This is a genomic window from Leptolyngbya sp. FACHB-261 (genome assembly GCF_014696065.1).
Taxonomy (GTDB): domain Bacteria; phylum Cyanobacteriota; class Cyanobacteriia; order FACHB-261; family FACHB-261; genus FACHB-261.
Map to the genome: position 1 here is coordinate 1 of NZ_JACJPL010000033.1, position 48,099 is coordinate 48,099.

General features: G+C 49.1%; 44 protein-coding genes and 1 pseudogene. 19 read left to right on the forward strand and 26 right to left on the reverse strand.

The genetic code is table 11. From position 1 onward, the window contains the following. The 15 genes from H6F94_RS30470 to H6F94_RS30540 all read right to left on the reverse strand — a co-directional run. Nucleotides 1-284 (reverse strand): hypothetical protein (locus tag H6F94_RS30470; RefSeq protein ID WP_190806060.1); only part of this gene is annotated, 284 nt, incomplete at its 3' end. Between the two features lie 363 nt (nucleotides 285-647). Next, the gene (locus H6F94_RS30475; protein ID WP_190806061.1) at nucleotides 648-1,235 is read right to left on the reverse strand and encodes a hypothetical protein; all 588 of its coding nucleotides are present in this window, start codon (nucleotides 1,233-1,235) and stop codon (nucleotides 648-650) included. 113 nt (nucleotides 1,236-1,348) lie between these two features. Then, on the reverse strand, nucleotides 1,349-2,011 hold the full coding sequence (locus H6F94_RS30480) for a hypothetical protein (RefSeq protein ID WP_190806062.1): 663 nt from the start codon (nucleotides 2,009-2,011) through the stop codon (nucleotides 1,349-1,351). 748 nt (nucleotides 2,012-2,759) lie between these two features. Further along, complete coding sequence (locus H6F94_RS33680; protein ID WP_396426467.1) at nucleotides 2,760-3,185, reverse strand: helix-turn-helix domain-containing protein; 426 nt, start codon at nucleotides 3,183-3,185, stop codon at nucleotides 2,760-2,762. A 257-nt stretch (nucleotides 3,186-3,442) separates the two neighbouring features. Then, nucleotides 3,443-3,856 carry a hypothetical protein gene (locus H6F94_RS30490; RefSeq protein WP_190806064.1) on the reverse strand — a complete coding sequence of 138 codons (414 nt, stop codon included), beginning with the start codon at nucleotides 3,854-3,856 and terminating at the stop codon, nucleotides 3,443-3,445. Nucleotides 3,857-3,868: 12 nt separating this feature from the next. Beyond that, nucleotides 3,869-4,390, reverse strand: a complete 522-nt coding sequence (locus H6F94_RS30495; protein WP_190806065.1) for a hypothetical protein — start codon at nucleotides 4,388-4,390, stop codon at nucleotides 3,869-3,871. Between the two features lie 1,068 nt (nucleotides 4,391-5,458). After that, the gene (locus H6F94_RS30500) at nucleotides 5,459-5,737 is read right to left on the reverse strand and encodes a type II toxin-antitoxin system PemK/MazF family toxin (protein WP_190806066.1); all 279 of its coding nucleotides are present in this window, start codon (nucleotides 5,735-5,737) and stop codon (nucleotides 5,459-5,461) included. Nucleotides 5,738-5,861: 124 nt separating this feature from the next. Then, the gene (locus H6F94_RS32735; protein WP_190806067.1) at nucleotides 5,862-7,013 is read right to left on the reverse strand and encodes an ATP-binding protein; all 1,152 of its coding nucleotides are present in this window, start codon (nucleotides 7,011-7,013) and stop codon (nucleotides 5,862-5,864) included. Between the two features lie 37 nt (nucleotides 7,014-7,050). Continuing rightward, entirely contained in the window at nucleotides 7,051-8,094 is a 1,044-nt protein-coding gene (locus H6F94_RS30510; protein ID WP_190806068.1) for a glycosyltransferase family 2 protein, read from the reverse strand. A gap of 9 nt (nucleotides 8,095-8,103) precedes the next feature. Continuing rightward, entirely contained in the window at nucleotides 8,104-9,399 is a 1,296-nt protein-coding gene (locus H6F94_RS30515; protein WP_190806069.1) for a lipopolysaccharide biosynthesis protein, read from the reverse strand. A 77-nt stretch (nucleotides 9,400-9,476) separates the two neighbouring features. Beyond that, the gene (locus H6F94_RS31980; protein WP_190806070.1) at nucleotides 9,477-11,441 is read right to left on the reverse strand and encodes a sugar transferase; all 1,965 of its coding nucleotides are present in this window, start codon (nucleotides 11,439-11,441) and stop codon (nucleotides 9,477-9,479) included. A gap of 270 nt (nucleotides 11,442-11,711) precedes the next feature. After that, nucleotides 11,712-12,701: a glycosyltransferase family 4 protein gene (locus tag H6F94_RS30525; protein WP_190806071.1), complete on the reverse strand. Its 990-nt coding sequence runs from the start codon at nucleotides 12,699-12,701 to the stop codon at nucleotides 11,712-11,714. Then, the gene (locus H6F94_RS30530; RefSeq protein WP_190806072.1) at nucleotides 12,691-13,992 is read right to left on the reverse strand and encodes an O-antigen ligase family protein; all 1,302 of its coding nucleotides are present in this window, start codon (nucleotides 13,990-13,992) and stop codon (nucleotides 12,691-12,693) included. The genes H6F94_RS30525 and H6F94_RS30530 overlap by 11 nt, the downstream gene beginning before the upstream one ends. Then, on the reverse strand, nucleotides 13,944-15,359 hold the full coding sequence (locus H6F94_RS30535; RefSeq protein ID WP_190806073.1) for a GumC family protein: 1,416 nt from the start codon (nucleotides 15,357-15,359) through the stop codon (nucleotides 13,944-13,946). The genes H6F94_RS30530 and H6F94_RS30535 overlap by 49 nt, the downstream gene beginning before the upstream one ends. Then, nucleotides 15,356-16,426: a polysaccharide biosynthesis/export family protein gene (locus tag H6F94_RS30540; protein WP_190806074.1), complete on the reverse strand. Its 1,071-nt coding sequence runs from the start codon at nucleotides 16,424-16,426 to the stop codon at nucleotides 15,356-15,358. The genes H6F94_RS30535 and H6F94_RS30540 overlap by 4 nt, the downstream gene beginning before the upstream one ends. A 296-nt stretch (nucleotides 16,427-16,722) precedes the next feature. Between H6F94_RS30540 and H6F94_RS30545 the strand changes: the two genes are divergently transcribed. After that, nucleotides 16,723-17,061 carry an STAS domain-containing protein gene (locus H6F94_RS30545; protein ID WP_190806075.1) on the forward strand — a complete coding sequence of 113 codons (339 nt, stop codon included), beginning with the start codon at nucleotides 16,723-16,725 and terminating at the stop codon, nucleotides 17,059-17,061. Between the two features lie 454 nt (nucleotides 17,062-17,515). Here H6F94_RS30545 and H6F94_RS33685 read toward each other — a convergent pair whose 3' ends face one another. Continuing rightward, nucleotides 17,516-17,608, reverse strand: a complete 93-nt coding sequence (locus tag H6F94_RS33685) for a site-specific integrase (RefSeq protein ID WP_190806076.1) — start codon at nucleotides 17,606-17,608, stop codon at nucleotides 17,516-17,518. A gap of 400 nt (nucleotides 17,609-18,008) precedes the next feature. Here H6F94_RS33685 and H6F94_RS30555 point away from each other — a divergent pair, with 400 nt between their 5' ends. Together H6F94_RS30555 and H6F94_RS30560 are read left to right on the forward strand one after the other, a co-directional pair. Then, the gene (locus tag H6F94_RS30555; protein WP_190806077.1) at nucleotides 18,009-18,515 is read left to right on the forward strand and encodes a hypothetical protein; all 507 of its coding nucleotides are present in this window, start codon (nucleotides 18,009-18,011) and stop codon (nucleotides 18,513-18,515) included. After that, complete coding sequence (locus H6F94_RS30560; protein WP_190806078.1) at nucleotides 18,515-19,210, forward strand: hypothetical protein; 696 nt, start codon at nucleotides 18,515-18,517, stop codon at nucleotides 19,208-19,210. Before H6F94_RS30555 ends, H6F94_RS30560 begins: the two co-directional genes overlap by 1 nt. A gap of 68 nt (nucleotides 19,211-19,278) precedes the next feature. Here the strand turns inward: H6F94_RS30560 and H6F94_RS31875 are convergent. From H6F94_RS31875 to H6F94_RS31885, 3 genes and pseudogenes are all read right to left on the reverse strand, one after another. Beyond that, nucleotides 19,279-19,692, reverse strand: a pseudogene (locus H6F94_RS31875) (IS630 family transposase); the annotation flags it as partial. A 15-nt stretch (nucleotides 19,693-19,707) separates the two neighbouring features. After that, nucleotides 19,708-19,845, reverse strand: coding sequence for a hypothetical protein (locus tag H6F94_RS31880; protein WP_199320770.1), 138 nt, complete (start codon nucleotides 19,843-19,845; stop codon nucleotides 19,708-19,710). 61 nt (nucleotides 19,846-19,906) lie between these two features. Then, nucleotides 19,907-20,347, reverse strand: a complete 441-nt coding sequence (locus tag H6F94_RS31885; protein ID WP_199320771.1) for a helix-turn-helix domain-containing protein — start codon at nucleotides 20,345-20,347, stop codon at nucleotides 19,907-19,909. Nucleotides 20,348-21,070: 723 nt separating this feature from the next. On the opposite strand from H6F94_RS31885, the gene H6F94_RS30570 reads away from it, so the two are divergent. After that, nucleotides 21,071-21,274, forward strand: a complete 204-nt coding sequence (locus tag H6F94_RS30570) for a 7-cyano-7-deazaguanine synthase (protein ID WP_190806079.1) — start codon at nucleotides 21,071-21,073, stop codon at nucleotides 21,272-21,274. 218 nt (nucleotides 21,275-21,492) lie between these two features. On the opposite strand, the gene H6F94_RS30575 is transcribed toward H6F94_RS30570, so the two are convergent. The 3 genes from H6F94_RS30575 to H6F94_RS30585 form a co-directional block, all read right to left on the reverse strand. Then, complete coding sequence (locus H6F94_RS30575) at nucleotides 21,493-22,452, reverse strand: ParB/RepB/Spo0J family partition protein (RefSeq protein ID WP_190806080.1); 960 nt, start codon at nucleotides 22,450-22,452, stop codon at nucleotides 21,493-21,495. Next, nucleotides 22,449-23,075: a ParA family protein gene (locus tag H6F94_RS30580; protein WP_190806081.1), complete on the reverse strand. Its 627-nt coding sequence runs from the start codon at nucleotides 23,073-23,075 to the stop codon at nucleotides 22,449-22,451. Before H6F94_RS30580 ends, H6F94_RS30575 begins: the two co-directional genes overlap by 4 nt. Before the next feature lie 409 nt (nucleotides 23,076-23,484). Then, on the reverse strand, nucleotides 23,485-23,760 hold the full coding sequence (locus H6F94_RS30585) for a hypothetical protein (protein WP_190806082.1): 276 nt from the start codon (nucleotides 23,758-23,760) through the stop codon (nucleotides 23,485-23,487). Nucleotides 23,761-24,094: 334 nt separating this feature from the next. Here H6F94_RS30585 and H6F94_RS30590 point away from each other — a divergent pair, with 334 nt between their 5' ends. The 7 genes from H6F94_RS30590 (at nucleotide 24,095) to H6F94_RS30610 (ending at nucleotide 40,209) form a co-directional block, all read left to right on the forward strand. Then, nucleotides 24,095-26,947, forward strand: a complete 2,853-nt coding sequence (locus H6F94_RS30590; RefSeq protein WP_190806083.1) for a DUF8741 domain-containing protein — start codon at nucleotides 24,095-24,097, stop codon at nucleotides 26,945-26,947. Then, nucleotides 26,944-28,011, forward strand: coding sequence for a hypothetical protein (locus tag H6F94_RS31890; RefSeq protein ID WP_199320772.1), 1,068 nt, complete (start codon nucleotides 26,944-26,946; stop codon nucleotides 28,009-28,011). The genes H6F94_RS30590 and H6F94_RS31890 overlap by 4 nt, the downstream gene beginning before the upstream one ends. 35 nt (nucleotides 28,012-28,046) lie before the next feature. Then, nucleotides 28,047-30,890 (forward strand): Eco57I restriction-modification methylase domain-containing protein, encoded by a 2,844-nt coding sequence (locus tag H6F94_RS30595; RefSeq protein ID WP_199320773.1) that lies wholly within the window; start codon nucleotides 28,047-28,049, stop codon nucleotides 30,888-30,890. Nucleotides 30,891-30,953: 63 nt separating this feature from the next. Beyond that, nucleotides 30,954-32,219 carry a DUF262 domain-containing protein gene (locus tag H6F94_RS30600; protein ID WP_199320774.1) on the forward strand — a complete coding sequence of 422 codons (1,266 nt, stop codon included), beginning with the start codon at nucleotides 30,954-30,956 and terminating at the stop codon, nucleotides 32,217-32,219. A gap of 17 nt (nucleotides 32,220-32,236) precedes the next feature. Next, nucleotides 32,237-32,587 carry a hypothetical protein gene (locus H6F94_RS31895; protein ID WP_199320775.1) on the forward strand — a complete coding sequence of 117 codons (351 nt, stop codon included), beginning with the start codon at nucleotides 32,237-32,239 and terminating at the stop codon, nucleotides 32,585-32,587. A gap of 164 nt (nucleotides 32,588-32,751) precedes the next feature. Then, complete coding sequence (locus H6F94_RS30605) at nucleotides 32,752-34,860, forward strand: 3'-5' exonuclease (protein ID WP_190806084.1); 2,109 nt, start codon at nucleotides 32,752-32,754, stop codon at nucleotides 34,858-34,860. Nucleotides 34,861-34,869: 9 nt separating this feature from the next. Then, nucleotides 34,870-40,209, forward strand: coding sequence for a DEAD/DEAH box helicase family protein (locus H6F94_RS30610; RefSeq protein ID WP_190806085.1), 5,340 nt, complete (start codon nucleotides 34,870-34,872; stop codon nucleotides 40,207-40,209). A gap of 153 nt (nucleotides 40,210-40,362) precedes the next feature. On the opposite strand, the gene H6F94_RS30615 is transcribed toward H6F94_RS30610, so the two are convergent. The 4 genes from H6F94_RS30615 to H6F94_RS30630 form a co-directional block, all read right to left on the reverse strand. Further along, on the reverse strand, nucleotides 40,363-41,028 hold the full coding sequence (locus tag H6F94_RS30615; protein ID WP_190806086.1) for a hypothetical protein: 666 nt from the start codon (nucleotides 41,026-41,028) through the stop codon (nucleotides 40,363-40,365). Continuing rightward, nucleotides 41,028-42,197: an RIO2 family protein gene (locus H6F94_RS30620; protein ID WP_190806087.1), complete on the reverse strand. Its 1,170-nt coding sequence runs from the start codon at nucleotides 42,195-42,197 to the stop codon at nucleotides 41,028-41,030. Before H6F94_RS30620 ends, H6F94_RS30615 begins: the two co-directional genes overlap by 1 nt. Before the next feature lie 123 nt (nucleotides 42,198-42,320). After that, complete coding sequence (locus tag H6F94_RS30625) at nucleotides 42,321-43,124, reverse strand: single-stranded DNA-binding protein (RefSeq protein ID WP_190806088.1); 804 nt, start codon at nucleotides 43,122-43,124, stop codon at nucleotides 42,321-42,323. A gap of 344 nt (nucleotides 43,125-43,468) precedes the next feature. Then, on the reverse strand, nucleotides 43,469-43,753 hold the full coding sequence (locus tag H6F94_RS30630; protein WP_190806089.1) for a hypothetical protein: 285 nt from the start codon (nucleotides 43,751-43,753) through the stop codon (nucleotides 43,469-43,471). A gap of 219 nt (nucleotides 43,754-43,972) precedes the next feature. On the opposite strand from H6F94_RS30630, the gene H6F94_RS33690 reads away from it, so the two are divergent. The 8 genes from H6F94_RS33690 to H6F94_RS30670 all read left to right on the forward strand — a co-directional run bounded on the left by H6F94_RS33690 (nucleotide 43,973) and on the right by H6F94_RS30670 (nucleotide 48,010). Then, a complete protein-coding gene (locus tag H6F94_RS33690) occupies nucleotides 43,973-44,230 on the forward strand; it encodes a helix-turn-helix domain-containing protein (protein ID WP_396426468.1) in 258 nt (85 codons plus the stop codon). A gap of 202 nt (nucleotides 44,231-44,432) precedes the next feature. Beyond that, nucleotides 44,433-44,765: a hypothetical protein gene (locus H6F94_RS30640; protein WP_190806091.1), complete on the forward strand. Its 333-nt coding sequence runs from the start codon at nucleotides 44,433-44,435 to the stop codon at nucleotides 44,763-44,765. Continuing rightward, entirely contained in the window at nucleotides 44,752-45,306 is a 555-nt protein-coding gene (locus tag H6F94_RS30645; protein WP_190806092.1) for a hypothetical protein, read from the forward strand. Before H6F94_RS30640 ends, H6F94_RS30645 begins: the two co-directional genes overlap by 14 nt. Nucleotides 45,307-45,507: 201 nt before the next feature. Then, nucleotides 45,508-45,801: a hypothetical protein gene (locus H6F94_RS30650; RefSeq protein WP_190806093.1), complete on the forward strand. Its 294-nt coding sequence runs from the start codon at nucleotides 45,508-45,510 to the stop codon at nucleotides 45,799-45,801. Then, a complete protein-coding gene (locus tag H6F94_RS30655) occupies nucleotides 45,798-46,067 on the forward strand; it encodes a hypothetical protein (protein ID WP_190806094.1) in 270 nt (89 codons plus the stop codon). The genes H6F94_RS30650 and H6F94_RS30655 overlap by 4 nt, the downstream gene beginning before the upstream one ends. Beyond that, on the forward strand, nucleotides 46,064-46,771 hold the full coding sequence (locus H6F94_RS30660; protein ID WP_190806095.1) for a hypothetical protein: 708 nt from the start codon (nucleotides 46,064-46,066) through the stop codon (nucleotides 46,769-46,771). Before H6F94_RS30655 ends, H6F94_RS30660 begins: the two co-directional genes overlap by 4 nt. Then, complete coding sequence (locus tag H6F94_RS30665) at nucleotides 46,758-47,756, forward strand: hypothetical protein (RefSeq protein ID WP_190806096.1); 999 nt, start codon at nucleotides 46,758-46,760, stop codon at nucleotides 47,754-47,756. Before H6F94_RS30660 ends, H6F94_RS30665 begins: the two co-directional genes overlap by 14 nt. Next, nucleotides 47,753-48,010 (forward strand): hypothetical protein, encoded by a 258-nt coding sequence (locus H6F94_RS30670; protein WP_190806097.1) that lies wholly within the window; start codon nucleotides 47,753-47,755, stop codon nucleotides 48,008-48,010. Before H6F94_RS30665 ends, H6F94_RS30670 begins: the two co-directional genes overlap by 4 nt. The last annotated feature ends 89 nt before the right edge of the window (nucleotides 48,011-48,099 follow it).

A 48,099-nucleotide genomic window follows, 5' to 3' on the forward strand; every position in this document is an offset into this window, starting at 1 on the left:
GCTTGCAGGTTGCGCACATCGTACTGGCTGTCGGACGGGCCGATCACGCCAGCCGAGGCAGTCAGCAGGCGGTCCCGCAGTTGTTGGGGAATCTCAGCCGTCAGCATGTGGTCCCGGACTTGCTGAGGAATCTCAGCGGTCAACATGTGGTCCCGCACTTGGCTTGGGATGGCAGCAGTTTCAAAGCGCTCCCGAATCTTTTCGGGGATGGCCGCTTGAGCAGCAGAAGCGAGACCGAGCGTGAAGAGGGTAGCTAGAGCAGCGTTGCGAAGAGTGCTTTTCATTTCCTTTACCTCAGACTGTTTGGACTCGAACTCTCTATGTCCTTAATGTAGACCCTTATTGTTTGAATGTCAACAGTCTGAATAAGAGAATTTTCGACAAGCTTTGACCAGGTCCCAATAAGCAAGGCCCTAAGGGAACTGATTCGCTGCTGGTTTTGCAACCAGATCCCGCTCAGCGGGGCTTAATCGGTAAGCGAGCTGTAGGGCAACTGTAGGCTGGGATGGGTCGGTCGGACCCCAACACTTCCCAGATGCCCTCCCAAGCTGCAGGTGCACAGTTCTTGGCCCCCCCCTGTAGCTCTCATCATCGCTTGTGGCTCTGACGCAGTTATTCACTGTCAAAGCCATAGACAGCCGCACTACCTAGCTTTTTATAAAAGCTGACTCAGGAGCTGATAGTTGATCGCACATCACCTGCAGCTTCGAGGCTTGATGACCCCGCTCAATCTCAGCCTCGGCCTTCAGCTTGTGCTTCAGGGGTAGATAAACGGGTTTGACTTTGCCCTGCTCACAGGTGACATGGTTGTAGTAGGTTCGGCCGTTGGGTTTAGGGTAAGCGGCGATTGAACCCTCCCGAGTTCCCTGAGCCACCAACTCTCTCACCGCCTGTTGCAGCTCTGCTACTGCTTGGGTGAGGTGAGTGGCAGCTCGGCCAACTGGAGTTAGAGAGTCATGCCAAACTTGAGAGCTTTGGCATGAAAGCAGGGTTGTTGCTTGAGGCGGCTTCGGAGCTTCTGCGCCACCGAGTGATTCATGCAAAAGTTCTGTGTCTTGGCATGAATTGCTCACCAGCGGCCCAAGCTCTGGCCCAACGGCTCCCGTTCCCGTCTGTTCATGCAAACTGCTGTCGCTTTGACATGAATGCAAAGATGCTTGGGGAGCAGCTTCTTCAGGCTGACCTGGAATTTCTGCAGGACTACTAGTTATTGCGCGGCGCCGTCGTTTGCTCATCTGCCGCTCGCTACCTCCAGACAGACGCTCTTAGTCCGGCCCCAGCTGGCTTACCCCTGACACTCAAAGCCAGCAACTCCCCCAGCCACCCTGACGCTCAGGACTCAACTGCTCTATCGCTTGCTCGAGGTCTCGCCGCTGTAGCTTGAGGCCAGCTCCTGAAGCTGGGCAGGGGTCTCACACTGCTGCAGGGCAGCACACAAGGTAGCCAGGGCAGGATTGCCCCCATCAGAGCGTGATGGTGCAACAGCTTCAGCGGGCACTCTCAGTAGGTCCCAGGCTCGCAACACTTCCTGACTGCAACCCACCTGAACTTCATAACTGGCAGTTTGTAGGTAGAAGCGGAGCACTCTGCCTCGCTCTCCCGGTCGCTGGCGCAGCCCCACCACTTCCTGTGGAGCAAAGGCGGTTGCTGAAGGCAGCTCTGAGCCTTTTTCACTTACCTGCTGCACCCAGGTCTGCTGCTCTGGGGTTAGAAGCTCGAAAGCCTGTTTCAGGTGGGGCGTAGCGGTCTTCTGTTGCAGTAGGTCTTGTTCCTGACGAGTGCGACACTGCAGCAGGTGTTGGGCGAGGTGCAGCTGGAGTTGGGGTGAAAGGGGCTCAATTGCTCGAGCAGCAACGGTTTGACTATGTGGTTCAGACTTATTCCTAGCGTCACTACTTAGATCTAAAGCGCTAGGAATAGTGTCTGAACACTGCTCCAACCTCTGCAGGTCCATGCTTCTGAGGATCTTGCTGATGGCGCTTTGCGTCAGGCCAACAAGCTGGGCAATCACCGCCCACCTGCTGCTTCAGTGGCAATGGCTCCTAGTCGTAAGCGGTGGTCAAGGGTTCAGGCTCTGTTCCTGCGGCAGCAGTGATAGCTTTTCACCCGGCGAAGTCGTTTGGTTGTGGGTAAGCTGAGCCGGTTGCCGGATTGCTAAAGGCAGCTCCCCTCCGCTCGCCCGAGGAAGTTGAACCCTAGAGATCCTCTTAGGCGGTCAATCGAGCCCTACTTTGCATGGGCTTGATTGACCTCTCTGCGCTCATGAGTTTGGTTGCTAAAGCGGAGGGTGTTGCTACGGAGCTGGAGGGATTGCTATGAAGGGTCAGAGTCAAGATACTCATCGCGGTTACTCTTTCTCCTGAGCAGGGAAGTTCAGGGAGAGCAGAGCAAGCCAGGGACAGGTTTCCATAGGCTCTGGTTATCCCAATTGCAAGGAAGGGGAGCTAGGTGTAGGGGGGGGCATCCAGCGTTCAATCTCCGGCACGAGAAATGGATGCCAGATTCTGTCAGATCTTTGAAAGCCCAGTGCGTGATCGGATCAATCTGATCAGGCTGTAATAAAAGAGCTAAAAGCCTTATACATCAGGACTTTTGCGGATCGCGTTGTGTGTCGATCCGGGAGCTTTTGTAGTAACCCTCAAAGCCTTGCTCCGTAAGGCTTTGAGGCCAATTTTTCGAGAAATTTTTTTTACTACAAAGCTGCTTGTAGTAAACAATGCAAGTAGTAATAGCGGCAAACGGAAGAGTAGGCTCGATACTCACAGCTTGAGGACCTTTCTGAGGCTCACTTCTATTTCAGGCGTGAGTTCTCGTCGGCCAAACTCAAGGTGGGAGATAAGCTGTTGGGAGACACCTAGAGTTCCAGCTAGCCTTGCTTGACTCCAACCCCTGCTTTTGCGGGCATCGCGGATTTCTTGGCCTGTAATAGGCTTCGTGGAGGCTGGAGGCAGTTGAGCTTTATAGATGGGGCGATTGCTCAACTTACCAGGCTTCCTACAATCCAATAATTCTGGAATTGGTTCAGGTGGTCGAACTGTAAGCTTACTTTCAAGCAGAATGTTGATATACCCTTTGGGCTTACGCGCCTGACCATCAGGCCTAAGCGACTCAGGATATTTCTCGTCGAATTCAATTGTCCAGCCCAGCCTTACGAGAGTTTTCAGTGATTCATTCCACTGGTCCAATAGGTCGCGAGCTTTGTGGCGGTCTTGCTTGCTTGGTAAAGCTTTTCATCATATCCAACTAGAAGCGCTCCCAGTAGTGCCTTGACTCGATACACACCGGAGGTACGAATTCGGCTTTCTAAAGTGAGATGAATGGCTAAACGAAGAGCAAGTTCGTTATGGTAAGGGTCAATTTTAAGGACACTTTGGGCAATGTAACCGAATTGGTGAAGAGCTTCTTTAGCTTTTGCACCCCCTCGATTAAGAAAGCCTTTTGTTCAAAGACCTAGTTGAACTTGAAGTTCGGCTTTTGCCAGATTCTCCAATTGGTCAGAGAGAAGAGTTTTTTGCCCCGTAGCACTGATGCTAATATTCCACATGCGTGAGGTTTGCACAGTTACCTGGGTTTTGTGCCGACTAATTTGCCCTTCTTTCCACTCGACTTTAACTAGCAAGCAATCTAGCGCGAAAGCACAGCCAACTAATTCAGATAATTTTTGACTGAGTGAAATATCTTTTCGGTTACTCCAACCAAGGTTTCTAATGACATCTTCCCCAGATAGCGTAAAACTACCGCTCCAGGGCTCTTCCTGATTCATCGCATGGGCGGCCAAAATTAGCTGAAGCTTGACGGTATTGAAGCCAAAATTATTGATGATTTTCTCAGCGGCATCCCAAGGCAAAGTTGTCACATCTCCAGGGGTTTAGATGTAATGCTCAATGTAGTTTTGGGGGTTGCTTTTAGAAATTTTTGAAAAGACAGCAACTCCATCTTGGTCACGCCAAAGGTCCTTCCTAAGCTGCGACTCTAACGAACTAATGAATGGTGCGCCAGTTGGAATCCGCTCAATATTCTTGTTTAGAAAAAGCTCATTCTCCTTAGCATTGACAGCACTCGTGTCAATTAAGTCTTCTAGTTCTTTGCTTAGAAATCTGGCTCTGCTTCTGAGCTCCTCAAGATTTTTTTGAATATGAGCTTTCAGGCCCTGATATTCAGAGGATTTGTAAGCTAACAAAGAAGCATTTAAAAGCTCATCAATAGTTACGTTAGCAGCTTCTAAATTAATTTTGTTTAACCTGACCTCGTCAGCTAACTGAGCACAAAAATCCTTCCTCCGAACTGCCTGTAAACAAGCTTCAGCATTCTGTAGCCACTTCAATATATAAGGAGCACCAAGTGCCCCTGTTTCCATGAAGGGAGCTAATGCTGCCACCAGGTCGTTCATTTCGTTGGGATTTATAAGCTCAGTGCTCAAGGAGCTTCTTTGCTACCACTAGGATACTCTATGGAATGCAGCTTTTCTTTGACTTGAAAATTTTATAGTCCAGCTTCTCGAAAAGCTTGAGCCAGCGCTTCAACAATATCTAACTCTAGACTCCATCGTTGTAAATACTCAAAGTCTAACTTGTTCCCCTGCATACTTAAGACTCCCAGCACAATACAGTAATTCTAAACTAACTCCACTTTTTGAATTATCAATGAGGCTGAATCAGGTAGAGATTGCCGCAAAATCACCGGGATCGTAGCTAATATCACCAACAAAATAAAAAGACAAAACGAGATTAAAGGTAGACCGCCCCATTCCCTCCAGCGTCAGGTCAGGAGGGATCATTCACCGAATATTGTGCTGAAAGCGGTTCCATTCCCGATGGGTCTACCCGACTTGCTGTCACGCCAGCAATAATCCCGCCAATCACTGAACTCCATACCTCTGCACCGCTTCTAGGTCGCTATCTCCCAAGTTCCCTAGTCGCTTAATCGGATAGTGTTTTCATCAGAAGCATTTGCTCCGGTTCTCCCAGAGTTGAGGGCCTAGGGGGCAGCTAGGGCAAGAGATGATACTTTTAAACCCCCTCTCAGGCGCTACTAATGTCTTTGACCAAGCCCCTGATACCTCTCGCTTAAGGGTCGGGCCCTAGTAATAGGATTATTGACTCAGTGATTGAATCTTGCCAGGGCTTATATTAGTAGATACGGTTTCTTGCTAAGCCACTTGGTTGTAAGTTCTGGTCTGACTACTCGTTGCGTAGACGCTCCAGTTCTTGTTTGGTGAGGATGCGTAATAAAGCTGTCAATTAGTCTGCTTTTTGCAAACTTTCAGTGTTGCCAACTCTTCAGGACTAGCAATCAAGTAACCTTCCAGCCCCTTACCCACCAGCAAGCCTTAAGAACCTTGGCACGGCTTCGAGATAGCCAGAAGATGTTTGCCCGGTTTGCTGAGTTGGCATCGCATGGATAGCCAAGTTACCTCTTCTTGGATAAGAAACGGTGTCTGCTGTACTGACAAGTGCCATTAGAAAATCAGGGGCTTGATCCTAGCCAAGACCTCTGAAACCACCGCACTCGGAGCTTCCTCAGGGAATTTTACACCCCATTCGTGCCAGTCCAGAAACTTGAGGTGATCAGCCAAGATACAGCCTGTCGTCCTCATGCCCAAAGGAAGAACAACCTCAAAGGGATAGCCCTTCTGCTGATTTGTGATTGGGCAGGCCAACATCAAGCGAGCCTTCCTGTTGTAGGCAGCATGGGATAAGACGAGGGCAGGACGAAAGCCTGCTTGCTCCCGCCCCACTTTGACATAGGAGAAATAAAATGCCTCCCTCGGTAAGTGGGAGGCATTTTATTTTCATGGGTGTCTAGCAATGTTTCTGGTTGTCCCAACCGGCTAACTAAACTGTCCGAGCCGGTTGGAAGAACTACCCTATGCAGGCCTTGAATAAGGCAGGATCATCCCAAGGAACATCATGATAGGCTTTTTCCAAATGGGGGCTTTGAACGTCGCGGTACCATTCCTGCGGAAAGAGAGCAGCCAGAGCATTGCCCTGAAGAGTTGGAGCTTGGGTGTAAGCTCCGCCGCTCAATTTAGCGTAAAGTGCTGCGCACAGATCCCTGCCAACTGATGAGCCAAGATGAGAAACAGGTATGGGACGAGGGTTACATTCTATGAAATAAGCATGCCCCTCCTCTGAAAGCATGAAGTCAAATCCAGCGAAACCTGTGTACTCAAAGTGAGCAATTAGAGCTGAGGCTGTCGCAGCCATTTCTGGGTGTTCGATAAAACGAACAACGCTGCTTGGCCCGTTAGGCGTTGGAGAGGTGCATTCCTTAGCGGCAGCAAAACCAGTCAAAATCTCACCCGAAACAGCTACTGCACTATACATAGCTGCCTTACCTCCTATGAATTGCTGCACACTAAGCGTGTTGTCAGATAGCAACCAGCTTCTATTTAGCAGCCGACTTACGGACTTTCTGAACCTGCTCTTTTTCCTTGGTAGAAATGCTGGCAGACTTTGCAATAGCTCGTCCTGACTATCACAAACTTTTACTCCCGCTCCTGACCAGCTAAAATCCTTCTTAAGCACAACTGGATAGTTGTATTTGCTAGCGAACTCTAAAGCCTCATCTAAGCTCCGAACTACTTTCTGCATTGGCGTCTGCAGACCCAGTTCCTGTGCAACCAGTTGAGTATGATGTTTGAGAACAGTGGCTTCAAAGAGCTTAGCATTACCTAATGAGCGCTGAATAACCGTTAGCGCTTCGGCTAGGATGAAACTAGGATTTTCTATTCCCAGACGTACAAGGTAGTGCAAAAAGCAAACAGCAATTTCATCTCCAGGGATGATAATGACTGGATGCCACTCATGAATTGCCTGAACCAAAGACCTGAGTAATTGCCTACCCGACTTGGTTGAGCTCAATAGAAATCGTTGATCTACATGACCCGTTTTCGCCAGAAAACTCAATGGATGGCACAAAACACCTACCTTGAAACCCACCTGCTGTAAAGCTTTAGGTAGTCTAGCAATGCCAAGCCGCTCGCGGTCAACAGAGAAAACTAATACATGCACAATTCTTTAGCTCCAATGATATCTTTCAGCGGTTTGATTAGAGGCTTTGTCCCAGTTGGCTTTGGTGAATATGTCGTCTTTGGCTTGCGCCTGTTCTTTTTAAGGCAACAGTCTCTAGCTGTACATAGAGTTGCTTAGGCAGGAGCAACAGCATATAAGCCGCAATGACAGTCAGAAGAGTTCGGCGTGGTTCTTCGAACAAAACACGCCAGTGAGTTGTGATGGCGCGATGCACAAGTTTCACAGCCATTGCCCCTGACCCCGAGCGCACAGCACGACGCGCTAAATAGCGAAGCTGGTAAGCTCTTGCTACATTGCCCCAACGAGCAATCACATCTGGTGCGTAGGTACGGGTCTTATTAATTACCTGCTCCCAAGATTCAAACTGCTTAAGCAAGTTAGCTGACAACCCTTCTGAATTTACTCGGTACAATGTCAGGGCTTCAGGAATACCTTCAATTTGCCATTGTGTTTGAATGGCAATACGAATCCAACATTCAATATCCTCTGATTGACGGAAACGGTCATCGAAATAAAAATCTTCAGTAGTGCCGTAAAGATCATCCTGGAACCGAATCGCGTCAAGAACTTCCCGGCGCAACACAGGTGCTGAACCATTGCCGATTGGGTTTCGGCACAATAGATACTCAGGCGTAATTCCAGATAACTTAGGCATCTGGTAGGTGCCCAGTGGTTCTCCGGTTTCATCTATGAAAGCAGAGCGGCTAAAACTAACCCCGACAGTAGGTGCACTTTCTAGGTGACCAATGTGTCGTTCTAGCTTTTGAGGTAACCAGAGATCGTCAGAGTCCAATAAAGCCAAGTACTGCCCCTGTGCATGGCGAATGCCAGTATTTCTAGCACCTGCTAAACCTCTGTTCTTTTGATAAACAATACGAATTCGAGGGTCTGTAAATTGCTGGCAAATCTCAATACTATGATCGGGGGACTCGTCATCTACGATGATCAACTCAAAGTCTGAATAAGTCTGCGCTAAAACTGATTGAATGGTTGCTGCAATGTAGCGTTCTACTTTGTAAACAGGGACGACTACAGAAACTTTTGGCGTTGTTTTAATCATATAACTAGCTCAGTGTTCTGGTTTGAGGTAGGAACCTGGGTGGGAATCAAAGACATATCGTCCTACCCACACAGTAAAAATGGGCAGAATGGTGATGTGAGCGAGCAAGACTGCGGTTGCAACCCCTAAGATTCCCCACTGTGTGCTGATGCCTATAGCGATCACAAACATGATCGTGAAAATTAGGTTCCATTGCAGATTGATTTGGGGTTTACCCACTGCACAGGTTAGTTGAGAAGCAGCATCTGCGAAGGGACGAGGCAAAGCAGATAAACAGATAAGAATTAGGACAGGAATAGCCCCAGCCTCTGTCCACTTCTGACTGAAGACAATCGGAACGTACCAAGGAGCTAAGCTTGATTGAATCAAGATTAGAGGTACTGTGATCAACGCAATAGTCCTCAGTCCACTAAAAAAACGCGACTTTAGTTGTGCTAGGTCAGTGTTGACGGCACAAAGATATGGAAATAATGCTGAGCTACAGGCCGTGATCACACTTAAACTGATGCCTAAACCAGCGTTAAAGGCAAAATAGTAAATTCCTAATGCTTGGACCCCTAAAAAACGACCAACCAGCAGGTAGTCAACGTTATTCCTTAAGGTGGTCAGCAACTCGATTCCTAAAATGCTTCGACTATAGTCAAAAATGCTCCGCCAGTGTTTTAGCGTAAATCTACCCTTCGGTCGCCATGAATGATTGAAGTAATAGAAAGCAACCCAAATCGGCGCGACTAGAACCTTTGGCAAGATAACTGCCCACATTCCCATGTCGAGAAAGGCGAAGATAACTGTTAAGACACAATCAGATGAGAGCTGCAAGGTGTTACATATGGCTACAATTTTTAGACGGCTCTCTCGTTGAATTAGGGCACATTGAACTATCCCCAATGGTAGGATCAGGTAAACCATGCCCATCAGACAAATGGGTAGAATTAGCGTGTTGTGCTGGTAGGACAAACTTACCGGATAAGCTATCAAGCATTGGACAATAAAGAGAAAACTGAACAATATCCAGTTAAACCAGTAAGCAGTTTCGCAAAGCGGCTCTAGCTCCTCCTCCCGCGCCTGAATTAACTTTGTTACAACCCCACTGCGAGTGAATACATTGACAAACTCGTTAGTGGTCAGGACTAGAGCCGCTAACCCATAATCGGTGGGGCTGAGTAGACGGGCTAGAACAACGGTAGTCGCTAACCGAAAAAAGCGAACAACTAGCTGTGAACCTCCTAGCCAGCCTAGATTCTGGATGAATTTGTCAGACAGCTTTCTCTTGATTTGAGCAATGATTCCCTGAGCACTAATCATAGAACTGCGTGAGTCACGTTTAGGAGACTATAGGATATTGAGCCGTGCCAATGTCTTCTACAGAAGGGTAAAGGCCATTAAATGGCGCCACTATCTTTGCTAAACAGGACCGTGACAGTTTTTAACAGAAGAGATAAGTCACGCTTCAAACTCCAGTTTTTTTGGTACTTCAGGTCTAGCTTGATCACGTCTTCGAAGTTACGTATCTTAGAGCGGCCATTGACTTGCCACTCACCTGTAATTCCAGGCTTGACATCTAGGCGCGCCCACTCTGGAGCATCGTAATGATTAAGTTCTTCTGCTGTAGGGGGACGGGTACCGACTAAGCTCATATCCCCCAGGAGCACATTCCAAAACTGTGGAAATTCATCCAAACTAGTTTTGCGCAGAAAACGACCCACCCGAGTTATTCGCGGGTCTTTATCGTTCTTGAAAAAATTGCCGTTAGCCTGGTTAGCAATTTGGCTCTTTAGGGCTTCTGCATTAGCAACCATTGAGCGGAATTTCCAGATGCGGAAGCGCTTACTCATCAATCCACAGCGAACCTGGCTAAAGAAGATTGGGCCAGGGTCATCCAATTGAATGGCAATACTAATGGGAATTAACAGAATTGCCATAATGGAAAGACCAACAACTGCACCAACAATATCGATAGACCGTTTGATTGGATGATTGACCGAGGGGTGAAGCTTAAGTTGCGGATCTTGCCTGAGCTGACGTTTTAGGTCTTTGTCACGGTAGGTTCGGGCTGTTGCGGCAGCTTCCTCAATGTTAAAAGCGCGATCTATGCCTACCATTACTAGGGTTGCTCTAACTTCTGGAATGACGCTCCAAAGCACCAGTTCATGTTTACCTGCTTGAGCCAATTTCAAGCAGGCGACCAGAGCTCCCAAGCCAGTGCTATCGATAAACTTAGTTGCACTCATGTCCAGAACAATTTTTTGAGAAAAGCTCTGGTCCAGGCCTTTTAAAACTGCTCGAAACTGCAGTACTTCAACTGTAGTTAAGCGTGCAGGGGTACTAAGAACTGTAGTTCCCTGATGTTGAAAGACTGTTGTTTCGGATTTCGAAGCAGAATCCTGCCGAATAACAGAATCTACCTCTGTTGATCGCGCACATTGAACTTTAGGATAGCGCTTTGCTAGCTCTGGGCTATGCACGAAAAGTTGATCTAAAACTGCAAATGCTCTCAAAATCCGAGCAGACAAACTGAGCTGCTTGATTCGAGTTCGCGATTCTACAAAGATCACCTGACTTCTACATAAAAGTTTGGCCAGAAGTAGAAAAGGAACTGCTACTCCTGCCCCTGTTGAAAGTACTAAATTAGGTTGCTCACGCTGCAAGACCTTGAATGCAAGGAACAAGTTGCGAACTAGATTAGGGAGGTTGCGATTGGTAGGGCTATGAGCCCAGTACACCCGTCCTGGCTCATCTTGGAGTTCGTTTTTGGTGGTTTCTGCCCGAAATGTAACCCAGCAAGAGCTTTGAAACTGCTGCCGGAAAGGTTTTAGTTGTTGCATTTCCTTGAAATGACCACCGGAAGAACAGACCAACATGATCTTTTTGTCAGTGCTATCTCCGTAGTACTCACTTAGCTGCTTGCAGAGGTCAGCCTGAGGCAGTTTCAGATCTGTAGATTCTGTTGCTGTCAGGAACTTCGTTAGAGATGCAGGAGATCTTGCAATAGAAACACCTTGCTGCTCTAGAGCATCAGCCAATTCCAACTGATGGTCATCGACATGCTCCCCAAAGCGCTGAGTTCTAGGAACGAGTACATAGGGCTTACCGGAAGCCTCCAACAGAAGGGCCGTACCTTCACCGCAATGAGCAATAATTAGACGCGCCTGATCAACTAGAGTTTTGAAGGCAGATTCTGGAAGTAACTTAAAAACCTTGACCTGATCTGGAAGCTTGGTTGAGCAACCGTATTGTACGACTACTTCCTCATTCTGATCGATAAAACCATTGCGAATTAGCAGATTCACCCAGTCCATCAAAGCGTTGAAGGGGTACTGTTCTGTTCCTACTGTAACTAGAATCATTGGGGCTGACCGTTTACTAGAGGAATGAAAGGCCAAATGTGGGCATGTCAGCTTGACATTTCATTTTTAAATTTCTATTTGGAAGTATGCCCATCTAGCTGATGTTCTAACGACTCTATTTCTTCTGTCGTTAGCTTAAGAATCTAGAGAAAAATCAGTGTTTTCACGCTTTCAATCCAGTAAGCAAGAGTTGGTGAATCAATTAACTCTTATGGGTCCTCTACTTTTTTTCTAAAGTTAAAGGGCTCTTGTTTCACCGCCAGTCCGAGGTTAGAAACCGATTACTCTCCAAAACAAGTTTTCCCATTGCTCCAGATACTTCTCCCAAGCATGCTTTACAGATTTTCTACCCGCTTCTCCCCATGCTTCTAGATTTTGGCTAAGCAAAGATGCAATCGCTTGAGCTAATTCCTGAGAATCTAGGGAAGGCACTGCAAGGCCACAATCCTGGATCTGCTCGCTTAAACCATCAACATCAGCAACAATTAAAGCTTTACTGGCGGCTTTAGCTTCTAAACAAACGATTCCCCAAGGTTCCCAACGCGAAGGAACGATGACTGCGTCACAGCTTTGTAGAAATTGAGCTACATCGTCTATCCGTCCCACAAATTGGACATTGTCTAGGCCTTGAGCTGCCTTCTTAAGTTTCGCCTCATCTGGTCCTGTACCTGCAATACGAAGCCTTATAGGCGCTTGCGGAATTAAACGCATTGCATCCAGTAGAATATCAAACCCCTTCTGAGTGCAAAACCTTCCGTAGGTTGCCAGGGTGAGCAGCTGATTACTCGGTTTGGGTGATAGTTGCAAGAAATTGTCTAGATTGCAACAGGGCTGAATCAAATCGAGCTTCTTTTGAGCAACTAGATTGTTTGCGTTCAGCCACTTTTGCTGTGCTTGAGAAATTGCAACGACACGATGGGCTAGAGCATGAGAGAGCTTGAGCATTAAGCGAAACCGAGCCACTGACGGCACGTTGAATCGCTCAAATCCTGCTGAGTAATGGTGTTCGTAGATGACGATTTTAGTGCGTCTGTGCAGCAATCTGACAAGCAACAGATCTACTAAACCTTTCCAGTTGCAAGCTTGATGGCAAAGAATCAAGTCTGGCTTTAAGTTGCTAATGGCTGCTCTAGCAGTTTCGATGGGGGAGGTTGAAAACTCGAATTGCTCGGCTAGGCGAGAATTCTTGAGGTTTTCCACGGTTGACTTGACCCCCCCCATTTTGTCATCACCCAGTAGATGAAGAATTTTAGGTTTCATGGCAAAGGCTAGGTGAAATAGGCTGAAGACGATAGCTTTGATTAAAGGCAATCCCTAGTAAGACTAAGCCAGGCCAGTATAGATAGGCCAAGATCTCTAGGTTCTCACCTAAAGCATAGAGAAATAGGATTAGCAATATACTCAAGCCTGTCTGAGCGATTACGCTATTCTGAGCTTTGAGAAGCAGATCTACAAAACTCAAAAGCAGGGGGACCGCTAGAGCCAAGAAACCAACTAAGCCCTTCACAAACAGTAGGCCAAACCAGCTATGGTGTGAGCCAATGGGCATGTACTCAACCAAGTGTGGTCCCCGTTCAACAACGCCATGTCCCCAAATGGGCGCTTCGTCCTGCCAACGTTGAACAGCAATACTTCCCAAAGTTGCACGAACCCGAGAAGAACCAGCCCGTGCTGCCTTAAAAGCATCTAAGAAGTCGTGGTATGCCTGTAAGAGTGCAGGAGTAAAAATGCCTGTCAAGGTCGATGTAAAACCCAAAGTAAACAACATACCGGGGCGAGTCAGGTTAGCAAGAATCCGACTAAATATAGGAACAACTGCTAAGGTGACCAGAGCCAATCTGGACTGAGAGACAACACACATCAAAACGCTAGCGATGATGCCAGCCCAGCGCCACTTTTTTACTTTTTCCTGAAGCGCAAATACAAAGTAGACATTTGCCACAAACCCTAAAGCTGGAGCCCAAGGCGTAAACAAACGCCACCTAACTCTGCCTCCTTCAGGATCGATTTCATAAAGATTCAGCGCAAAGAATTCTGGACCTGGACCACCGACTAGGCTTGTTGGGGAGACGTAGGGAGTCTGTGGTAGATGTAAAACGTAAGCCAATAAAAAGAGGGGGAAAAGCAGCAAAGTTTGAAAGCAGACAATACAAGTAGCTCGATAAATGAGCTGAGGACGAATTTTTAGGCAGCCGATTAATGGGAATATTGCCATAAGAGCCCAGCCCTTAGCCCAACCGATAGTTGACTTGATAATGGCTGGAACCCCTAAGCCAAAATCAAGATGCCCCATGATTAAGGCAACTTCCATCACCAACATGGCACTTACCCAAATCCAAACTCCCCAGGGAATGTAAATCCTATCAGCAGCAGGGGTTAAGTCAGTTTGCTGCCAGAGTTTTCTGCATAAGTAGAAAAGCAGTATCCAGGCAATTGCTGGAGCTGCAATATAGAGCCCTCCCACTACATAAAGGCCATAAGTACCAGTAATAGCATGCCAAACTAGACGTTCTTCAAAGTTACACGGCGATAAATCGTTTCGCGTGTCCATAACAAAACCAGCCCAGTTGTGATTAAAACTGATCCTAAAAACGCCCCTGCCAAGACAAATTTTCCCTTGGGAGAAGTGGGTTCGTCAGGTAGAGATGGCTCCACGAGAACTTGTACTAATGGGTAGGAGGCAAAGACATCCGTCTTGCTGACATCTGTTTTCGCCAAGGTAGAACTGAAAACTGCCTGAGCGACCTGGAGATTAAGCTGCAAGTTTTGCAAGGTTGCAGCTTTACCAACTTGTCTATTAAGCCTGGTTTCCAGCTGGACTATTTGTTTGTCCAAAGACTCTGCCTGACCACCTAGACCACGTTGCTGTGCCTGTACAGAAACTAAGTCCTGAAATAGATTAGCTCGATTTCCAGCCGAGGGAAGATTTAGAAGCTGCAATCCCTTTCCATCAAGTTCTCGCCCAACTAACAATTGGCTCCGTCGAAGTAGAGCATTGTGAGCTGCTGTTTGTCTGGCAACTTCTTTAACCACTTTAGGGTGGTTAGGCCCCCACTTGGACAAATAAATCTCAAGAGTAGTACTAGATTCAGCATAGTCTTTGAGATTTTGTTGAAAGATCGAATCAGCTTGCAAAACGAAGGCATCGGCAGCCTGTTGGGGCGAGACGCCGAGATTACCCGATAATTGCAGTAATTGCTTATTGGCTTTTTGGTGCTCGGCGACCACTTCAACTTGCTGTTTGCGTAGCTGCTCAATATTGAGCGCTAGCTCCTTGAATTGGTCTGTGGAAGTCAGACCGGATTTCGCCTCATAGGTGGCAAGCGCTTGCTGTGCTTCTCTGAGTTTTTCCTTTGCAGAACCGAGTGTCGCTTTCAGGCTCTGTGCCCGTTGCTTTTCTTCATTTGCCCTCAACTTGTCAAGCTGCTCCTCAAAGGCATTGTATAGAGCCTGCGACTTGTCCCTTGCTTGTTCGGGGTTAAAACCCGTCACACTAAAGTTGAGCACTGCTGTTTGATCAATCAGTTTGATGCGGGGTTTGCCAAACTCTTCAATGGGCAAATCGAGTTGTTCAGCTGCTATCTTCAGGACAGCCTTACTTTCCGCAATTGTTTTGTAGTTAACTTTTGGATCTACAGTTGAGCCGCTATATGGAGAGCTGACGTTGGAAGATGCTTGGCCAACATTATCGAGATTAATAGTAGAACCCGCTCCTGCACCTGGAAGAATGAGAGACCATTCACTGGTGTAAGTGACGGGAGCTATTTTCAGATAGGTCAGGGCCATGCCCCAAAGCATGACGTTGGTACCCAGAGCCAAGAGCATGTAGCGAACGAACCGCCCCCCTCGTTTTGATTCTCGCTCACGAACCTCTCTTGAGAGGTCTGAAATTTCTGGAATGTTAGTAGAATCTGTCATTTGAAGAGATTGAGTATGAGGCCAAACGGAGAAAAAATATCGCCAATGGTTCGGAATACATCCCTTAGGCCTGTAACTCTGGAGTCATAGCAGGCTACGCCATCTCCCGGCATGAGAAAGGGGTTATTCTCGTCGCCTGAGTCTCGGACCAACTTCTCAACTGGGCGGTTTAAGGTTTCAGTTTTACCAGTTAAGATGTTAGTTCTTACTAGAACGGCGTGACGGCGAGCATTGGTCGCGCCTGTACCACCAACACAGTTTGCAGCGATCACGGCTTGAGATAGCCTTGCTCCATAAGCGAAACCTCCATTTTCTACAGAGTTAGCAGATTGTCCATTACCAGGGGCTGGAATAGATAGATTGGATAGATAAACACGGATTCCTGGTGGGGTAATCTCTGAGGGGCGGACGAGATTGTTGTTAATTTTTTGAGTTGAGGAGACAATAATTTGATCCCCGGCTACCAGGGGAATATCTTCAACTGGCTGACCACTAAATACACCCGATAAATCTATTGTCCTCTCTGCTGTTCCCCGGATGACACGAATATTAGCCACATCTGCATCAGGCCTGACACCACCGGCTGCCCTTAGCGCAACAGTGAGGTAACGCTCAGGTGTGGCCACACCTGGAGCTTGATTATTGTCCTGGCGCTCTTCGTTCGGGCGTCGGTCGTTAATCTGAACGCGACCAGGTTGAAAAGTTGCCCCTTGCACTGTGACTTCAATAGGAGCCCAAGACAAAACCTGTAGGCTAACGTTGATGAAATCTTGCCGGAAATAGCCGCCTGAAACGAGGGCCTGAGAAATCTTTTCTGCTGCTGCTGTGGGCTCTAGCGTTTCTACCGGCAAAGAACCCAGAAACGGGAACTCTAACGCTCCATCAGAGTTAACGACGTAATTTCCAGCGAACTCGTCTCCTTCAGGAATAATAATTCTGACCCGGTCACCGGGTGAAAGAGTGAGCGCAGCACTAGGGGCTGATGCGGCTAGAACTGATACAGTGACCGCGGATGCTAGGATGACGCACTGGACAAAAAGTGTTTTGGGGGGCAATTTGAGGGGCATCAGTACAACTCCCTAAGCTTTTGGCTTTGGTTTAGGTGGAAGTGTTCTGAATGTAGCCTTCCCCTAGAAAATAGAAGCTAACTTACCGTTGAGTTCAGGTTTTCATAATTAGCTTCAGTTATTCTACTGAGGCTAGAACATTCTTAAGTGCTAACACTGAGGTTTCTGCTCCGCACTCCACGGCGGCTAACGACTTTTACTGATCCTATGCAATGTGATTTGGGCTAAATTGAGCCTAGCATGGATTGCCTAAACAGCAGTTTCATGTCTTAAAAAACGATCAGTGAGCTGCCCCCATGCCCCCCATCGCTACGAACTCCATTGTTAAAGTCGTGCGCCCTTCTGACTCATTGAATGGCAATAAAATTAATTCCTTTCTTAAAGAAGTCAGTGAGGCTATTTCAACCGAAACCAAAGCTGTTCTAATTAATCTACAGGACGTGATATTTATGGATAGCTCTGGTTTAGGAGCAATCGTCTCAGCTTTCAAAACGGTTTGCTCAGTTGGGGTTAGGTTCGCCATCTGCTCTATAAATGATCAAGTCAAGATGCTATTTGAACTGACAGGCATGGATCAGGTTTTTGACATCTTTGCTGATCAGGATGAGTTTGTCAGCAAAGTTCTGCTGTCATAAGATTTGTGTCTTAATCTAAAATCGTTCTATAACTTTAGCCAAAGTAGTTCATAAGTAGGCAGAAGCAACGGCATCAAAGGAGCCAAAGCTGGTAATGTTTCTCCTTGGCCTTGTTCTTGAATGGAGACCAATAGTGTTCGATAGAGTTTAAGCCAGTGAATAGGGGGTAGGTACAACAACTTTTAACCTGAACTCTCAATCAACTGGCTAATTCTCCTTATTTCGTAGAAGTCACATTATCCAGAGCAATCGTTTGTCCCTCTCGAAGTTCGGGCACCGTGAGCGAGAACAGCGAAGATAGCTTGGTCCCTGAATAGATTCACCTTCTTCGTCTTCAAGGCTTGTTGGAGTGCTTGCACTTCGGTGGGCAGAAGGTCACGTGCTTCTGGCTCTGGAACTTTTTCCATTGCCACAGCAGGAGCAGGATTGAACTCAAGAGTGTGGGGATATCGAGCTAACTGAAGAAGCTCTTGATCGCGGCTAGCGCTCGGTTGACGGAGGTTGAGGCTAGACCTTGAGCCTTAAGATGCTCCTTGAACCGACCCACGAGGAGTGATGTCCTTCCAAGAGCGGTCCGTCCAGTCTAAAAAGCTCTGCAGCTCCTGCTGGTAGGCCTTACGAGAATTTGAGGCGAGCGAGCAGAGAGAAACTCCTCCACTCTCAAGCCGCTTAAGTCTGACGGTGCCCTGTCCAGAGCAGTGGTCTGAGCACCGTCGCCCCCCAAGGAAATCAAATGAATAGGAGGTAAAGCGCCTTTTTCATTAAGCATGAGCCATTGACCTCCTCTTAGCCCCAAACCCGTCCGTAAACCCGAACTGCAAGCGAGTTTTACAGGCCCAGCCCAACTCTAATGTCGGATAAGTATCGTTTATCTTAAGTACGACTATACTACGACTAAGTAAGATGAGGATGAGGTAAACTGCTCAACAGTTGCGATTGGCGGTGCCATGCCTCGTCCCCAAGCTGAGAAATGCCGACGCTGTGCTAAGCTCACAGCCGCTGAGGCTCAAAAACTCCACGGACCCGAAGGGGATGGCTGCTGGACCGATGAGGCCAACCGCTGCAATCGCCGCCGCAGCTACTACCGTCACCGCGACCGCTTCAATCAAAGTCGTCGTCTCCAACGAGACGTAAAACCAGGGCTCGAGAGAGTTGAGATTCTGGCGGTCCCGGCTGCTGTGCTGCACTTATATCGAGCCAGGGTGGACGACCCGGTTCATGCGGTCGGTGCCGAGTTATGGATCGGTCAGGAGCGCAGAGCGCGCCTTGAACCGGTTCACTGCTTTGGTCTAACCCCGGGCCAGTTGTCCGCTTACGCCCAGCAGGTGCTGGCAGTGTTCTCGACCAAGTATGGGGCTCAGGATGGGAAACCACTACGGCTGGAGAAGTTTGCTAGCCATGTCGAGTTGAACCCCCAAAACTGCCCGATTCGCCCCTGTCCCTTGCACCCCTGATGAGCTCTGGCTTCACTGAGCAATTGGAACTGAAGTTGTGGGAGGACCTCAAGGCCGCCAGCGCGGATCCTGAGGGAGCTGATATTGGCCTGTTGCTGGGGAAATTAGAAGCAGTGGTTGCGGTGATGGAAGAGCAGGACCGGCTGCAAGTAGCTGCTGCTGCCATTGAGCAGATGGTGCAGCTGTATGAGCTGCGCTCTGGGGCTCTGTTAGGCGATTGGGAAGACAGAGGTAGGGTTGAAGGGCCGGTAATGAACGGAGATTGGTTGACGGCACTCGTGCGACAGACGATGGCATTTGACTTGGCTGAGTTACTAGAACCACCGGTGCCTGAGCAGCGACGTAGAGGAGCTAGGGTAGAGACAGGCGAGTCAATCGCTGGCGTGGTGGATAAGGCAGTTTTGCTGGAAGCGCTGGATGAGATGGCCCCAACAGAGGCATCTGATCCACTAGCAGTTGCACATGCAGAGGATGTTGTAGCCTGGTCTCAAGCAGTGCTGGGATGGCTGGAGAGATTAGCTACTAGTCGAGCAGTGTCTTTGCTTGAGTTACAGCAAGGGTTGGAGATGCCCTTGGTTGAGGTTTGGCTAGGGCTTCTATTGATCAGAGGGGGACATGCATTAGAACAACGACTAGATTTTTATGACCCTGCTGGAATCTGGCTCCAGCCTTTGACTCTCAAACCAAGCCTGTAGACCTGCGCTTAGTAGTCACCTTCACCCTTGCCCTTTCAAAAGCGATCTGACGGTCTAATACCAATTCTCTAAATTCTGGCTACAGATAAGGCATCCAGGATAGATTGCCTTCCTGTAATCGATGCAATGGTCTGAGGCGTGAGCTTTTTCAGTCGTTCTCGTAACTGTTGACGCAAGTGCTCCAGTGTAGTCGGTAGACTCCAACGCAATCGCCGCTTGAGATATTGCCACACTTGCTCTATCGGGTTTAGCTCAGGACAATGAGCTGGCTGAAACATCAGAATGATATTGCTTGGAACCTTTAGACGTTTGGCTTTGTGAAACCCACCGTTGTCCGACTGAATAATCAACAAGTCATCCTTGAACGGCTCGGCCACAAGGTTCAAAAACACTTGGAAGCAATCCGTGTTCAAGTGAGAGAATTCAAAGAAAAAAGACTCTCCCGTTTTCGGTTCGACCATGCCATAGAGGTAGGTTGCTTGGAATTGCCACTGGACTTACCCGATAGGTTTGACTCCTTTAGCGGTAATGTTGCGTCCGCCTAAGGTCTTCAAGCCCAGCCGAGTTTCATCGCCACAAAAGAAGCGCACCTTTCCACGCCAGCCCAAGAGGCTCCATGCAACTGCTACTAGCATCGCCAAGTTCTGGGCTAAGTTTTTTTATATGCTTCTAATTGCTCAGATGACTGCTCGACGCTTACAGGGCGTGGCACCTTGGGGGAAGCTTGCAAGCGATAATGACCAGTTGATACACCGTCTTATACTCTGCTGCAATCCCTAACTGGCTTTCCAACCAATCGCAAGTTGCTTGATGCCTATCAAAGCCTTGCGGCTCTTCTAATCGTCTTTGCAGGGCTGCGACTGCCCAAGGTGGAATCGCTCGGGGACGACCGGAGCGAGGCCTGCTTTTGAGCAATTCCTCAATGCCTTCTTCCCGGTGATGTTTGAGCCATTCCTGCACTGTTGCTCGATGTCGGCCTAAAATCGAAGCTGCTTCTTGCACCGTTTTAGCCCGCTTGCTTTTGAGTAGATACAGCAAATGAATGCGTTCTTTGTTCGACGCTGTTTTCTGCTTTCTCAGCAACTGCTTGAGTTCATCCTCACTCTCTTGAATCTCCAGTTTGTAGACTCCTGCCATCTGCCGTGACTGAACCCTATACCAGTCTTATACCATCTGTCGCTTAATTTTCAAGAATTGGTATAAGCCTGCTGTTCAGCTAGAGCAATTAGACGGTCAAGGTGTCCTGCCTGCCGCTCAGTAGTTAATCGAATGGCACTCATATCCTCAAGTAACTGTCCCCGACCCTGCACCAGCAGTTCTATACTCTGACGCTGCTCCCTTGATGCTTGGACGAGTGCATCAACGCTTGCTCTTTAAGTTCAACTGGCCCCAACAAGCGCAGAAGTCATCTATCTGGGCAAGGTCTGAAAGCTAGGGATCCGGTCGCCCGTTCGTCATGCCACTCTTACCTCATCTGGAGAAAACGCATCTTTCCGTCCTGTGAACCACAGACGCGTTTTCTCCAGATGAGGCCACATTGGAGCTGAAGTTGAAGGGGTGAGGCCAGGGCGATGGTAACGAGGCGACTGATACTACATTCCCTGGTTACGGGTTGCTTGCCATCAAAGCCCGGTAAAGTGAGCTTACGCTCTCTAGCTTTTATTACTTGGTAAGTAATTTATCAGTGAACTACCTGCTCTAAGTTGGAGAGTGACAGAGCATCTCTGAAGCGATGGCTCTGCATAGCACCCTAGCAGCAATACTCAAAATTTCGCACTGCCCTGAATGTCCCTGAAATATAATTTGGCTCTCTCAGTGGATTAGCCTTCAAAATCATACGTTTTTAAGAGTGAGGTGAAGATGAAGACCAAAGCCGTCGTTCTCCTGTCGGGTGGCTTAGATTCCGCTACTGCTGCTGCCCAAGCCATTGCAGATAGTTATGAACTCATTGCTCTTTCGTTCCGATACAGTCAGAGACATGAGCGAGAACTGCAGGCAGCCTTGCAAATCGCACAGGCTTTCCCTATCCAGGAACATCAGGTCATGGAGAGCAACTTAAGTTAGCGGGGAGGTTCAGTCTTGACAGACCAGACCACAGAACTGCTATGTCTCCAGTTTCTCGGCTTTGGTTTGAGATTGCCTAGGCTTGATCTCTGGCCTTCTTACATAAAGGCAAGCCATACCGTTCCTGCTGTTCAAACCACCCTGCCATTGACCACCTTCTAGAGCGTAATCCGTTTCTCTCGATGAGAATGACCGCTACCAGGCAAATCCAGGGATAACTATCTCTTCTTTCTTTTAGACTCAACTACTAACAGGTGGTTAAGTTCCACCAATAATTCCTTCAGCCGTTTCTGCTTCTCAGGATCGCTCCAAGCCAGGCTCTTGCTGCCTTTACGAAGCGTCTCTACAAACTGCACAGATAAATTGACTGACTCAGCCGGCTTAGCCGTGCTTGATTTCTGTGCAATCAGCTCCTTGATCTGAGTGAGGCTCAAGTTCTGTTCAATGGCTACCCCTAAAACTTTTCTGCGCAGCGCTTCATCCTTAACGCGAGCGATTGCTAAACCTTTGGTGTAGGCAATTTTACCCTCCTCAATAGCGTTGAGCACTTCCACTGGTTTCTTGAGAAGGCCAAGAAGTGTTGTGACGTAGGACTGCCAAGACCGGCGTCCCAATGACTCAAAAACTGCAATCACCTCCTGTGCATCAGGGATGATAAAAACGTTTTTATCAGGATTACGTTGTACATGATTGTGCATAGAGTACAGCAGCACCTTAACCTCATCAACGGGTCTATCAAGGTGTTGCGACAATAAACGTAGGTAGCCATATGCTTCTTCAACCGGATTTAGGTCCTCACGCGCCAAGTTTTCAATGAGGGCATACTCCAGTGCCTCAGCATCGCTGAGATCTTTGATATCCGCAGGAATCTCAGTAAGACCTGCAAGCTCACTTGCTCGGTAGCGTCGCTCTCCAGCCACAAGCTCGTAGCGACCACCAGCCTTCGGACGTACCCAAACCGCTGATTGAACGCCACGCTTCTTGATATCTGCAGCGAGTTCTTCCAGCTTTTCCTGGTCAAAATACCGTCGTGGCTGCCAAGCAGGAAGATCTATAACTTTCAGGGAAAGCCTGTGTCCGCTTTGCGGCTTTAGTGTTGGCGCCTCTGTTGTAATTACTGTCGCTGGCCTGCGGATCTCCCCCCGGATTAGCTCAGCAAGGTCACGCTTCTGTGTCATGGCTTCCACTCCCGCAATAATTCTTCCACTACCCGACGGTAATCTCCTGCCGCTCGTTTGGCTGCTTCTCCCTTCATTTGGCTGATGGGTTTACCCAGTAGCGCCGCCCGTTCATGATTCTTTGACGAAAACACACAACTGTTAAAACTGGTGATACCTTCTGTCAGAAGAGTATCTTGTGCCCGACGCGCTTCGTTCACCGCACGAGCATCCACGCGGGTCAACAGTACACGATAAGAAATCTCCGAAGGGGCAATAGTATCTTTGATAGTTTCAATCAACGCTTTGAGATCAAGGGTCGACGGTGGTGATGGTAGGACTACATAGTCTGCAGCTGCAATCACCGCCTTGAACTCAGCAGCGCCACGGGAGGGCGGGGTATCAACAATAATGCAGTCAAAATCCTTAATTTTGCGCAGATCGACTAGCAGTTCTGGATCTGTTTCCTGAGCTAGCTCAAAGGGCATCTCACCCCTTTCCACCCAAAAAGCTGACGAAGCCTGAGGATCAGCATCCACCAACAGCACCTTGAAACGTTCACCCAAAATGGCGGCAATGTTAACAGAAGTCGTAGTTTTTCCCACGCCTCCCTTACCATTCACAACAGCAAGGACTTTTGGCATATTATTCTACCGATTGATTTGTAGCATGATGCTGAGAATTACAGAACAGAGACTATCACTGGCAATTTAACTGCGGATTAGACCTCCTCCATTGGAGAGAGCTCTCCCCTCTGCTAGGAGCTTTCACCGTGACAGATTTGTGATGGTCTTACAGAAATGTTTCAAGACTATGGAAGGCTCTGCTTTCTGCCCATACATAGATAGAGCCTACTACGAAGGCAACACTTCGTGTGAATGTAAAAACATGCTCCGTTCCTGCAACCACAGGCCTCTCAATTGATAAAAACGTTTTTATCGCTAGCAGAATTTTGCTAGTTATGCGTTTTGAGCTTCAAGAGGAGCCAGTTCACGGTAGCTCTTACCTTACCCTTTTAAGCCACAGTATTCGTCCCTGGTAGCTGCAAGCGAGTTACTGTCTTCTCTCCAACCGTGCCAGTCTTCGCTCCTGAGCTTCCGCAGTGCTTCTCAGGTCACTGATTTGCTGAGACTGAGCTTCAACTGCTGCCAGTAGTCGATCCAGGCGAGCACTATCGGCCACTACTGCAGTGATCACTCGCTCTAACCTCGCATCTAAACTCTCGTGGTCCCGTCGCTGCTCTTGAGCAAGCCGGACCAAGTCTTCCATTGTTGCTGTTAAACGGTCTAGCCTCTGGTCAATTGGCTCACGGCCATTGCTACTAGTCATTAGACCCGTCTCATTCCCTAACCACTCTTGGTACCAGACTACCTCTAAGCTGGCAGCAGGCGATTTCTAGAGCGGTTTGAGAATGCGAAATTCCACTCTGGAAACAGTAACGTCTCCTCTATTCCTACCTGTGGTTAAGCTTTCAAACTGCTGACTAGCTTCAGTGTGGAAGATGCCGGAGAAGAGAAGGCATAGCCCTAACTATCACTGATATTCAACTTGCTCCTGTACTCTGTCGACTGGGAAGCTATGACCTGAAGGCGCATTAAAGATGCGGGTATAGTAACTGGGCATGAGTCCATTGTTTTAATTTTGCCTGCTAATGGGGGCTTGAATGGCTGATCGTTTCCTTCCCACTCCAGGTGCTGTGGTTACTTGCCGCGATCGTCAATGGGTTGTACTACCCTCAGAAATTCATGAAGTCATCCGTTTACGCCCCTTGAGTGGGAACGAAGACCAAGTTTGCGGTATCTATCAACCTTTGGAGCTAGAGCCAATTACCTCAGCTCAGTTCCCCGTTCCTAAAGCAGACGCAATTCAAGACCATACCGCTGCTCAACTGCTCATGGATGCAGCTCGCTTGAGCCTACGGAGTGGGGCAGGTCCGTTTCGCTCGCTCGGTCGGTTATCAGTACGCCCGCGCCCGTACCAGCTTGTGCCACTGCTCATGGCACTGCGGTTAGAGACCATTCGGCTTCTGATTGCAGATGACGTGGGAATTGGCAAGACAATCGAAGCAGGGCTGATTGCCAGAGAAATGCTCGATCGTGGGGAAGTCAAACGGTTGGCTATTTTATGTCCTCCTCATCTGTGTGATCAATGGCAGCGAGAGTTGAGGGGAAAATTCCACATTGATGCGGTTGTGATTCGATCGGGCACCGTCAGCAAATTAGAGCGTGGTCTGCCTGGAGGGGATCACCACGTCTTTGGGTATTACCGCCACATTATTGTGAGCTTGGATTATGCGAAGTCAGACCGCCGTCGAGCTAGCTTCCTAGCTCACTGTCCAGATTTGGTGATTGTAGATGAAGCGCATACCTGTGCTCGTCCAGGGGGACGAAGTACCTCCCAGCAGCAGCGGCATCAATTACTTCAGGAACTAGCAGAGCGAGAGCAGCAGAATTTTATCCTTTTGACAGCGACTCCTCACAGCGGGATTGAAGAATCATTCCTCTCAATTATTGGTCTACTCAAAGGTAAGTTTGAGAGTTGGGACATTAATAACCTGACCCAGGAGCAACGGATTGAGTTGGCCAACCATTTTGTGCAGCGCCGTCGTGCGGATGTGAAGCAATGGTTGGGAAACGAAACACCTTTCCCAGAGCGTGACCCTCTGGAACAGCCCTATAAGTTATCCAAGGAATACCGGGATCTTTTTGAGGAGGTCTATAACTTTGCGCGTGGGTTGGTTAAAACGACCACAGAGGATATGAGCTATGCCCAGCGTCGAGGACGGTATTGGGCAGCCTTGGCACTAATTCGTTGTGTGATGTCATCACCTGAGGCTGCGATCGCAACACTCGGTAAACAGGTGAATAAGACCGCAGCGGATGAAGGGCAAAGTGCGGAGATAGACATTGATGAAGACCTGATGGTTGCCTACACCTATGATCCAACTGATCAGGAGCAGGCGATTGATGCCCAACCCACAATCGCGATTGAGCAGGGGCAACGGTCTTACCAGGATTCCGATCGCCGTAAATTGCGGGGATTTATTCAGGCAGCGGCAAAGCTCAAAGGGGCAAAAGACACCAAGTTACAAGCAGCGATCGCCACCGTCACCGATCTCCTTACCAAAGGCTTCAATCCGATTATCTGGTGTCGCTACATTGCTACAGCTAACTACGTTGCTGAAGAATTGCGAAACAAATTTGAGAAGAAGCGGGGGAGTACAACCCGTGTGATCGCCATTACAGGCGAGCTATCCGAGGACGAGCGGGAAGTTCGGTTGGAGGAATTGACGCTCTATCCGCAGCGAATTTTGGTGGCAACGGACTGTCTCAGTGAAGGGGTGAACCTGCAAGAGTATTTCAATGCAGTGATTCATTATGACTTGCCCTGGAACCCGAACCGCCTGGAACAGCGAGAAGGTCGGATTGACCGTTACGGTCAGACGGCAACCGTGGTGAAAAGCTATCTGATTTATGGGCAAGATAACCCCGTGGATGGAGCGGTGTTAGACGTGTTGATTCGGAAAGCTGTGGAAATCCATAAAACCCTTGGTATTAAGGTGCCTGTACCAATGGATAGTGCCACGGTTTCAGAGGCAGTGTTCAAATCGCTCTTTGACCGGAAAGCTGATGCTCAGCAACTTTCCCTGCTGGATTTGCTGGACAACGAAGAATCTGCTGTCGAGCAAGTTCATAAAAGTTGGGATCGGGCGGTCGAGCGAGAGAAGGTTAGCCGGACTCGGTTTGCTCAACGGGCAATTAAGCCGGATGAGGTTGAACAGGAGCTGGTGGAATCGGATCAGATTCTGGGCAATGAAGCCGATGTTGAGCGATTTGTGAAAGCTGCCTGTAGCCGCTTGAATGCGTCCTTACAGAAGAAAAAGCAATCCTGGCTACTGCCGTCGATCCCATTGCCCTTGCAACCCAGTCTGGGTACACAGCCCCGCACGATTACCTTCACGACACCTGCACCGGAAGGGGTGGAATATGTCGGGCGCAACCATGCATTGGTAGAGGGTCTAGTCCGCTATTTATTGGAAGAGACCCTCGAAAATAACCGTGACCCCATCGCAGCTCGCTGTGGCTTTACGATTACCGATGCAGTTGAGCAACGCACCACACTGTTATTGCTGCGATCGCGCTATTTGCTGACCAGTCCAAAAGTTGAGTCTCTCCTGGCGGAGGAATGTTTTGTTGCTGGGTTTACGGGACCGCCCTCTAATCCCCTATGGTTGGAGCCTGAGGATGCCCAGAAGTTACTCCAACAAGCGGAACCCGTGGGGGATATTGCTCCCGCCTTAAAGCAACTAGAAATTGAAGATTTACTGAATAGTCTCGGTGATTTTGAAGAAGAACTAGATGCGATCGCCCAGATCAGGAGCCAGGGTCTGGTTCAGTCTCATCGACGAGTTCGCAGTGTGACTAAGGAAGGACAGGTCCGTGTGAAGCCTCAGTTGCCAATGGATATTCTGGGAATCTTTGTTCTCCAACCCGGTCAGCGGAGGAAAGTGGCATGAAGAATACGGTTGATATGCCAGTTGGGGTTGATATTCAAGGCAATTTGATCGCGCCGGACTTAACCACAGAGTTGGTGATTGGGGAGATTAAGGGTCAGGCACCGGAGGACTTCGGTCTTGCCAAAGGAGATAAGCTAGCAGATGAAATAGCGACCGCCTGGGGGGATGCCAAAGCGTACTGGGCTGCATTCCAACGGGCTGTATCCCGATTATCGGAAGATGATCCGGCTACGACGGTGACACGGGAGCAGTGGGTGGTGCCGTTGCTCAGAAGTATGGGCTATGACCCGGTCTATGTGGCGAAGGCTGAAGTGGTGGAGGGGCAAACCTATGCAATCTCTCACCGAGCCGAACCGGGGGAGAATAAGCCGCCTGTTCATATTATTGGCAGTCGAGTGCGACTGGAGCAGCGACCTCCCAGCGGCACACCCCGACTTTCTGCCCATGCCTTGGTGCAGGAGTACCTTAACCGCACGGAGCATCTCTGGTCGGTAGTGACGAACGGCTTGCGGTGGCGATTGCTGCGAGACTCGACGTTGATGACGCGGCTGACTTACGTTGAGTTTGACCTGGAGCAGATCCTCAATGGAGAGAACTTTGCTGAGTTTGGCTTATTTTATCGACTGTTCCATCGTTCTCGGTTGCCGGAAAGCATCGACGATGCGGATGAATGTCTGCTGGAGTTTTATCACCAGGAGTCGTTGCAGCAGGGTGGGCGGGTTCGCGATCGCCTCCGTGACGGTGTAGAATCTGCCCTCAAGCGACTGGGAACAGGATTCTTACAGCATCCTCAGAGTCAGAACCTGCGCGAGAAGTTGGAGGCTGGCACACTGACGGAGGTAGCGTATTACCGACAGCTTTTGATGCTGATTTATCGTCTCCTGTTTTTGATGGTGGCGGAGTCGCGAAATCTGCTGCTTTCAACGGACGATCCAGAAAAGGCACGGATTTATCGGGAGTACTACAGCATTGAGCGGTTGCGAGCGCTGGTAGAGCGACCAAGCTGGCGGCGAGAAGGCTTTCAAGGTTCCGCAGGGATGGAAAAGTCCGTGGACGCTGAGTAGAGCGACCAAGCTGGCGGCGAGAAGGCTTTCAAGACTTGTGGCAGGGGTTACGGGTTACGTTTCAGCTCTTTGATGAGAACTGGCGGGGACAGGTGTTGGGGCTATCGCCCTTAGATGGGGATTTGTTTGGCTCCCATACCTTAGTTGATCTGGAAGGGTGCGGCATCGACAACCATGACCTGATGTTGGCGTTGCGAGGATTGTCGCTCTATGAGCAGAAGGGGCAATTACGCCGAGTCAATTATGGGGCACTGGATGTTGAGGAGTTGGGAAGTGTTTACGAGAGTCTGCTGGAGTTTCACCCTAATGTGAGTCAGGTTGATGGGATTTGGGAATTCCAGTTGGTGACGGGGAGTGAGCGGAAGACGACGGGTTCTTACTATACGCCACCGGAGTTAGTGGGGCAGTTGATTAAGAGTGCGTTGGAGCCAGTGATTGTGGATCGGCTGGCATCGTTGGGATCTGACGCAACAGTAGAGGCGCAAGAGCAAGCTCTGCTGAAGTTGAAAGTGTGCGATCCGGCTTGTGGATCAGGGCATTTCTTGCTGGCAGCAGCACGACGAATTGGTAAAGAGCTAGCACGGGTACGGACGGGAGAAATGCAACCAGGGGCGGAACCGTTGCGAGTAGCCATTCGCGATGTGATCCAGCATTGCATTTATGGGGTGGACTTGAATCCGCTAGCGGTAGACCTGTGTAAGGTAGCGCTTTGGCTGGAGGGGCTGTGTCGAGGTTTATCGCTGAACTTTCTAGATCACAGAATTAAGTGTGGCAACTCGTTGGTGGGGGTATTGGATCTGGATTGCTTAAAGGAGGGAATTCCAGACAATGCCTATAAACCTGTGACGGGGGATGACAAAGCCATTGCATCTCGTATCAAGAAAACGAACAAGAAAGATCTAGAAGATATGCAGCGAGGGCAACTTGCCCTGGAGTTGGAGTCAACCTTTGAGAAAGACCGAGAGGAGTATGCCAGGGCATGGCGTGAAATTGAGGTGATGAAGGATGATGACCCAACGGCAGTGCATCAAAAGCAGAAGAAGTATGAACGCAGTCGCCATTTAGTCTCGTGGCTACGGGATCGGTCTGCCTGTAACCTCTGGACAGCCGCGTTTTTCATGCCGCTGACAGAGCAGAATTTGCAGCTTTTGCCGACTTCGGGGGTGTTGGATAACCTGCTAAAGGGGAACTGGGCGACGCAGGAGATTGTGGCGGCGGCGGATACGCTGGCAGATGAGAAGCATTTTTTCCATTGGCCCCTGGAGTTTCCGGATGTGTTTGAGCAGGGTGGATTTGATTGCGTATTAGGTAATCCACCGTGGGAGCGAATTAAGTTGCAAGAAAAAGAGTTTTTTGCAGCCAGAGATTTGCGAATCGTTCATGTGAAGAGTTCTACTGAAAGAAGCCGACTCATAGAAGATTTGAAAATTCAAAAACCAGAATTAGCTAAAGCATATGAGGACACAAAACATGATGCTGATGCTCAAGGAAAGTTTATTCGAGAGTCATCTCGATTTTCTCTAACGGCAGTAGGCGACATCAATACTTATTCAGTTTTCTCGGAGTTGGCTATTGGCTTAGTCGAATCTTTTGGTCGTGTCGGCATAGTTGTCCCACCTGGTATAGCTTCAGACATGACAACTAAAGAGTTTTTTAATTTCTTGATTAAGAAAAACAGACTTTGCTCTTTGGTCTCCTATGTAAATGAGAGGAGCTTATTTCAAGGCGTATTACATAACTTTAGGTTTTCTTTGATGTCAGTTGTTGGAGAAAAAATTGAAATACAAGAACCTGATCTTGCGTTTGAATGTTTGAGTTTTGCTGAAGCGGAGAAACCTGAAAGGCATTTCACCTTAACGGAAGAAGAATTAAGGTTGTTGAATCCAAATACTCTCAATTGTCCTTTTTTTAGGACAGGAACGGATGCTGAGATAACAAAGAGAATTTATCAGGGTATTCCCATTATTCAAAATGAAGCCAAAGACGAAAATCCTTGGGAAATCTCTTTTGCTAGGATATTCGATATGACGAATGATAGTCATCTCTTCAGTGTTGAACAAAAAGATGATTGTGTTCGTCTTTTAGAAGGCAAAATGATCTTTAGTTTTGATCATAGAGCAGCTAGCATAGGTATAAACGCTAAAAATATTCAACGCTCAGGTCAGCCTATAGAAACCACTTTAGAAGATCATAAGGACCCATATTTTCTTACAAAACCTCAGCATTGGGTTAGTAGAAAGGAGGTGATGGCAAGACTGAGAGATCAAAAACAGGATTGGTTTATTGGTTTTCGTAGTGTTACCGGACCATCGAATGAGCGCACTTTTGTTTCTACTGTAATACCCTTTTGTGGCGCTGGTAACTCGTTACCTATCTTATTGAGTCAAAAACAGGGAAAAGACTTATTACTATGCCTAATTTCTAATCTCAATGCGTTGGTTTTTGATTTCGTGGTGAAGCAGAAAATTGGTGGAGTCAATTTGAATTTTTTTATCGTTAAACAACTTCCTGTCATCCCACCCGATCGCTACACCCAAACCGACATCGACTTCATCGCCCCCCGCGTCCTCGAACTTACTTACACTGCCTGGGACTTGCAACCCTTCGCCCAAGACATGGGCTACGACGGCGAACCCTTCATCTGGAACCCAGAACGCCGCGCCCTGCTCCGTGCCGAACTCGATGCCTACTATGCTCACCTCTACGGACTCACCCGCGACGAACTCCGCTACATCCTCAATCCCGCCGATGTCCACGGTCCCGACTTCCCCAGTGAAACTTTCCGCGTTCTAAAGAACAACGAGATAAAACTATTCGGCGAATACCGCACCCAACGCCTCGTCCTCGCCGCCTGGGATCAGTTATTCGGCAGCAGTTAAGCAAGGTTGTCTAATCATCCACAACCTTGTTTACACAGTCTTTGACTTCATACAGGAATATCAATGTACAAACCCGGCGGCCCGATTATCGATGCCCTAACCCGCATTCAAAACAATCAATATGTGCTGCCAGCCATTCAACGCGAATTCGTCTGGCAACTCGAACAAATTGCAAAACTGTTCGATAGCTTGATGCAAGACTATCCAATTGGAACCTTCCTATTCTGGAATGTAGAGGCTGTAAATAGTCACAAGTTCAAGTTTTATGGCTTTGTCCGCGATTATCACAAAAGGGATAATCCCCATTGCCCTGATTTAGGGCTGCTCCCCAACCAAAACCTAACTGCCATTCTAGACGGACAGCAAAGGCTCACTGCCCTTAACATTGGGCTTCGGGGTTCAATGTCGATGAAGGTTCCCTACAAGTGGTGGAGTAGCCCTGATGCATTTCCGAAATGCTTTCTCTACCTCGACCTACTCGCTAAAGGTGATGCTGAGTACGAAGACTTCAAATACCGATTCAAATTTCTTGAACCATCCAAAGCCAAGGACACCAGTGACGAAATCTGGTTTAAGGTTTCTGATGTCTTGAACCTCAAAGCTGGCCCTTCCATGCTGAAGTGGATTACAGATAGACACCCGAACTTGGATAACGATCGACTTAACTTGGCATTTGAAGTTTTAGCAAAACTCCACGAGACTGTACACATTAAGCCCCTTGTTCACTATTACGAAGAAACCAGCCAGGATATTGAGAAAGTTCTAAATATATTCATTCGCCTTAATAGCGGTGGAACGGTCTTATCCTATTCAGACCTTTTGCTGAGTGTTGCTGTTGCCCAATGGTCGAAACCGGATGCACGACAGGAAATCCATAACCTAGTCGATGAAATTAATGGCATTCGTGATGGCTTTAGCTTCTCGAAAGATTTTGTACTAAAAGCAGGCTTGATGTTGGCAGACATCAGTAGCGTAGGATTCAAAGTTGAGAATTTCAATCATGAGAATATGCAAACGCTGGAGTCACTCTGGCCCAAGATTCGCACTGCTATTGTATTGGCAGTTCATCTAATAGCCGACTTCGGTTTGAACTGGCAAACTTTACGAGCAGACAGTGCCGTATTACCGATCGCCTATTACCTTTACCACAAGAATTTTTCAGATAACTACCGCTCCCATAATTCCTATGATGGCGATCGAACGTTGATCAAAGGATGGTTATTCCGTTCATTGCTAAAACCATCCGGCATTTGGGGTAGTGGTCTAGATACCTTGCTCACTGCCCTAAGAAGTGTCATCAAAGACTCAACTGACCCAGGATTCCTATAGACGCTCTCAACCAGTCCATGCGGCAACGGGGTAAGTCGCTTACCTTTGAGCCAGAAGAGATCGAAGAACTGGTCTCGATGAACTATGGAGACAAGAGAGTTTTTCTATTGCTCTCTTTGCTCTATCCCTTTGTAGATCTGAGAAACCAATTTCACATCGATCACGTTTTTCCTCGATCGCAATTCAAACCAGCTCAGCTCAAGAAAGATGGATTTGATGACAATGGTGTAGAACTGCTTCGGGAACTCCGAGGTAAACTGCCCAATCTTCAACTGTTAGAAGGTAAGGAAAATATTCAGAAACAGGCTACACTTCCGGTGCAGTGGTTGAGAGATAGATACCCTGGAAGTAATGGAAAATGCAACTAATGACTACTGCGATCGTCATGATTTAGGACAATTGTCAGAGGAGTTGAAAAATTTCCAGCAGTTCTACGACAAGAGACAAACCACCTTAAAGTCCCGAATCATAAACCTCATTAACAAAACCTGATTTGGCGATCGCTCTGAATTTTTATCAGCTTGAGAATGCAATGACTATTTGGGCACTTTCATTTACCAACACTTTCTTTAGCGAGCTGCTGAACCTCCCTCAAGCAGTTCAAAAGAAGATTAGCAAAACGCTAAAGGTGCTCGAGACCGATCCGATTTCTGCCCAGGGTGATGCCAAAAAGCTGAAAGGCTACACCAACAACGTCTACCGAGTTCGCATTGGTGACTACCGCCTGTTCTATAGTTTTGGACAGGGGTGGGTAAAACTGCTCAGCGTTCGTAAGCGAGACGAGCGAACCTACGAAATTGAGCTACCCGAAGTAGATGCTCCTCTCCCACCTCCAAAAGAAAGCATTCTTGAACCCCAATACCAAGAGACTCCAGCGGCAGGGGTGACCGCATCCCAACCCATATCCCTGGCTGAACCAAGTCCTTCTACCGAGAATTCGTCGTCGATTACTACTGCATTGCCAGTCAAACTGACAGACGCACTGCTCAAGCAATGGAAAATCCCATCTGAACATTGGCCCGGAATTTTAGCCGCCCCCCACTCTGAAGCACTGCTAGAGCTGCCAATTCCCGATCACTATCTCCAGCGCATCATTGATAACCTCTATCCTCGCCCCATTGAGGAGATTATTACTGAGCGTGAGTATGTATTGAAACAGCCAGAGGATCTCGATCGCTTTGTTGAAGGGAGCCTCACAACATTTCTGCTCAAACTTGATCCAGAACAGGAAAAGCTCAAAGCCTTTGGTAAGCAAGGCCCCATTCTGGTGAAAGGTGGACCAGGTACTGGAAAATCAACGTTAGCGATCTACCGAGTGCAAGGCCTTCTAGAGCAAGGTTTTAAGCCTGTGCTCTTTACGACCTACACAAAAGCTCTGGTCACCTATTCCGAGCAATTGTTATCTCAACTTATTGGGCAATCGCTTGATCAATCGGGAGTAAAAGTCGCAACCGTTGATTCCTTAACTTTTCACTACTACGTCCAGACCTACGGCAAGCCGATGTTTGCGCGAGATGATCAGTGCCTTGCCCTGCTAGACGTTGCCCTGCAAACAGCCGAAATACCGGCAAAAAATGGTTTCGATCGCCAGGGTCGCCGTCAGTTCCTAGAAAGGCTTGGACTGCCCTACCTACTTCAGGAAATCCAAGATGTGATTGAAGCCTGGGGAATCACCAGCCTGGAAGAATACCTGGCTTTAGACCGCCGAGGCAGAGGAACACCCCTCCAGGCAAAATTGCGAGAAGCCCTGTGGAGCATTTACCAAACCTGGCAACACCTCATGGAACGGGACGGGTATATCACCTGGTCTCAGCTTCGCTGCAAAGCACTGGAAGTGGTACAGCAACTAGCAGAATCGCCCTACCAAGCCGTTGTAATTGATGAAGCCCAAGACTTATCACCCGTTTCTCTCCGATTTCTCCTGGCATTAGTGCCCTCCCTCGAAGGGGTTTACCTCACCGCTGATGCCTCACAGTCCCTATACCAGCGTGGTTTTAGCTGGAGGCAAATTCACGCCGACCTGAAGGTGACTGGACGAACGTTGCTGCTAAGGAGGAATTATCGGAATACTGAGCAAATCATAACGGCTTGTGCCACGATTTTAGAGGGGACACCTGCCGGGGATACTGAATGTTTGGCTCAAGAGCCGTCTGCCTACCAGGGAGAACTTCCAACCATCATCCTGACCGATAGCGTTGAGCAGGAAAGCCGGTTGATCCATTCGTTCTTCATCGAAGCTGCCAAACATTGCCGCTTGCCGCTGCATGGAGGGGCAGTGCTTTGTCCAAGTATCGCAATGGGGAAAGCGATCGCGCAACGTTTGGTGAAACAGGGGGCAGAAGCACAATTCGTTGCAGGCAATGATATCGATCTAAATGCGACGTATATCAAGGTCATGACACTCCACTCTGCCAAAGGCTTGGAATTTCCGTTTGTGGCAGTAGTGGGACTGCGTGAGGGAATACTTCCATATATCAGTGCAGATCTGCCGGAAGACGAAATGAAGCCTGTTTTAGACGAACAGCGTCGCCTATTCTATGTGGGATGTTCACGAGCTATGCGAGCACTGATTGTCAGCGGTTCGCGCTCCAGTCCTTCATCGTTTTTAGACGGTCTCTCTGATCCTTATTGGAAAAAGTAGGAAGGTTCTATGAAGGTCCCCGTTCGGTTACACGAGCTGCTCCAGCAAAGCAATGAAGCTATGAAGCCGTTCTTGATGCTGATTGGGCAGGGCAGTGCCGAGATAGATTGCACTGGAGTAGAATCGCTGGAACCCGAACAGTTAGACCTTCTCTTTTCTTATGCCCCAGACAATTGGGATATTGCAGACCTCTGGCCCATCATTAATGTCGATACCCTATCCGACAACCTAGCTGCTCAGTTAGAGCAATGGATTAACCAACGTCGAGGCAGAATACTCGTCCAAGACTTATCTGCAAATCAGCCAGCCGAAACAAGCGATTGCCCCACTCTGGATATTTTCAATCTTCGCGATGAGGTGATCGGGGATTACCGGAAATACATCGAGAGTTTTCTGAAAATCCGCGACCAGCGAGTGAAAGATTTTGTCGATCGAGAGCTAGAACGGGGAGAGCTGTGGCCAGACCCGTTGGTGCAGCTTAATCCGTCCTATCGACAAGGAGCTAATATCCCTACCCTTATGAGCGAGGGAATATTGCATCCATCCTGCGATCGCTATTTCCCAGACTATGTTTCTAAATACAGCTTTCGGTTACATCAAGAGCAAGCGTTTCGGATCGCGCAGCGCCAAGAACCTTATGTTCTAACCACTGGAACCGGCTCTGGGAAGAGCATGACGTATGTTATACCCATTTTTGATGACCTGCTGAGAAATCCAGGTGTTAAGGGAGTCCGGGCGATTTTGGTCTACCCCATGAATGCCTTAATTAACTCCCAAAAAGAAGAATTCGATAAATTCTTAAGCCAGGTTCCAGGTACGCATATCCGCGTTGAGAAGTACACCGGGCAAGAAAACCTAGCAAAGAAAACAGAGATTCAGAACAACCCACCCCAGATTATTCTGACCAACTACATAATGCTGGAGCTAATGCTCAGCCGTAATCAGGAGGAGAAACTAGTTGCATCCCCTGACCTGAAATTCCTGATTCTTGATGAACTGCACACCTACCGGGGTCGTCAGGGTGCAGATGTGGCAATTCTGATTCGTAAACTGCGACAGCGCTGTGGACAGAAACTGTTGTGCATTGGCACCAGCGCCACGATGTCCACGGAAGGAGCGCGATCGAATCGAAATCAAACCGTTGCAGCTGTTGCCAGTAAACTCTTTGGCATTGAGGTTAAAGCAGAGAATGTTGTTTATGAAACGTTAGAACGGACGATTCAGCGTCCCGATCCGACAGTGGATGAACTACGGGAGGCGATCGCCGTAGGACTACCCCCAGAAGAAGAACAAACTTTAGCAGCATTCCGATCGCACCCTCTAGCTGCCTGGATGGAGATGGCCTTTGGACTTCAGGAAGAAGAAGGGCACCTAGTTCGACGAACACCCATTTCGCTAGCCACTGGCGCAGCCAAACTCGCTGCAGAAACTCAGACCGATGAAGGAGCCTGTCTTGAACTGCTACGGGGGATGTTTTTCTGGGGGAGTAAGACGAAGGGGCTTGCTTTCCGGTTACACCAATTCATTTCCCAAGGGGGAAGCGTGTATGCCACGACTGAGAAACGGGGCGATCGCTTACTGACCCTCGAAGGGCAATACTCAACAACTGAGGATCGACTGCTCTATCCCCTCGTATTTTGCCGGGAGTGTGGTCAAGACTATTACCTTGTTCATTACGATCGCGACCAGAACGAAGTAAAGCCACTCCTACCCACGGCCCTGAGTGCTAGCTTGGAAGACTCCAATATTCGAGAGGGATACATCACTCTAGATGAACCAGGATTATGGGATGAGAGTGAAGAAGACCGCCTTCCAGATACCTGGTTCAATGAAACAAAGCGTCAGGGAAGAGTTCCCAAGAAGGAATACGCTGACTTTATTCCTCAGCGGTTGCGGGTGCTGCCGAGTGGTCGAGTCGTTTCATCTCTTTTCGAGGGTACGTCTTACTGGTTTACCCCTAAGCCATTCCTGACCTGCTTGAACTGCGGGGTCGTTCACGACAAGAAGAAAAACGAATTTACGAAACTTTCGCGCCTAAGTAGCGAAGGCAGAAGTACCGCAACAACATTGCTTTGTCTTTCAACTGTGAATCGATTGAAGACGAGCGGAGCAATATCACCACAGGCTCAAAAAATTCTGAGTTTCACCGATAACCGTCAGGATGCCTCACTCCAGGCAGGCCATTTTAACGACTTCGTGCAAACGAGTTTATTGCGAGCTTCCTTGAACGGTGCGATGCAAGCTAAGCAAAAACTAACCCATACAGAGTTAGCCCAAGCGGTGGTTGAGCAGATGGGCCTATCTCAGGCAGATTATGCCAAACAGGTTGCAGACTATGGTCCTGGTAAGCGTCGGAACGAAGAGGCATTTCGCAATCTCATTGAATATCGGCTCTATGAAGATTTGCGAAAAGGCTGGCGGATTGTTCAGCCGAACTTAGAGCAGTGTGGACTCTTGGGAATTGAATATGAGGGACTTGAAGAAGTCTGTAGAGCAACAGAATTTTGGCAGAAGCACGGGCACCCAATTTTGCTTCAAGCCAGCTCGGAACAACGCTACGAAGTAGTTCGAGCTGTGCTTGACCAGCTTCGTAAGGATTTAGTGCTGGATGCAGAACTGCTGCAACCACAACGAGTTGATCAGCTTAAAAAAGAAGTGCGTCAAGCAATTAAAGATCCGTGGTGTTTTGATGAGTATGAACGTCTCAACGAAGCGCGATGGGCCTCAATCTCAACAGCAAAGGCAGGTAGAGATGTCATTAAGCTCACAGCACGCAGCAAAATTGGTAAATTTTTGCGCTCTGCCCAAACTTGGACGTGGCGTAACCAAAATATCTCTGAGGCAGATTATGACGGCTTGATCAAAACTCTCATAGCAGCACTGGCAGACACTGGCTATCTTCTCCAGGAGGGGCAAGATGTCCAAATTCGGATTGATGCGATGATTTGGAGGGCACAGCAAGCCAGCCATATCAAGCCAGACCCGATGACCTCAAAACGATTGCAGGGGACTGAAGATGTGCAGTTAGAGGTCAACCAGTTTTTCCAGGAGTTCTATGGCAGAAGTGGCCCAAATGTTCACAATATGGAAGGGCGTGAGCATACGGGGCAAGTGAAAAATGAAGATCGACAAAAAAGAGAAACCCAGTTCAGAAATGGAGAACTTTCAACCCTTTTCTGCTCTCCCACGATGGAGCTTGGAATTGACATCTCAGATCTGAATGTCGTTCACATGCGAAATGTACCGCCCAGTCCGGCTAATTACGCCCAACGGAGTGGGCGAGCTGGACGAAGTGGACAGGAGGCATTAGTCATTACCTACGCCTCAGTTGGGAGTGGACATGATCAATACTTCTTCAGGCGACCGGAGCAAATGGTTGCTGGTGTGGTTGTACCGCCTAAGTTAGAGCTAGGAAACCAGGATCTGATCAAATCGCATATTCACTCTCTATGGTTGGCTCATACAGGTCTTTACCTTGAGAGTTCAATGAATCAGATCCTCGATCTGGAGGGTAATGGCTACCCACTCAAAGAGATGATCCGCAACCAGCTCACTTTATCCTCTGATACTTTGGATCGCTGCTTTCAAGCAACAAAGGTCATTTTAGAGGATGCATTCTGTACGGCTGATTTACGACGGGCGACTTGGTATACAGAAGACTTTCTCCGGCAAGTCATCGAGGATGCACTGACAAGCTTTGATCGAGCCTGCGATCGGTGGCGCAAACTTTACCGCGATGCAGTCACACAGCTTGAAGCATCCCGGCAAACGATTGATAAAGCCACACGAGGTTTGACGTCTCAGGAAGAGCGAAATAATGCTGAAGCCCAAGAACGGGAAGCAAAACGACAAATTGACTTATTGGTGGGGCAGACGAATCAAGGCAAGAATCAGTCGCAGTTGGAATTTTACCCTTATCGCTACTTTGCCTCCGAAGGTTTTCTACCTGGCTATAACTTTCCTCGATTACCAGTACGGGCATACATCCAGGCAGGGGAAGATGGAGAATTTGTTTCCCGACCACGAGTAGTGGCGATTCGCGAATTTGCACCTCGAAACATTCTCTACTATGAAGGAAGTAAATTTCAAATCTCGAAGACCCGTATTCCTGTAAAGGGTATTGAAAGCGGGTATCAGCGGGTCGCACTCTGCCCGCAGTGTGGATATTTCCATACAGGGGATGATTGGCAGAGAGACCTATGTGAAAACTGTAATATCAAGATTGCACCGGATAGCTATGGCAATCCTGCAAAACTCAATCGAGTATTGAGTATGGAGACGATGCTCACTCGACGACGTGAACGAATCACTTGTGATGAGGAAGAACGGCTTAAGTACGGCTATAACGTCACAACCCACTTCCGCTTTGAACAGCAAAAACGAGAGTTAGCCGTTGTTACTGCCGAAGATGGCACGAAGCTACTGGAGATCACCTATGGCGATACAGCAAATATTTGGCGGGTTAACCGAGGCTTAAGGAGTAGTCAGGAGAGAGGATTCAAAGTCGATCGTGCAACGGGAACTTGGGGAGATACCAAGAGTGAGGAGAACCCCGATACGTTGCAAACAGAAGTGCATCTAATGGTTGAGGATGTTTGCAACGTACTTCTCATCAAACCCTTCAACATTCCGATACAGCATTCAGATAAGTTCCTGGCTAGTTTCCAATATGCGATGGAAAGAGCTATTCAGGCTGTATATAAACTCGAAGAGAACGAACTCGCATCTGAACGGCTGGGACAGGGGCAATATCTTCTATTCTGGGAAGCTTCCGAGGGCGGTGCTGGTGTTCTCTCACAAATACTAGAAAATCCAGCAGCATTCCAAGCATTAGCGAAAGAAGCTTTAGATATCTGCCACTTTGTTCATGAAAAAGAGAGCTGCACCAAGGCTTGTTATGAATGTCTCCTCTCCTATCGCAATCAATTTGACCATCCACTACTCGATCGCCATGCAATCCGTGGATACCTTGATCAACTTACAAAAAGCACAATAAGCCGCCATGTTCAAGGAATGTCCCGTGAGGAACAATACCAGCAATTACGAGCACAGACAGATCCAAACTCAGCCTTTGAACGAGAATTTCTCGATGAACTGTACAACCAAGGCATAAAGTTGCCAGACTCAGCCCAAGAACTGATCCCAGAGGCTAATGTAAAGCCTGACTTCCTGTACCGAGATGCCAAAGTAGCAATTTTCTGTGACGGTTCAGTTCATGACCATCCTGAACAACAGGAGCAGGATCGCATTGCCAGGGAGAACCTCAAATATTCTGCTGGATACTACGTTCTTACCTTCCGCTACAACGAAGATTGGAGGGCAAAGTTAAGTGTGTTGAACTCCTTTTAATCGAAGCTAATCCCAGAAGTGAAAAGCCTTTGATACCGATAGGCATTGAGCACCTAGGTAAAACATTTAAAATTTGCTGTTGAATGTTCTGCTAAAAAGAAGTACATTCTTCCTTTCAAAACTAGGAATCTTGTGGACTAGGCGTTCTTAGCTCTATCCAGCGTAAGCATTAAGTTCATCAGGGGCTGGGCTATCTTCTCCATAAATTGCCCGCTCCTCAAGACGTCGTTCTCTTCTTATCTGCCTCATGACAGCTCGCCTTTCTTGGGCCGCTTGCCTGCGTTCCTGTGTGCAGTTTTGCGCTTGTAGTACAGTCTCAACTCCTGTAGGACCTGCAGTAAGCATTGAGCCAGGTGAGGCAAAGACTGAACTCTTTGGTAGTTTCTCTTTGTGCTTCATCGCTGCTTCCATTGCTGTTTGCACCCACTGCTGCTCATGCACCTGAGCCTGACGCAGGTTCTGCAACTCAGCTTGGTGAATCGCTTCACAATCCTCTGGACTCACAAACTCGTCCATTGTTCCTCCAGCAAAGCGAGGCATAGAGCTTGTCTCTCGAATCCTGGTCTGCGGGTTGACCTGCTCAAACTCTATCCACAATCCACCGCAGGCAGACCGCTGGCAGCGGATGGGCGGTTCAAAGGTCTCATAGTTAGCAAAGTCCGGTCCCAGATACTTACGCACGTTCAGAGGTGAAATTCGTCCAGTGTCGTAGCAGCATAGGCAGCACCAGCTCAGAGACGTAGAGCTTCTCGAATGAGGCTGAGGCTGCTGAATCTGCTCAAACGGGTGGGTCTGCTTGCGGCGGTATTGTCCCAGCATCAGAGCAAGCCTCGCTTGTTCACAAAACGGGCAAAGCGAGCGCGCTCCTGATTGATAGCGTTGGGCTGGCTAGGGTCATGAACAAAGGGTTGATACTGCAATTGCCTGAATTCAGCCAGCCACTGCTCAAAGCGAGGGTCTGCTGTCCAGTCGTAATTAGGAGAGGCACTAGAGACCTGAGCTGCGGAGTTAGGTTCAGAGGGTTGAGTAGCAGGTTGACCTGCTTTGAAACTGAGCCAGTCGCGATGGTTCGGGTCAAGGGCAATAGACTGAACCACCTTGGCTAGATACCCCTCGCCCTTGTCAGGGTAGTGCCCGCGCAGCCATTGATTGAGAGCCTGGAACTGAGCAGCATCAACCCAAGGGCCATCCAGTAGACCAGGAGCAATTCGCCTTTGTACCGCTGCCTGTGCTCTCTCCTGCTGCAGGGCTAAAAGGGCTGGCGCTCCGACTGCCTGAGCTTGTTGATAATAGGCTTGAACAACGTCTTGGCTAGCCGCTACAGGAGTTTGGAGTCTGGAAGGGGTTCGAGAGGCTGAGGGGGGTTCTTGATCGTTCGATTCCAATCTCTCTTTCTGCAGTTCGGTTTGAGCTAGCGGCTTCGCCTGTGAGAGGGGTAGGGGAGAGAGAACTTGTTGGGATTGCCTGAATGGGAATTCCTTATAGGGATTACCTTTGTTTGGTGGATCCACTACCACTCCTCCTGGTGGATCCACCACCACCCCTCCTGGTGAATCTGCTACCACCCCCCTAGTGTTTCCCAAACGGCTAGTGGCTGCACTACCAGTCGTAGATCTGCGACGGATGGTGGATTTAGGGCAAGGTCTCAGTTCCTCAACTTGCTCTGGATGGCACCAAGAGCTATTGTCAGTAGGGCGATAGATCAGGGAGTAACCCGCGCCTTGGCTATCATCTTTTTCCAACAGTCCAAAAGCACACAAGGCGCGAAGAGCATCTCTCACTTTGTCCTCGCTCATCTTGCAAGTTTTCGCCATTCTGGGAATGCTTTCGTAAGCCCTACCTCTACGCACAATTCGGGCGTAGATTCTGAACTCAAAAGGATCTAAACCATAGTCATCTAAATTACTTGGAACAAACAGCTTGTACAGGTTTTCCTGTCTGGATCGTTCAGCAATTGGATTTGGCAGAATCTGGAGAGTTTGCATCATGTTACTGTCTCGATAATTCACAAGAAATGCTAGAGAAAACGATGCTCATTCTTGCTAGGAGCACTGTGGAATAGTTCTGGCAGGAAACTTACAGATCCTTGTGCTGAAAGGTGGCAGTTTCAACTAGCTGGCAGGCTCTACCCCAGGGGTAGGCTGGCCTTTGAGATACACTAGGAAATTGAGCAACTCTTCGTCAGTTAGCTGCCTACGAGACTTCTTGCCATAAGTGGCTTGAAGATATCGAGTGCCAGTGGTTGCATCCCAGCGCAAGCGCACTAGTTCGACGTCAATCTGCGCCCGTACAGTCACTAGAGTCAGAAAACCAGAGGATTGCTGCTGACAAATGTGCTTCCGGACCTCTCGCTCATGGGCCTGCAATTGAGCAACGAGCGCAGGTGTCTCCAGCAGTGTTGGCCATTCAGGAGAAGACTGTAGAGTTGCTACAGCATCGTCCACCTGGCGCTCACAGGTAGCCTCTTTGAGCTGTTGTCGATAGGTGCCCATAGCGGTAGAACTGGCTATAGAGGCCTGCCCATTGACACAAGAAGCTTGCAGGACATTAGCAATGTTATCGGGCAGTGCTTCTGGTTCAATGTCCTTGAAGGTGATGAGGGTCTGGGAGCTTTTGACCTCACCCTCGGCTATTTCTCGACTGAACCAAATGGACTTGTTGCACTGAGGCTTGCAGCGCCGTACCCATAACAGCCCACGGCACTCGAGCAGCATTGGACCATTATTGTCCGATTGCTTGACAGTCGCTCCTACAGAAGACCAATCAAAAGTAGGGTACTCCTTCAAAGGGAGCTCGTACTCCTGTGGCCTTTGGACAGCAGTAACCTGAGCAGCAAGGGCTTGAGCGATCTGCTCTAGAGCGAGGGTAGATCTCTCAACCAAGCCAACCAACTGAACGGTGAGTTCGGTTTGCATGGGGTGTTTGGAAGAAGAAAGCAGCGATGGAGGGGTTCTGAGGCAAACTGAATGGAGGCAATGCCCTTAGCTAATGAAGGAGGTTTGCTCGATTAGGTTTGGATGTAGCAAACAAATTGGCTGGGCACTGAGAAGAGCAGCTGAGGCACCAGCAACAGCAGTCATGGCACTCTGAGCACATGCGTTCATCTTTAACCTACTCGCCGAGGTGCAGATCCTCAACGAAGAGTTAGCTCTGTAACTCAAACTTTGGTGCAGTTCAGTAGAGCCAAACTCATAGAGCGGCCGATTACCTTCATGCAGGAAGTGCTCCTACCCAATCAAGGTAGGAGCTAGCAAAAGCCCTATGCGATGGACGTTGGCCAGGGGTCAGGTTCAAACATCTCTAACAGCGGCTGGGTAACGGACATTTTGATGTCGATCTCACGCCACTGATAACTGATGTAGTTGGGATACTGGCTCTGTAGCCAGGTCTTGATGGCCTCAGTAGTCCAGTCAATGCCAGCCTCGATCAGAATGTTGAACGGTGGAATTTGCTTGTTCTTGTGGGCAACGCGGCAGGCCCAGAGCTTGTGAGGTGCGCGGCCATCAACAGACTCTCTAGCAGGTTGATCTGCTTGTGCAATCATAGATTTACTCCTCTGTGAGTGCCCTTCGGTAGTGATTTCCCGTCCCTTACCGAGGGGCCTATCATTTACATCTCCATGCTAGCATTGTTTGTGCACAATGTGCACTAGAAGGAATTCTAAATGCTTGCACAAAGGGAAGTTAGAGCCGAACACTTAGAACTGGTGGTCCGGTATATCAAGTCAGTCCCGCCGCCCCCTCGAATGGAACCGAGCGAATTCATGGCACGGTGGGCTATCACCCAAGAGCAACTGGCAGACCTCTTAGGTGTTTCTAGAAGCGCAGTTGCTCATTGGTTCAGTGCCCTGGACAGCAAGCATAAGCGCAACCCACCGGAATCCGTAAAGAGGCAGTTAGCGGAGATCAATGCTCTCTGGAGCCTCTATGAGAACGAGCCAGAGCATCTGAGGCAAGCTTGGGAAGCAAGAAGGCTTAGGATTCTGAAGGCATCATCTCCACCTCCTGATGGTCCGTCTTGACTTCAAATTCGTAAATTCTCATTGCACATTGTGCACAAATTTCTTGCCCTTCAGCCATGAAGGGCTTTTTGATGGTTATTAAGCGATGGGTTCAGTTGAAGTCCCCGTCCGGGAAAGTTCAGGTTCCGCACCTCAATCCAACCGGGACAGGACCTAAAGGGAACCCAAAAAGGACACAAATCATGCGAGACAAACTGGGCCCATGAGGAGTGCACACGTTCAAGGCGAAATTCTACATACACCTAGAACTCTGGCTAAGCAGCTCGGAATTACTGAACGAAGCCTGAACCGTCTCGTCCGCCAGCTCCGTCTCTCCCGACCACCGCGAGGTGGGCATCTAAGCGCCACCGCTCAATGCATCTTGCAGGAATACTGGGAAGCCGTGCATGAGCTGCGGTTACTGAATAAGGACAAGTACATCACTGAGGTCCTTGGCAGAAAGGACGGGCTGAACCTTTATGTCCAGCGTGTGTATCGCATGACCCTCGAAGAGTACAAGCAAACAATTAAAGGCAAAACTCATGAGCACCCCTAACGAGTTAGCACATGAACTTGACATTGATGCAAGCGAGATCCACACCCTTCTGACCCGACTGAGAATGCCCATTTCTGAAGAACTGACTCCAGAACAGGAGGACTTAATTCGTATGGCGAAGGTGGATGCAGACGAACGAGGCGTTAGCCTTCTTGACGTCGTGCCAGAAATTAACCCACCCGAAGCTCAATCCTCTGATTCTGCTCCTGCCAGCAACAGCAGTAACTCGTTTCTGACTCTGGAGCAAAGCGCCTCTGCATCTGTCCATGCAGCATCGGGAGCGAGCGATGCCCTAGCTCAATCTTTTGCTGATGAATTTTGGGCAGATGTTTGGACCAAAACCCATGGCCTGATCCGCAGTCCCCAAAGTGTTGAACTGCCCCGCGCTTCCGCTGCTTTCCAGCAGATGGTTGAAAGCATTCGGGGGGAGTTACAGACGGGGGTGACGCTGCTGGGAGGCTACCACTTGCAGGGCATGCAGGCAGCTCAGGCCTTGAAGAGGTCATCGATGCAGCCGTTACCCGAGTCTGGACAGGCCTAAAGTCGCGAGCAGGGCAGATTGCGAGCCAGGGCACCGTGGTTGCCCTCTCCTGCCTAATTTGCCTGATGCTGGGGCGGCTCTATCGCTTGCCCCTCAGAATCACTGTGCCTTTAGCCCTCTGCACTGCACTGCTTTTACTCGACGACAAACCGAGATCGAAATCCCACTCCCTTCAACCCGAGTTCCAACAGGAGCCACAACATGACCCTCAACCTCTCTCTCCCTTGCCTGACGCCTCGTCCTCCTCTGCACAATTGCCTCTCCCATCTCTGCCAGAAAACGCTCAAGCGCATCCTCCCACTTCTATACTGCCAAAACTGGCTGGAAGCTCGCTCCAAAGCGCTGCGATTGGGACTGTTATGGGCGATTGCTCTGCTCAGCTTTCAAGCTTGTTGCTGGGGTGCCCCGCTGGTCCTGACCCAGATAGTGATGAGTACCGCCATGCTTGCCGTCACCAAAGGGAGCGGGCTTAGAGCACTGGGGGCATGGGCATGAGCGCTCTACAAGTGCGCTACCAGGCAGCAATGGTGTTCCTGCTCTCTACCCTGCTCACCCCAGCTCTGATTGCAGGCGTAGGAGCCGTGCGCGGCTACAACTTTGCCTCAATCGGCTTTCTGACTGCTTTGGGATTAGTGGGAGGTGCAGGCAACGGTCTAGTCTGCTGGTGGTTTTTGCAGCGCCAGGAGAACACTCTCAAACTTCTCAAACCGCTGCCTGAATCGAAGTTTCGGCGTGAAGCTGTGGAGGACCGTTCGCGATGAGTGAACCGGCTGAAGATCTAAAGACCCCAACCACTCGTGCTCCCTGGCACCTGTTCTGGATTACTCAAGGACTGTTGCGAGGGGCTGCTTGGGCTCAAGCGAACCCTAAGCGCGCAGTCCTAGGTTTAGCCTTTGTGGTGCTCAGCGTCCAAACCCTCGGGCAAGTGAAACAAGCTCCCCCGGCCCAGGACCAGGAACCCATCGTTGCGCCAGAGGCGAAAGCTCCCTTCAAAACTCAACTTGCTCAATCAGAAGCGGACTACCGCCAAGCTCAAGCCCAGTTCCTGCAAACGCAGACCCGATTAGACGAAGCGAGCTTGCAAGCCCTGCGCAGTTACCTCATCCTGCGGGCTTGGTCCTGGCGAGACCAAGCGAAAGGCAAGCGGACCCAGTTAGATGCTGATGATGCTCTGTTTTTCGGTCGCCTCGGACAACAGCCCAAATTCCAAAGTGGGCAAAGTAATCCTGAGCAGGTCGAATATGGTCATGGCTTACTCGAGGACTTAGCCATCCAGTTAGCCACAGCAGGGCAATTACCCGCTCTTGGAATTCACGAACTCCCTGCTGCTGAATCCGTTAAGGCGGCGCCCGGTACCCTGCTGATTCGCCTGGAAACTGCTCGTCAAGCCAAGGTCACAGCCATGAGTCAATCCGAGCGTTGGCGCTCTATTGCTCAACAGGAGGCTGAAGGTGACTCGCCCTAGTCCGCCTAACTTGCTGCTGAGCAGTTGGTGCAGCTTGCTGCTCATGGGCAGTGCCGCTCTTCTTGCTGAAAGTGCGACGCACATTCAAGTCGAGGTTCAAACCCGCCCCGCCCTGTTTGAGCCTGAGCCAGACCAATTTACTCCCGGCATCCAGCAGCTCAAGACCTACTCCTGGTATCCCACCCGCCCGGCTAGTTTGTTTGTCGCCCTAGCCAGTGGTGTAACTGGAGCCGCCTTAGGCTGGGACATGCTGGGGCAGCTCTCCGCTTTAAATCAGGGTAGCAACAGCTCTCGGGCAACCTCAGAGCGTGGCAGTGATTCACCTGCCTCCCTGCTCAGCCATCCTCGTCCTGTGCGCTGGTTTGAGGAACTAGTGAACTCAGGGCTTGGCTTGGTCTATGGAGTTCAAGGGTCGCGCAAGTCAGCAATCGTGCGCAAAGTCGTCGAGCAGCGGCTCAAGAGCGGCTACCGGGTTGAAATTGCTCACCCAGGCGCTAAAGCAGGCGAGTACCGCGGGCTCAAGGTTTACGGGGCCGGGGAAGACTATCTCGAAATAGACCAAGCGCTTGAGAATTTCCTAGACCAATTCCAGAAGCGGGCCCTGGAGTTTGCTACCAACCCCAATCCCACCTTTGAGTCCTACACCTTAGTCTGCGAAGAGGTTACTCGCTACCCCGGTAATGTCAGTCGCTGGCCTGAGTTTCTCAAAATCGCTACTAGCGACATTCGTAAGAAACACATGTCGGTATTGCTGGTCGCCCACGGCGACACGATGCAACTGCTAGGCATGCCACCTGGGTTTTCAGAAACACTTAAAGCCTCTGCTCTCAAAGTGGAACTGTTTGCCAATCCTGACCGCACACCCAAACTCAAGGGCAAGCTCCATGTTTACCGTCAGCAGCCCTTAGACATTACTCTCACCGCTGAGACACAACTCCAAGAAGACTTTGATTACACCCCGCTCATCAAAAGGAGAGTGGCATGAGTGATGGCTATAAGCGAGGTGGTTTCACCCTTTACCCTATCGCTTGGGGTGGCTTAGCCTTCTGGCTCATTTGCGGACTGTTCTTCTATTTCAGTTCTGTCACTGGTTCAGGTATCCAACCGCGAACCCTTTGGGATTATCTCCTGCCTTGGAATTGGTTCAGTTGGGGAGGGGTTGGCGCTCACCAAAACATTAATCGATTCAACAGCACAGTGGTTGGGCCGACCAATTATAGCCCTACGCACGCACGTTAGGACGCTATTCTAGAGAGAGAAGCATTGAGATACACCCATGCCTGCGCCTTACAGTTATGACCTACGCACCAAAGCGATCGAAGCCGTTA

Excerpts from the sequence above, each read along its gene's own strand:
- H6F94_RS30475 (WP_190806061.1), bottom strand. The coding sequence starts at position 1,235 with ATGAGCAAACGACGGCGCCGCGCAATAACTAGTAGTCCTGCAGAAATT.
- H6F94_RS30495 (WP_190806065.1), bottom strand. The coding sequence starts at position 4,390 with ATGAACGACCTGGTGGCAGCATTAGCTCCCTTCATGGAAACAGGGGCA.
- H6F94_RS30510 (WP_190806068.1), bottom strand. The coding sequence starts at position 8,094 with ATGATTAAAACAACGCCAAAAGTTTCTGTAGTCGTCCCTGTTTACAAA.
- H6F94_RS30515 (WP_190806069.1), bottom strand. The coding sequence starts at position 9,399 with ATGATTAGTGCTCAGGGAATCATTGCTCAAATCAAGAGAAAGCTGTCT.
- H6F94_RS31980 (WP_190806070.1), bottom strand. The coding sequence starts at position 11,441 with ATGATTCTAGTTACAGTAGGAACAGAACAGTACCCCTTCAACGCTTTG.
- H6F94_RS30525 (WP_190806071.1), bottom strand. The coding sequence starts at position 12,701 with ATGAAACCTAAAATTCTTCATCTACTGGGTGATGACAAAATGGGGGGG.
- H6F94_RS30530 (WP_190806072.1), bottom strand. The coding sequence starts at position 13,992 with ATGGACACGCGAAACGATTTATCGCCGTGTAACTTTGAAGAACGTCTA.
- H6F94_RS30535 (WP_190806073.1), bottom strand. The coding sequence starts at position 15,359 with ATGACAGATTCTACTAACATTCCAGAAATTTCAGACCTCTCAAGAGAG.
- H6F94_RS30540 (WP_190806074.1), bottom strand. The coding sequence starts at position 16,426 with ATGCCCCTCAAATTGCCCCCCAAAACACTTTTTGTCCAGTGCGTCATC.
- H6F94_RS30545 (WP_190806075.1), top strand. The coding sequence starts at position 16,723 with ATGCCCCCCATCGCTACGAACTCCATTGTTAAAGTCGTGCGCCCTTCT.
- H6F94_RS30555 (WP_190806077.1), top strand. The coding sequence starts at position 18,009 with ATGCCTCGTCCCCAAGCTGAGAAATGCCGACGCTGTGCTAAGCTCACA.
- H6F94_RS30560 (WP_190806078.1), top strand. The coding sequence starts at position 18,515 with ATGAGCTCTGGCTTCACTGAGCAATTGGAACTGAAGTTGTGGGAGGAC.
- H6F94_RS31880 (WP_199320770.1), bottom strand. The coding sequence starts at position 19,845 with ATGCTAGTAGCAGTTGCATGGAGCCTCTTGGGCTGGCGTGGAAAGGTG.
- H6F94_RS31885 (WP_199320771.1), bottom strand. The coding sequence starts at position 20,347 with ATGGCAGGAGTCTACAAACTGGAGATTCAAGAGAGTGAGGATGAACTC.
- H6F94_RS30570 (WP_190806079.1), top strand. The coding sequence starts at position 21,071 with ATGAAGACCAAAGCCGTCGTTCTCCTGTCGGGTGGCTTAGATTCCGCT.
- H6F94_RS30575 (WP_190806080.1), bottom strand. The coding sequence starts at position 22,452 with ATGACACAGAAGCGTGACCTTGCTGAGCTAATCCGGGGGGAGATCCGC.
- H6F94_RS30580 (WP_190806081.1), bottom strand. The coding sequence starts at position 23,075 with ATGCCAAAAGTCCTTGCTGTTGTGAATGGTAAGGGAGGCGTGGGAAAA.
- H6F94_RS30585 (WP_190806082.1), bottom strand. The coding sequence starts at position 23,760 with ATGACTAGTAGCAATGGCCGTGAGCCAATTGACCAGAGGCTAGACCGT.
- H6F94_RS30590 (WP_190806083.1), top strand. The coding sequence starts at position 24,095 with ATGGCTGATCGTTTCCTTCCCACTCCAGGTGCTGTGGTTACTTGCCGC.
- H6F94_RS31890 (WP_199320772.1), top strand. The coding sequence starts at position 26,944 with ATGAAGAATACGGTTGATATGCCAGTTGGGGTTGATATTCAAGGCAAT.
- H6F94_RS30600 (WP_199320774.1), top strand. The coding sequence starts at position 30,954 with ATGTACAAACCCGGCGGCCCGATTATCGATGCCCTAACCCGCATTCAA.
- H6F94_RS31895 (WP_199320775.1), top strand. The coding sequence starts at position 32,237 with ATGCGGCAACGGGGTAAGTCGCTTACCTTTGAGCCAGAAGAGATCGAA.
- H6F94_RS30605 (WP_190806084.1), top strand. The coding sequence starts at position 32,752 with ATGACTATTTGGGCACTTTCATTTACCAACACTTTCTTTAGCGAGCTG.
- H6F94_RS30610 (WP_190806085.1), top strand. The coding sequence starts at position 34,870 with ATGAAGGTCCCCGTTCGGTTACACGAGCTGCTCCAGCAAAGCAATGAA.
- H6F94_RS30615 (WP_190806086.1), bottom strand. The coding sequence starts at position 41,028 with ATGCTGGGACAATACCGCCGCAAGCAGACCCACCCGTTTGAGCAGATT.
- H6F94_RS30620 (WP_190806087.1), bottom strand. The coding sequence starts at position 42,197 with ATGATGCAAACTCTCCAGATTCTGCCAAATCCAATTGCTGAACGATCC.
- H6F94_RS30625 (WP_190806088.1), bottom strand. The coding sequence starts at position 43,124 with ATGCAAACCGAACTCACCGTTCAGTTGGTTGGCTTGGTTGAGAGATCT.
- H6F94_RS30630 (WP_190806089.1), bottom strand. The coding sequence starts at position 43,753 with ATGATTGCACAAGCAGATCAACCTGCTAGAGAGTCTGTTGATGGCCGC.
- H6F94_RS33690 (WP_396426468.1), top strand. The coding sequence starts at position 43,973 with ATGGCACGGTGGGCTATCACCCAAGAGCAACTGGCAGACCTCTTAGGT.
- H6F94_RS30640 (WP_190806091.1), top strand. The coding sequence starts at position 44,433 with ATGAGGAGTGCACACGTTCAAGGCGAAATTCTACATACACCTAGAACT.
- H6F94_RS30645 (WP_190806092.1), top strand. The coding sequence starts at position 44,752 with ATGAGCACCCCTAACGAGTTAGCACATGAACTTGACATTGATGCAAGC.
- H6F94_RS30650 (WP_190806093.1), top strand. The coding sequence starts at position 45,508 with ATGACCCTCAACCTCTCTCTCCCTTGCCTGACGCCTCGTCCTCCTCTG.
- H6F94_RS30655 (WP_190806094.1), top strand. The coding sequence starts at position 45,798 with ATGAGCGCTCTACAAGTGCGCTACCAGGCAGCAATGGTGTTCCTGCTC.
- H6F94_RS30660 (WP_190806095.1), top strand. The coding sequence starts at position 46,064 with ATGAGTGAACCGGCTGAAGATCTAAAGACCCCAACCACTCGTGCTCCC.
- H6F94_RS30670 (WP_190806097.1), top strand. The coding sequence starts at position 47,753 with ATGAGTGATGGCTATAAGCGAGGTGGTTTCACCCTTTACCCTATCGCT.